We start from the raw sequence: 57,386 nt of genomic DNA on the forward strand, positions 1-57,386 counted from the left end.
TTACATAATACCAACTTGGGGTTGGGTCGGGGTCGATTTTTATAAATCGGCTCTTTTTGTGTTGCAAAACTTTCTTTTATGTATTCAATGTTCGTTACTCTTATTTTGGACTTCACAGCATGAAATCATTGGCGGGGCAATTAGAGACTTGAAGTATGCGATTGAGAGGACGGAGACGAGTAGGCGACCAGGTGCAAAGCAAGATATTGAGAGACGATCCGTGCACCAACGCACAATTTACATGGAGCCTAGCGCATTAGAGCAATTACGGCATAACATGTCAGAGGACAAACAAATAAGTCAGGCCAACCTTTCGCATCGATGACGCTCTATCTATGCTTACTGCTAGAGAGCGTGAGGTTTATGTAATGGTCAAGGCAGAGTTGCTCTCGTTGGAGCAGGCGACAAGGTATCTAGGGTGTGCAAGTCTACGGTGCAAAAGACCGTGGAGCGGGCAGAGTTAAAGATTAATAACCAGATTAATAATAGCCTCTTCTCCTTTGTGGGATGAGGTTTTTAGGTATTGTTGAATTATTGCCTTGAAATTACTCTTTATATATATATTTACCTCTAGTACAATTTAGTTAAAAAGGAGGATGAACTTGCCGCCTTTTGACGATAAAAGTTTTGGATACTCAGCCCGTGATTACTACGGAACAATTGAAGAGATTTTGCATACTATAAAAGATCATTACCTTGATTTTACTGAAGTGTGGATTAATGATTTAAAAGATAAGGGGAACAAGCCCTATAATTTGAAAAAGAAACAAGTATCTCATATGGTAAGCATAATGGACTCCTATGATCAATACGAGTTCAATAACAATTTTATTGAAATTCTAAATGACTATAATGAGTTTTTAACATTTTTAACGATTTACGATCTAGATTACCTGGAAGACGAATATTCACATCTTGATTTGAGGATGAGAGTAAAAGAGCCTCAATCTTATGTAAGTAAACTTCTTCATTATAGAATAAACAAAAATGAACTAGGAAAGATACCATTAAACAAATGTTTAAATGACCTTTTGGGACTAAGATTAATTGTGCCAGGTTTTAATTATAATTGCCCGGAATTTAAAGGATTATTTGAAAGTATCCAGAATAGGTTTAAAGAAAAGGGTTATAGGGTTAAACTAAATCATCAGTGCGTTGGTGATTATGAAGCAATTCACATATACTTCGATGGTGAGAACAATGCTCACTTTCCGTGGGAACTTCAAATTTGGAGCAAAGAACAGGCTAAAATTAATTATGATTCTCACGCATTACATAAACAAGCTTACACTGAGTGGGCGGGTGTTTATAAGGATATTCAAACATCTGAAAGAAAAGGAGGAGAGTAGAATGGTGAGTCATTTCATTGCAATTCAGAGTTCGTATGTCCAAGGAAAGAGAATAGGGTGGCATTCTATTAATGAAGATGAGATGGATAAAGGTCACATTCGCTCTTTCTTAATCAGATACAAACAGGCGTGCGGGAATGTACATTTAGGCATACACAAATTGAAAACGGACAGTAGATTAAAAAGATCAATTGCTGAAAAAGATAAGTTCTTTGAAGATGTAATATTTACGTCTGATATTGATGAATTCATTAACATTGCTAAAAGGGATGGAGAACTTACAGCTGATGACATTGCTCGGTTCATTCTCAGTATGTTGCCTGTTTCTCATCTGAAATTGCAGAAGTTAATATATCTAAGTTATGCTAGATATCTTAAAAAGACCGGAAAAAAAATTATTCAAAGAACCGATTGTTGCATACACTTATGGCCCTGTTGTCGAGTCTGTTTTCAAAGAATATAGAACTCATGGTAGAGATAACATTCAACAGGTTGAAGATCATGTATTTGAAATATTAGTTGAAGAGATGGCTGTTACTCCTTCATTCATGAGAATTGCTTCATCAAAACACGGTTTAGCAGCAATCGACTCTATATTAGTTGTTTTGGATAAATATATTGATTATAAACCATTCGAACTTGTGAAATTAACTCATAAGTCTGGTGGACCATGGTCTCAGGTTTACGAGGAGTACATGAACAACACGATAGAAGACTCTGTAATTGAACAATACCATGATGTGATCGAGGATTAGATTTTGTCATACGTTCGCCAACTATATATGAGAGCCGTTCTATTAAGCCACAACGAGGTTGGTCGTTGTGGCTTATTGAAATTGGAAAAACACTTAACTTTTAAGTTAGTTTATTATATAGTTAATTAAAACCATTTTGACGGTGATTATATGAATTTACATATAGATCCAGTAGCGATTATCTCAGTAGTAGGTTCTTTGATAAGCATTTTAAGTTTTTTTTATGCTTTTTATATAGGGAAGAAGACTAAAAAAATTACAAAACTCATTAATGTCGCTTCATATTCAAAAAGATTTTACAAGAAGTAAAAGCACTATACTTAAAAATCTAACAATTTCATATCGCTTAATTAAAGATAATAATATTATAGATCAAGTTAATATTGAAGAAAGTTTGATTGAATTGAATGTTTATCAAAAAAATATTATCTACGGAAACTACCAAGAATATAAAAAGATTGCGAAGGGATATTGAAAAATCTCATAAAGTTAAAACTGGTTCAGAAGATACTAAAAAGAATAGAGCATATAGAAAAATAATGTCGAGGTTATATGAACTTATAAGTACTCTAGAAAAAGATTTTAACGAAAAAGATAAATATCTTGAGGTGATTGTAAAATGATAGGAATTGATTTAGTTGATTTCCTCGAAAAGGCTGAAAAAGCAACATTGAATGGTGAAATGCATTGGGAGCCTGCGCCAACTGGTGCTAGAAAGCGGTTAATTCAACCTGAAATTAATTACGAACGATTGAACAATATCTACATCAGTACTAACAGTAACGGTAAGCTGGTAGCTGTAGGCAGTTATGATGAAAAAAAATACTATGATGTAGACGAATATAATTTTGAGAACGAGTACTTCTTAAGTTTTACTAATAAAGGTTATCAAGATGTACTAACATTTATTAGAGATGAGTCTACCGATGATAATTTAAGCGTTGATTTCCAAATTAAGTTGGGGAAGTTGCTTAGAATTGTACAGATACAGTCGACCAACCTTAAGGAGAACATAGATACTTGGTTCAATTAATATAAATCTGCACCCACTCGGGTGCTTTTTTTAATGCCTATATAACATCAAATTACAAGGAGGAAGCTGATATGTGTTGGGAAAGATGACCGAGAAGCTGACTACTTTATTATGCATGGCAATGCGCATCGGGCGGCGCTAAAAGCTGGGTATAGTGAGACGTATGCAAGGACGGATAGCCCACACCATGCTAGAAAATCCTAGATTTAAGCCATATATAGAGGATCGTCTACAACAACTCCAGAGTGAGAGGGTTGCCGATCAGCAAGAGATACTGGAATATTTGAAGGCTGTTATACGTGGCGAACACAAGGAAGAAACGCTACGAGGGGTCGGAGAAGGAGCGCAAACCATATCCGACACTTCCCGGCGCTTAAAAGCAGCAGAACTCCTTGGGAAACGCTACGCCATGTGGACCGAAAAACAAGAAGTTTCTGTTGAAGGTGCTATTCAATTTGTGGATGACATAGGTGATGAAGATGGCAACTAAAAAGCTATCTGAGTTCACCCCACCTGCAAAGAACACTAGTTCTACCAACCTAACGAAAAAGCCCAGTTCCACCTGAATTAGCGCTTTTTCAACAATTGATTACTTCTTATGGAATCTGCCTGTCGTACCTAACTTTTATTAGCATCTTGCATTCCGTGCTTTACTGCGATACGAATGATCCAATATAAGACGTACAAGCTAATTCCCCAAATAACGAGTGGAAATAATATGTTGCTGACGTTTATCATAAGGACACCCCCAATCAATGATAGAATTATCAATTAATTCTATCGGAGTCACACGGGGAATTCATTGAAATAAGAAGGTTCATATTGTATTCAAATCTACCTAATTCAATTCAATTCAATTCAATCCTTTCCCAAGCAAGATCCGAGGATTTAATTGCTTTGATCAGATCATTATCCTCTTGTCTTAGTTCGTAATTTTGTCCTCCTAACGACATGGTATCTTTATTAATATAAAAGATGAGCCGGCTCTGAGTCTCTTCGAAAAAAAACGACGAAACTGTACAGCTCTTCACCTCTTCTTTGATTAATAGCCGTTAATTCCATTTCAGTAGCAAGGTTCAAAAAGCTATTGATTTCCTCTGATTCTTCAAGTCTTGCGAATTCCTCTGTTGCATACATTTCTGAAGAGTGATCATAGATAAGTAGTTGGCTGAACTCCCCGTATTCTTCTTTCAAGTTCGTGATAATGCGGTCAAAAGTCGTTTGATTAATGAAGTTTATAGTTAATGTTAGTACACCTATTAAGACCATGAATGTCAAGAGCCATAGCCATAGCTTCCTCACCAAAGTAAGCTCCTTTTATCAGAATATGATGTAGCCTTATTCCATCATGCATTTTACCTTCACTACCTACGATCTTACAACATTGTAAGGGCAAGTAAGAAGAATCCATTTAAACAACGATTAAAAAGATTTACGATTAGGTAAAGATCGATAGGAGGCTAATTATGAGAAAGGCAATGATCGGTGTGAGCATTGGCGCATTCGTAATGATTGCAGCTTTAGTCGGTTTATATCAATCGTTAACTGATATGACACGGGTCAACATTAACCCATTTATCGAAGAAGAGTATTGGTTTGTACAAGTAGATGCATCAGGAATACTAGAGGAAGACGAACGTGGAAGTGTCTATTACGAACTTCCGGCAATACACGAAGATGGTGAAGAGGAAAAAGAAATTGAATTTACCGCTTTAAGTGAATTGCAAGAAGGCGCTTATTTGCAATTAACCTTAAAAGAAGATCACGTTATCACATACGATGAGGTCGAGGAAGACGATGTGCCAACACAATTGATCACGAATTAAGCACCCGATGTGGGTGCTTTTTTTTAGATCGTAGTTATAACGAATGAATAAGGTTCTCATGATTGTTGTACGGGCTGTTAACATCTGTAGACACCTCATACGCAATCATATCTCCAGCAGGGTAGGGCTCTAAGTAGCTAAGCAGATACTCCGAATCGGTCATTGTAGGGTCTAACCACGCTTCATAGTCAGCTGGTGTGAGGATGACGGGCATACGGTCGTGGATGTCTCTCATTAGTTCATTTGCTTCGGTCGTGATGATGGTACAGCTGTTTATCGCTTCGTCTCCATCACTCCATGTCTCCCACAACCCTGCAAATGCTAATGGATCACCGTTTTTCAGTTGGATGTGATAGGGCTGCTTTTTGCCATCAACGTTTTTCCATTCGTAAAAGCCTGAAGCAGGTATAATGCAACGGCGTTTCTTAAATGCAGTACGAAAGCTGTTTTTTTCATGAACGGTTTCTCCGCGCGCATTGATCATTTTGTATCCGATTTTAGGATCTTTAGACCACGATGGAATGAATCCCCAGCGTAAGGTTCCTAATCGGTTTTGTTGTCCATCGTTACGTACCGTAACGACTTGTTGAGTCGGCGCAACATTGTAACTTTCCTGATACTCATCTAGTGCTGTGATCGTTATATTAAAATGCTTTTGGAGCGACTGAAGTTGTTCAAAGAACGTAAATCGTCCGCACATGAGGTTGACCCCCTTACTTCGTTTTCACCACTTTTGGTTACTAGTAAGCTTGCGATTATAAAAGGGAAAATATACACGAACAAAAGTTCGTGAAAAGTCTTGAATTAGAATGTATGTTCGTATATGATTAAGAAAATGAACGGAGTGATGAGATGACGAAACGACAAAAGGAAGCGTTACAAGTTGCGATTGCTTTTATTGATACGAACGGTTTTTCTCCAACATTCCGTGAATTAAAAGAACGGTTAGGGTTGAAATCTCAATCAGCCGTCCATACGCTATTCATTCGTTTGAAAGAACAAGGTTATGTCACGTGGGAGTATGATCGACCAAGAACACTGAAGATCTTAGTGAAGGGGGTCGCTTCATGAGCAAGTATGTCCTTCAACATTCAAGGTCTACAAGTATGCCTATACAAATCATTTATGAGTCAAAGGATGGGTCCCTCAGTCAAAGACTTGTTACTGTGTGGCGAATGAATGAAGAGAACGTGTTGGTTTGGTGTCATAACAAGAAAGCCATTAGAAGCCTCCGAATTGAAAATATCCTATCAGCACAGAAAAGAAGACAAAGAATTGTGCATGATTACGCTTAAGAACGACGATAATCATCAAAAAATCCTCCATAACGACGCATTATTGATTATGGTTGTAGCTCTTTGTTAGCGAAATGATTAATCCTCCTTCATAACTGTTATATTCATAAATTTGAATGATAAAATATAACTATAGGAGTGGTAATCTTGGAAAATGATAAAATACAACTAGATATGTTAAAAAGCTTAATTACGAGCTCTTTTAAATTCGCGGAACTATCGTTAGAATCATTTACTTATGGTAAGCATGTAAGTGATTGTGACTGCATTCTTTCTGCCCAATTTTTAAGTATATCGCAAAACGAGATTTCCAAAACGAAGATCTATTATGCAAACAATATACAAATGGAGCATCATCATATTGAATTGTATTTCTCGGTACATAATCATTTTGTGCAAGATCTGACGGATGTGATCAAAAGTATAGATCCAGACGTCACATATGCAGAAAAAAAGTCTTGAGAACCTAAGAGATCAAAAGGATCAAGTGACGGCATTTATCGATTATTATCATAAAGTGATTAAGTAATTGAGCACCTTCGTGGTGCTTTTTTTTATTTTGCCTTGGTTCACACCAACCTAGACAAGAGTGACAAGCAATGAAGAGTGTTCATATACTAACACGAGCATTCTCTGATCTGGCGGAATCAGTGGTTTATGTTACTAAACAAAAGGAGTCATGAAAATGATCAAACCGACGATTTTAAGGTGGGGGAATTTAACTCCTATTCGTAAAGTTAGACGTATTATCATTCATCATCCTGCCGCCGTGAGATACTCGTATCTGCAAATCCACAACCAACATCGCAACCAAGGATGGTCAGGGGCTGGATACAATTATTATTTGCAAAAAAAACCATGAATTCTATGAGTTGCGAGGCTTAAATGTAGGTGCCCATGCGGCCAACCACAACAGCGATTCCTTAGGCGTCTGTGTTGAAGGGAATTATGATCGTGAACAAATGGATGAGACATTGTTTTTGCGATTTGTACAAGAAGTTAAAAAGTTAATGAATCAGCACGGGTTAACAGCAAGTGATGTGTATCGTCATAGTGATGTAGGGCAGACGAGTTGCCCTGGACGAAACTTTCCTTGGGCACGATTTAAGCAGCTCATTGCCCGGAGAGAAGAAGTGAAATCAATTGTGCATGAACCAAAACAAAAAGAGGTGATGTATGTGAAAGCGGAAGATTTCCAGTGGTCATCAGGAAAAGAACAATTCGAAGCGGTGATTAATCGACACGGTAACAAAAATGAGCAAGATGCGTATAAAGCAGGCAAGCTAACGGTTAGTGACGCACTAGGTGTATTGTCAAAAGGCATTCTAGCAGAACCTTCTCAAACTGTGCCTAGCACACACAAAAGTGCTTGGGAGGATCTAACGAAGAGAGGCATATTTAACGGAAAGAACCCGAATCATCCGATTACACGGGCGCAACAAGCAACAGTGATTAAGCGGATTGAGGAAGGGAATTAAATACGCTAACAGAAGAAAGGCCTACGGTATTGTACGTAGGTCTTTCTTCTGTTAACGATGATTCGTGACGCTGTATTCAATGCTTCGATTCTTTAGTCTCATGTGCAATAAAAGTATGAAAAACAGAGCGAACGATGCGATTGAAATATAAATGGACCATGAACGATAAAATTCAATTTCTTCAATCGTATTCGCGGTGTAGTATGCTGCGACAACAACGATGATTGCTCCTGTAAAGATTTGTAGCGTTTTTGATGGCTTAACGTTAATGGAGCGCAACACGTCTGAAATCACGTGTTTGTAAACACATAAGGAGAAGAACATCGTGAAATACCAGATCACAAAAAGCGAAGACTTTAACGCAAATGCATCGCTTAACATTCCTGAATTCTGCATCGTGCGAAATGCAGGGAAAACTTCCATGCTCGTCAGTTTCGGTCCAAGAGCATTAATGGTAAAGAAATTAAGGAGTGCCAATATAATCACGGAAAGCAAGTAACCGATTTTAATCCCTTTAATTGTCCCTTTGAAGTTCGAAGCATGGCGGGGATAAAGGTAAAAAAGAATTAAAATGTTGTCGATCACGCTTTTTATTAAATAAAAGCCTACTGACTTTACGTAGTGATCGTATGGATACTGGAACATCGGCAAAAACTTATCAAATTCTATGTCTCGTACAAAGGCAAGTAAGGTTAAGACAATTAAGAGTAGAACAAATGGGCCTACGAGTGTCGATGTAGTCACAATTGTAGTAAAGCCTGAGATTGTTGCGTACACAATAATGATCATCAATAGAATCAGGACTACGATATGCGGTGTGCCATCGAGTAGCGTGTTATTAATAAATAGCCCAAAAAAAGTTTAAGTGAGAAACGAGTAACGATACAGGTTGGAAGAGAAATAATAAGGCTAAGATCATGCCAGCCTTAGAACCAAATGAGTTCTTTAGACTTGTGATTAAATCATAGTCCGGTAACGTCTTGAATAAATACGATACGACTACAATTAACAAATAGCCTATGAAGCAACCGACTAGTGGGATCCACCAAATCTCATGACCAACATCAGGGGCAATGTTGTAAGGCAAACTCAATAAGGTAGAATTGCTAAAAATGAACAAAGAGATAAAGAGAGCGTTTGTATTTAAAGAGGCAGGAGTGTTCATAGCACTATCTTGATCATTTTACGCGGGATTATTCAGAAAGGGCTTCTGTGGCTAAACATTTCCCACTATCATCTGCTGTACATTATTCTTGATCTTCATTCGTAGGTAGTACGAATGTGAGTGATGAAAGAGTAATTAATGAAAGAAAGAAAGCGAAAGGTATTCCAAGAGATGCAAAGACAATCAGAATCGTATCGGCTGCGAAATAGGAGCCTAATGCTACAGACAACCCATAACTTGCAGGGCCGAGTAAAGCGAGTAGAATGGTGATTCTTTTGTACACTCGATGTAAGGTTGGGTGTTTTTTTCGGGTTTCGAATTGCATCATTTACACGTTTACGATGTGTAATACCAAAAGTGACATGGCAAATAAACAGGCTTAATAGTAATAATCCAAGCCAGATATTTTCATTAAATACTCGCCATGATGCAATGAGAATGATGACAGTTGAGATGTTAATTACAATAGTCCCGTACAGAAGGCGTAGTGGTTCCTGTTCATATTGCTTCAATAATACAAATACTACTGAATAGATGAATAACAAAGCGATAATGCTCGCAAAACCCCATGCAAATGCTTGGCTCCAGACCGGTGAAGCTGCTGCGGCGAATGAAGCAACGCTAGGGAGAATTAACAGTCCAAGATAGCCCCACCGCATCGGTTTAACCTTTTGTTTTTTTACTTCTGCCATAATTCCTCAGTCTCCTTTAGAATTAATCGATCGTGTTCATGATTAGAGTTGTAATCTTTAGTAACAACGTACGTGATCAAAATCCAGAAAGTTTCAATATGAGGTGCTTCTTTCATTTTTATCATAATGTCGCGATTATGCTAGCAGCATGAGGTTGAAGCTCTGACGAATCAAATCTAGAAACACAAATTAAAACCCTACCATAGCAATTCTATGGTAGGGTTACGCGCTTAACGATAAACAAATTTACGGAAAAGGAAATCGAACGGGCCTGCTTTTTGTTTTAGTTCCAGGATGGTCGCCATTCCTACAGATGATAACCATACAAGGAATGTGAGTACCCATACTTGTGCAATGCTTAACGTACTCGCTAACCCGAAGACTGCTGGTGAGAGGAGAACGATCAGCAAGATTTCATTCACGATAAAGAAAGTGAGTGAGCGTTTTCCGAGTGCTGTAATTCCGGTTACGATAGGATTTGTCTTCTTTAAATGTGGTCCGATGAGTCCGAACAGTGCTGCATAACCACACCCTCCAGCGATCCCACTCATCATGTGAATCGTAAAGATGATTCCGAATAGGCTCGGCTGTTCGACCGTGATGACCCCGTTACTATGCAGAGCATGTGGAATTGCACCGATGATTGAAATGAGAATACCACCAACCGCAATTTTCTTAAGGAGGGAGCGGTGTTTTGGATCTTCATTTAACAAGCCTTTTCGACCGAACCAAATGCCTAACATAATGGATAGAATGACAGGCAGTGCAAAGTTCCCGAACAGCGGAGCGCCAGTGAAGAACATGACGAGTTGATTGAGCATCGTTTCCCAATAACCCTCACCTGTCATGAACATGTTTTCCATGCCAACAGAGGCCATGTTGGCCCAAAAGATTGGCAGTAGTAGGGCAAATCCAATGGTGAGAGCGATCATCGCTCTGACGAGTGTTTTATCACTTCGATATAAGAACCAATGAACGAGTAATAATCCTGCACCGTAAATGGCTAGTATGTCTTTTCCGCCAATAATGACAGAGAGCACGAACCCGAAGAAAAGTAGTGCGATCGCTCTGCGGTTTATTGAACGTCGAATATCGAGTCTAGATTTTTCTCGCTTCATGTAACTGCGGATGACGAGCGTAATCCCGTAACCGAATAATAAGGCAAACATTGCGCGAGCACGGTTATCAACAAAGAGAACCGAGGTGTAATTGAGGATCGTATCGATGAACCCGCCACTTTCGGGGCGAGTAAGGATGGTACCACTCAAGAAGATTTGTGCATGCGCAAGGGCGACGAGTAGTAGCATAAGCCCCCGTGCGAGGTCGAAAGAGATGTATCTTTTTTTTCGTCAAAAATCCCACTCCTATGTGTCTAGTCTAAGTTCGTCTGAAAATCGGTGGTGATTGTTAATGAATCTAAAAACGTGCTAGAGGTCCAGTTCCAACGGTAAAGCATTGGAAGGTGTTCTATACGAAGGAATTAACGGTTGTTTCTGTCATTCATAACTCAAGAACAATACGTCATCATGACATAAATTAACACGACTACGTGAAGCACTACAATAGGTCGTCTCTCTTCATTTGTTTGGTTGTAAACGCATGTAAGCGCTTTTGGTGACGATCTTCATAGGTGTGAAGTATACGACTTTCTGAGAACACAAAAAAGAGCGTCAAAATAGACGCTCCGTTTTCCAACTAGTATTGATTTGTATGGGTTTCATATAATGGAATGGAATCTCCAGATGGACCGTACGCTAAGCCGATTTGCTTCCAACCATACTTTTCATAATAGCCTTCTAAGTCAGAGGTAAGGTACAACGAGTCGTAGCCCCGATTTGCGGCTTCTTTTAAGCCGTGCTCGAGTAATTTAGCTCCTAATTGCTGGCCGCGATGGTCTTCGCTTACGTATAAGCACGCTAGCCAAGGGCGCAAATCTTGACGACTGTTCAAGTCGTTTCGAAGAAGCGCATACGTTCCGATGATGGCGTTTCGATCATCAATCGCAACGTAGAAGCTCGGAAGTTCAGAAGGGTCTTGCAAGCTATGAACCATCGCATCTTCATAAAAAACTTTGCCGCCTTCTTCACCCCATGTTTTCCAGTAAAGGTCAACGGCCTCATTGAATTGTTCGTTCTTATCGGTTAATTGGATGACCTGCATGGATCCCTCATCCTTCCTGTGTGTGTTTGCCAATCCAAACGTTCCCGGAGTCAATCAAGTAGAGGAGATCTCCGTTTGGAAGAACCATCGTTTCATAGACATTTCGTTTGTAACGATCTAATTCTTGTCTCGTTATGAGGTCATCCTCGAGCCATCCGTCAAAAATTTCTTTCGTCCAATCGGTCGTATGAATACACACTTGCCAGTTCATGTCGTTTACCTTCATCGGATCGTTTACGAATTTGTCAGTAGGAAACGCTCGTTGTTGCTCTCGCTGTTGGAACGTTTGGTCATAAAAATGGAGGCAATCACGATACGAAACGACGACTTGCGATTTCATAAAGTCTGGCTCAAACAACCAAACCATTAAATCGTAAGGCTCGTGTAACGATTGAAGTTGTTCATGCCACGAATGATACACGTCCAATACCGCATCGAATACTTCCCGAACAAACCAAGCAGGTAGTTTCCCTTCGAAGGAAAAGTAAAAAGGATGAATGGTTAATTTAACGTATGTCCGTTTGTGTGCGTGTAATTCTTCGAACGGGAACGCCATTGCGTGACGTTTCCAACGTTCAATCTTTCGTTTATGCCGCTTCCAGCCTCGAATTTTCTTCTTCTTTGAATGATAATGCATCGTTTCACCTTTGTTTAATTCGTGCTAGTGACCATCATTAAGAGATTACGCACTAACCGAAGAGTCAGCATCCACTTTTTGCGATTTTACCCGTTTAATATTGATCTTCATTAAAATGGCGGTTACGAGTGCGACTGCGAGAAGAATCGTAAACAAGACGAACGCGGATGTGAATTCTCCTGTACGTTCAAACGTAAGACTCACAGCCATCGGACCAACAATGCCTGCCATCGCCCAAGCGGTAAGTGTGTATCCGTGGATCGCACCGAGTTGCTTTGTACCGAACAAGTCGCCGATAAAAGCGGGAAGGCATGCAAAGCCACCACCGTAACACGTCATGATCAAGTAAAGAAGAATGGAGAAAGCGACTTCGTTCGTTGTGAACGGTAAGGCGATAAAGGCGCCGAGTTGAATAATAAAGAAAATGATGTACATATTCGCTCGACCAATGTAATCAGAAAAGCTAGCCCAACCGATTCTCCCAATTCCGTTAAAGAAGCCCATCACGCCAACGACTGTCGCTGCGAATGCAGAAGTTGCACCGGTAATCGTTTCTGTCATGTTGGCAGCAACCGCAAGCAACATAATTCCTGCAGAGATGTTAATGAACATCATCACCCAAAGAAAGTAAAAGCGAGCGGTACGAAGCGCTTCGTTTGCCGTAAGTTGAGCCAGGTCGACGGCAACGGTACGCGGCTGTTTACGTTCAGAATCGGTTTGCATGTTTTCTGGTTTCCAGCCTTCAGGAGGTGGTGAAAGGTAGCTCGCACCACTGACCATTAAGACGAGATAAAGTGTACCGAGAATGTAAAAGGTCATATGAATGGACGTTTGATTCATAAGAAATTCTGCAAACGGGCTCGTAATTAACGCACCAGCACCGAAACCGAGAACGGCCATCCCAGTTGCGAGTCCGCGCCGGTCAGGAAACCATTTAACGAGCGTTGAGACGGGCGATATGTATCCGATTCCGAGTCCAATTCCACCAACAACACCGTAAAAGAAAACAAACATGGCAATGCTTTCAAGTTGAATAGCTAATCCCGCACCAAATGTCCCTGAGACGAACAGAGCGGTTGATATGAGTGCTGATTTCTTCGGACCGTTACGTTCTACGAACTTTCCCATAAAAGCGGCACTCATTCCAAGAAAGAAAATCGCAACCGTAAATGCAAGCGTAACAGACGTAATCGCCCATCCGAGAGAATCATTAATCGGGTTTTGATAAACGCTGTACGCATACACTGAGCCGATCGACAAATGAATGGCAATCGCAGAGAGGGCGATAAGCCAACGATTTCGGTGTGCTTCCATCAAAAGAACCCCTTTCAAAAATTATTTAAAAATTAATAATACACAAATAATAATAAACGCTTTAAATCGTCGTGTACAGTTAATCGCATCATAAAAGAAGAGGAGTGTGGCAAGCTTGGCTAACTAGACGAAACAAAAAAAGGCGCGATAGGCAATCCTGCCGACGGGAATACCCCGTTCCATCGCGCTTTTAAATGATCTTCAGATTATACAGTTTTATACTTCGTATTGATTCCCGTCATTAAGTTTTTTTGCTGCAACGTCATCTTCGGCTTTTTGCTTGCTCACTTTGTCAACGTAGGCTCTTAGCGTATCACTCTCCCTTTTGAAAAAAGCTTCGCTAATAATCCCTTGTTGCCGTGCGATATCGAGCACTTTAATTTTCTTGAGTGCATCATGATAGTTCATGACAGAAACTCCCTACCTTTAATTTTTGTCTAACGATCCATTTAACTCTTCATCCTGGAATTTCAATGCATCGAACATTTGCAGATAGGCAAGCTCAATACACTTCGCATATAAACATATTATATTACGTGATTCTTGATTAAATGGTGAAAGTGAATCGACGGTTAAAATGCCTAAGTTTAAGATAGGTATGCAAATAAGGCTTTTGTAATTCCCTCTAGATTCTTCATTTTTTTAACCAATCAGGATCTTCAGTGACATCATCAAGGTCGATGATTTCGTTTTTGCGATAACAACGCCCGCCTGTTGAATTATCGATGTCCAATTTTCGGCTGTTCGTATAATCTTTTGGGAAATTGAAACTTCCTGTATGGAAATCTAACGTATTGGTCGTAGGGCTACTGAGCCAGACGGCGCATCGCTTACTATCGCCTCTTGAACTCGATAGTGATAACGGAAGTGTATCGATGATTTTCTTAATGACTTCAAGAGATTCTTCGTACGTTTGATGACAATCGTTTCGAAGTTCAATAAGGTCTTCAAACAAATGATTAATGCTTTGTAATGAATGGTGGTATTGGGTGTTGGCGTCTTGTAAGTCATTGTTTTGGCTCGTTAAGGTTGAATTCTCTTGAGAGATGGCAAGAGCAGATGATTCACTTTCTAATGCCCTGAGTACATTTTTTTGCAAATCGACTCAAATAAAATGAACCGAGCACTAAGCCTATGATCAAGAGGATGGACAACACGGCGAATGTCCAATCGGGCATTCGGTCGATAATGCGAATCATAACATCTTCACCAATCATAATCCGAATCCCTCCATTACTATATGATATACAAGCAGTTTATTAATGGTGAAAACGCATTAGAAGGGATTGCTTTAAAAATAGATCATTAAACATAGGTCTGTTTTCAAATGTAGCGTAGGTAAGAAGATTTATGTAAGGTCATCTTCCATGAGCGATTGAACAGTGACCGATGGAAGAGCAAACGATGCGTTGTACATTGTGATCGTAAAGCAAAAGGAAGCCGTTCTTTTGTACAAAATGATACAAAAACCAACGCTTCATTTAGTTAATCTAACCAATGACGAGTCGTTAGACGAGCGATACGATGGGTAATATTGGTAGCTGGAACAAAGATCGTTGATAGAAAATCTAACTAAAAATCATAAGAACAACGTGTTTTTTTCTTATACTGGTTAGTAAAACCTTTCGTGAAGCTAACTTAAGGAGTGAGAAAAATGGAGAACATGCATGAAATCTTAGATTATATAGAAACGTCGACGGACCGTTCGATGGTGGCAACGGTTATTCATGTTGAAGGTTCTGCCTATCGAAAAGAAGGTGCATCGATGCTCGTCACAGCTGAGGGGAATCAAGTAGGAGTGATGAGTGCAGGGTGTCTAGAAGAAGATATCATGGCTCGCTTTGAACATGTTTGGCATCACGGGCAGATGTGTATGAATATGACATGCGTAGTGACGATCCATTTTCTTGGGGAGTGAACAATAGTGGTTGTAATGGAATTGTTACCGTGCTGCTTGAGCCACTCACGGAGAAGCTTCGAAGCGAGCTTTTGCACGTAAAGGCTGAACTTATGAACGGTCACGCGATCCAAGTGTTGAAGTCAATTCAAAAGGACGACGTACAGACGTTGTATCAAAGTACGTCTAACGATCACTTTGGAGAATTATCATTATTGAAGCAAGCGGTTGATGTTCCCATGCGTAGTGGCATGTGGCAAGAGATGTTCGTTCATCGATATGAGCCCAAACCACGACTTTTTCTTTTCGGAGCAAATGTTGATGCAAGACCTGTCGCATCGTTTGCAGCAGCGTCGGGGTTCGACGTCATCGTTAGTGATTGGCGCAGCGGTCTATGCCAAGATCACTATTTTCCTCATGCAACAAAGTTCATCATAGGGTTTCCTAAAGAAACGATCCCGACCATTTCATTTAGACCGATGGATTATGTTGTTGTAATGACACATCATTTTCATTACGATCGTGACATTGTCATCTCACTACAAGACTTGTCGCTTCGGTATTTAGGTATTCTAGGATCTAAAAAAAGAACGAGGCGACTTCTAGGCACTTCCATTATTCCGTCTACCATTACAACACCACTCGGACTGTCAATTGGCGCTGAAGGGCCAGAACAAATTGCAATCAGTGTGGTCGCACAGTTAATTGAAGAAGAACAAAAAGGAGACGTCCAACGTTCGCTATGGGATACACAATCGGCATCTATTTAGCAGCGGGAAGTAGCTCAAGAATGGGAAGAAACAAATTAGCCCTCCCATTGTTCCATACGACACTCGGTTCGGTTGCATTAAAAGTCGCACTTCAAAGTAATCTGGATGAAGTCTTGATCGTAAAACGAGCGGAAGATCATCTAGAATGGGTCGATTCGTCATGTGAGGGTCAATTCCAATCCGTCACGTGTTGTGATGCACATTTAGGGCAGGCGCATTCGATTGTTACAGGCATTAAAGCTGCGATAACACGTGGTGCAGATGCAGTGATGATTATGTTGGCCGATCAACCATTTCTACGAGTGCATCATCTAAATGCGATGATGGAGGCTGCGACAAAGGAGCGTGTTCAGTATATCGGTACAAATGTGGAAGGGCGTACACAACCACCCCTTTTATTTTCGAAAGAAGTCTTTCCAGACTTAATGAAGCTTGAAGGTGACGTCGGTGCCAGGAGACTATTGCCGACGCTTACTGGAATGAGTCTCAATATAAAGGAAAGCAGGGAAGCGTATGACATTGATACAGAGGAAGAGTATACATGGTTAATCAGTCAACAGAGCATACCGTAAAGGCAAATACCGTAGTCCGAAGTGCACATTCTATTAAGGAAGCTCTAGCGTTAAAGGCGCGACTTCCTAATTCTAGTCGGTTTATTTCTGGTGGTACCCTCATTCAATTAGAACGTGAGCAAGGCAACGAGTTGCCTGAGCAATTGATAAGTTTGGAACGTATTCCATCGTTATTTGGAATTGAAGAGACAGAAGATTATGTACTCATAGGGGCGGCGACACCACTGAATCAATGTGCAAGCGTCGAGCTTTTACAGACCGTGATTCCAACAGTTGCGTCCAAGGCGGTGAGAAACCGGGCCACGCTCGGTGGGAATTTGATGTACACGTGTGGCGATACGATTCCCGCACTAATTGCGCTCGGGGCAACGGTGTCGATCGTTGAAGAAAATGGAGAACGTACCGTTTCGGTCGTGGACTTTCTTCCATTAAGAGTAAATGAGCCTATCGTTACGCAGATTCAAATACCGAAAGAAAAGAAGGCATCATTTTTTTTACCAAAAAGTTGGCTTTCGAAAGTCATTTTCGAAGTCGCAGTTAACGGTTGCAAGCAGGATTAGCATCGACAAACAACGTGTTCAAAGCAACGTGCGTCTAGTCTTTAGTGACGGAGAGCGGGCTGCAATTCGTTTACCCACAACCGAACGAGTACTAGAAGGGCAGAAGCTCACGAAGAGAGTCATTCAAAAGGTGAGTGAATCTTTAAATGAAGAGTTGGCACGTATCAAAACAGCAACGACGTATCAACGTATGGTTACGAAGAATCTATTCATCTCAGAATTGATCAACCGAACGGAGGGATCTCTTGAGTAAATCACGCAAACGACCGGATGGGAACGACAAAGTGACAGGACAGTTAGCGTATTTAACCGATCGAACTTTTCCAGAAATGTTGTATGCGAAAGTGTTAAGAAGTGCCTACCCTCATGCGCTAATTCGTTCAATTTGTACAGAGCGAGCGAAAGAGCTTCCAGGAGTTAAAGCAATCATTACACATCAAGACGTATCTGGCGTCAATGGCTTTGGCATTATTACTCCTGATCAACCTGTGTTTTGTGATGAGACCGTACGTTTTATCGGTGATGCGGTCGCGGCTGTTGCAGCGACAAGCGTAGAAGTCGCTGAAGAAGCGATAAAGCGTATTGACGTAACATACGATGTTTTGCCTGTACTTGACGATCCGGTGAAAAGCTTAGCGAAAAACGCACCAAAACTGCGCGATGACGGAAATGTGTTGTATAAAAAGAGTTTTACAAAAGGGGATGTGGCCGAAGGATTTAAGCACTGTACGGCGGTCGTTGAAGAAACGTATCACGTTCCAAGACAGATGCATGCGTATATGGAGACAGAAGGTGGTGTTGTCGTACCTGAGGCTGATGGGGGCATTACAGTCTATATGGGAACGCAACATGGTTTTAAAGATCAATTTCAATTGTCTCGTATTCTTGATGTACCTAAAGAGAGCATTCGCATCGTCTCAAGCCCGATGGGAGGATCATTTGGAGGGAAAGATGAATTAAACGTTCAACCGTACGCAGCGCTTTTGGCACTAAAAACGAATAAACCGGTAAAGCTCCACCAGACCCGTGCTGAATCAGTCATTTCAAGCATTAAGCGGCATCCGATGGCAATTACGATTAAAACAGGGGCAGATGAAACGGGAAAAGTAATCGCGCACGATGTCAAAATCGTCGCTGACACAGGTCCGTATGCAACGCTTGGACCTGCAATATTGGATTTCGCAGTAGAACATAGTGCCGGTCCGTATCGTTTCGAACACATAGCGGTCGATGGCACATCGGTGTTGACGAACAATGCCGTGTCTGGAGAGTTTCGAGGGTTCGGGGGTAACCAAATTACGTTCGCCCTAGAAAATCAAATGGATCGTCTTGCTGAGCAGGTAGGGATGTGCCCATTGGCATTACGAAAGCTGAATTTACGAGGCGAGCATGATCTAGGACCGCTCGAGCAACGGATCGTACCGACAACCGGTGCAAGTGACGTGCTTGAGAATGTCGAACGATTAAAAGATCAACTTGAATTCAAAAAAGACCATCCGTTTGTTCGCACAGGTGTAGGGATTGCGATGGCCATGCACGGTGGGGATTAGGCTTTGGGCGTTTAGATGGTGCTGGAGGAAGGTTATCTCTAAGCGATGAAGGGAAAATCGACGTTTCTTTTGGCTTTGAAGAGGTAGGTCAAGGAATTGTTGCGGTCATTGAAGAATTAACAATAGCAGCACTGCAGTGTGATGAAGACGACATTACAATTACGATTGGTGATACGAACCGCGTTCCACATTCAGGTTCAACAACGGCATCCCGAGGGACGAGTATGGTATGGCACGCCCTTGAGCGAATGAAGCAGGAGTTCAAAGAGAAACTTTGTGAACAAGCTGCATTAATTACGGATGAGCCAGTGAATGACCTATGTTTAGGGACCGGTGGGATTTATAAGGGCGAGGAGCAAGTACTCACATATCGGTCGTTACGTGAACAAGTAACAAGTGAAGCGAATGTTGTCGTGGAGACGACGTTTGATTTTCCGACAACACCAGATGAAGTTGACGGTGGGCATTATTTGTACACGTTTGCAGGGGTTTTAGCAGCCGTTGAAGTTGATCTTCTTACCGGTCAAGTGACTGTTACTCATTTGCATCAAGCGATTAGTGCAGGTGAGGTCGTTAATGAGCTTGGCTATAAAGGTCAAATTGAAGGTGGCGGTGTGATGAGTCTCGGTTACTCGATTATGGAAGACATGGGAATGGAGCAAGGGCACTATTTGAAACCGAACTTTGATACGTACATGTTGCCAACAATTTCCGATGTACCAAGGTTAACGGTGGATAGCATTGAGAAGCTTCCAGATGGAGATGTACACGGACCACGAGGTGTCGGTGAAATCGGTACCGTAGCTGTCGCTCCTGCAATTACGAAAGCAATTCATGATGCACTCGGCATTTGGATAAACAAAATACCTGTTGATCCTTCAACGATTCTTCAGGCTGTAGAAAAGGAAGGTGCTACATGGTGGAACGAGTTCGAGAACGAGCAACCGATTGTAAGCCACAAATGATTAGCCATGATGTTAAACGGTGAGCGTGTGTCAATTCAGGCGAATGGGACTGACCGACTGACTGACGTACTCCGTCATGGTGAACCATCCTTAACTGGAACGAAGTTATCATGTGGAATTGGTCGTTGTGGAGCATGCTCTGTGTTAGTGAATGGAGAACTCGTTAATTCTTGTTTACTCATGGCGTATCAAGTAGAAGGAGCCTCTGTGACAACGATCGAAGGCGTTGGGAACGGGTCGCTAGATCCAATCCAAGTTGCATTTATGGAAGAAGGCGGTTTTCAGTGTGGGTACTGTACACCTGGCATGGTCATGGCTGTAAAGGCACTTCTTTCAGAGAATCCTGAGCCTAGTGATGAGCAAATTGTTGAAGGATTGTCCGGGAATATTTGTCGCTGTACAGGGTATGAAGGAATTAAACGTGCCGTACGAGCGGCAATTAGAAAACAAAAGTAACCGTCCGTACATTTACGGACGGTTACTTTTGTAGATTGATTGACCGCGGTAGAAGGTTTCTTTAATACGATGAGGAAATCGATGTCCGAGGTAGAGGCTGTCTTTATGCTTAGAGTGTAACGTTTCTTTTGTAACAGCATCATGGTTGTCCTTGTTAACGACAACAAGATCTGCGAGTTTTCCTTCTTCAATACTTCCGCGATCACGAGTAAGTTTGAAACGTGAGGCGGGTGCTGTAGCTGTTAACTGGGCGACATCTTGAATGGTTAATGATGTCGTCTCCGTAAGTTCAAGTAAGCTAAGCAACGTAAATTGCCCTCCATTAATCCCACCCCATGCCGTAAAGAAATTGCCTGTTTGTTTTAACGTATTCGGACTTGGTGAATGGTCTGATGCAACAAAGTCAATCTGTCCATTTATGAGTGCTTGAACGAGTTGCGCACGGTGTTCTTCATTACGTAACGGTGGCGCGCACTTTGCGTGAACCCCGTGTTCATACATCGCTTGATCATTGAACAATAAGTAATGGGGACACGTTTCAACGGTAACATTGAGGCCTTGTTGTTTGGCTTCTTGAATGAGTTGTAGCGTACTCGTATTACTAATATGGACGAAATGCAAGGCACAACCAGTTAGTTCAGCGAATGATAAGCTGCGTTTGACTGCCTCACTTTCAGCGATAATGGGGCGCATGTGAGAGTAAGCTTGAACCTGATCTTCAATGTTCACGTTACGTTCTAAGTGTTCAATGATCGGTGTGCTTTCTGCATGTAAAGCAAGAACGCTCCCTAAGCGAGCGATTTCCCGCATTCCTTCTAGCAATGTTTCATCGTCCGTGTGACCGAATTCTTCTGTTCCTGATGGTGATAGGAAGGCTTTAAAACCAATTACGCCGAGATTATGAAGGGAAGCGAGTTCAGAAAGGTTACCTGGAACTAGTCCACCCCATAATCTGAAGTCATTGATCGATTTCTCACTACCGATTTTTTTCTTCTCATGAAAAGCGTTCTCGTTAATCGTTGCAGGAATGCTATTTAACGGCATATCAAAGTACGTTGTACAACCCCCAGCGGCGAGCATTTGTGATCCAGTCGTAAACCCTTCCCAATGATCCCGTCCTGGCTCATTGAGGTGAACATGGGCGTCAATGACACCAGGCAACACGTAACAGTTTTCAGCATTGTAGACGGAGCTACTTGCTACTTGAAGGGATGATGATAAGGCAACAATTTTCCCATCTTGAATGCCGATGTCGACGTTCTTCACTTCATGTGGCAACACAACAACACCGTTTTTTATGATGAGATCATACACATTTACACACGCTCCTTGTTGCTGGCTTGGTTTTCGTAATAGGTGAGCGCTGCCTGAACGCCATTTCCTCTAGATAAATTAACGCCATAGTAAGTGAGTGCAGCTTCAAGTGCTGCAAGTACGAAAAGGACATTTTCTTTTCGACAACTTGCTCCCATCGTTCCAATTCTCCAAATTTTCCCGTGTAATGATCCGAAGGAACTCGCAATTTCAACGCCGAAATGCTCAAGCATAAAGGCGCGAACTTGATCTGCATCAATACCTTCTGGAACGTTAACACACGTAACGACAGGCAGTTTATAGTCTTCTTGAACGAACAACGTTAAACCTAAAGCACGAATGCCTGCAATAAGAGCGGCTTCATGAGTGCGGTGACGTTCAAAGCGGTCTTCTAATCCCTCATTCAATACCATCGTTAAACCAGCGTGAAGTGCATAGAGCATCGACGTTGCTTCCGTATGATGATTAAGTCGTCTTGGACCCCAATACTCTTGTAGTTGGCTCAAGTCAAAGTAATTGCTCGGAATGATGTTGTCCTGTTGAGGTGTTTGCAAGTCATCGTCGGTTGCAATTCCACGTTCGATTTTTTTTCTTTTTTGTAGCACGCGTTCAATGCGTTCGTTATACGTAATCGGTGCCATGCCAGAAGGAACCGACAAGCACTTCTGCGTACCGCCGATACAAGCATCGATTTGCCACTCATCTACGTTTACTTCTGTGCCTCCAATTGTTGCAACCGCATCAACAATAAATAACGCATCCACATTAAGGCAAGCCTGACCGAGTTGATCGATCGGTTGCATACACCCTGTTGACGTTTCGCCATGAACAATTGCAACGATATCGGGGCGAATGCGATAAATCTCGTCAATGATCGTTGCTTGTGAGAAGACAGTTCCTTGTGGTTGCTCGATCGTGACAACATTTGCCCCGTACCGTTCACAAATTTCTTGCAATAGATAACCGAATCGGCCGTACACAGGAATAAGGACTGTTTCCCCACGGGATACCACACTTGCGAGTACAGATTCAATTCCTGATCGTGACGTACCGTCGATCGGAAAAGCCCAACGGTTTTTCGTTTGGAACAGTGAACGAAGCATATGCATCGTATCATTCATCATGTTCGTAAACGCAGGATCAAACTGACCAAGAATTGGAGCAGACATTGCTCGCAATACGACAGGGTCAACTTCAACCGGGCCAGGTGTCATTATCGTTCGTTTAGGAGAGAGGTAATTCGTCATGATAAGAGCTCCTTTTCTCGTAGGCAAGTGTATAAATCATTGATTTTAAGACGTTAACGCCTGCACGTAAATGATGCTCTGCGGTGAACTCTTTCGGTGAGTGGCTAATGCCGTCTTTACTTGGGACGAACAATAACGACGTTTTACAATGAGTCCCGAAGATTTGAGCATCATGTCCAGCACCACTGTGCATAAATTTCGTTTGATAGTTGAGTCGTTCGCTTTCTTTATAGGCAAGTTCAACAAGTGAATCATCCATATTGACAGGTTGGACGTTCGTCCAACGGTTCACATGAACGTTGACTCGTTTTTCTCGCTCTAATTGAGCGATAAGGGTGTTCATTTCCTGTTCATACAATTCAAGGGTTGTAACGCTCGGGTGTCTAACGTCGAGTGAAAACGTCACTTGATGGCAAATGACGTTTGGGGTATTCGGTTTCGCTTCAATTTTACCGACAGTACTCACTAAGTCGTCATCGAGACGACGAGCGAACTGAGTAAACGAAGTCATAAGACTTGCAGCACTTTCCATGCGTCGACTCTTCGATTCATGGGTGTTGTTCCGGCATGATCACTCTTGCCATTCACGACAATCGTGTAGCGGCGTTGTCCGACGATGCTTTGTACAATGCCAATGTCTTGATGATCTTGCTCGAGGACACAGCCTTGTTCAATATGCACTTCCAAAAAGTGTGACAAGTCTTCTCGATAAGGCTGTGGATAGCGACCGAGCCCGAATCCTTTTTCAATCATTGCGCTGTACAATGATACGCCTTCGTGGTCGACAATTTCAGTCGATACAATCTGTTTATGTTTGTTTGTAATATTTCCTGACCCCCAAAATGTTAAAGGAAAGCGACTACCTTCTTCTTCACACAATGAAGCGACCTCAATCGTTTGACGTGGTCTTCCGTGTTGTTCAAGAAGTTCCTTGACCGCAATCCAAGCAGCGGCAATGCCATACCCCCCGTCGTATTTGCCGCCGTCAATCACCGTGTCAATATGGGAGCCGACGAGTATCGCTTCTTTATGATTTCTGCTCATACCTTCCACTCTTCCGAATAAGTTCCCTACATCATCAAAGTACGGCGTTAAGCTTGATTGCTGGAATTGGTCAAATAACGCGTTCTGGGCATTCATCCAATCATTCGAATAAAGAAGCCTCGTATTCCCTGTATCACTCGATTTACCGAACGTATGAAGCCAATCAAGTATGGATTGGACTGTCGTTGATTGATTCAATAGTGATTGTTGTTTCAAGTTTTGCCTCCTTCACTCGAACAATTTGTTAGGTGATCTTACATACTATCTTTGTTTTTTCTAGTTTACTGGTATGATGTGAGGAAATCATTAGATGTTTCGTGAGTTTTCTTTCGATTTCTTGTATAACTTAACCAATTGTTTGGAGGCGATCATCATGCAACTCGGACACATTCTACAATTACCGATTTTTCAAGAAGCAGACGTTATTTCAGGAAGTAGTGGCCTTTGGCGGAATGTCGAAAACGTCAATATGATGGATGCACCTGATATCGCTGACTATTTAAAGCAAGACGAGCTTCTTATTACAACGGCATATCATTTCAAAGAAGATCCAACGAGTCTAAAACAGTTAATTGAAAAAAATGGCGCGAAGAGGTTGTGCTGGACTCGGAATTAAGACGAAACGTTTTCTAGCATCCATTCCAGAAGACGTAAGAGCATATGCGGATGCCTTGCATTTTCCAATTATTGAATTGCCTTTTCACGTTCGGTTAGGATCGATCGTGAATCAGACACTAAGCGCGATTTTAAACGTTCAAACGTTAGAGATGAAAGAAGCGATGGCTGCGCATCAAACGTTTTCAGAAAGTGTGATGAGCGGAAAAGGGTTAAGTCACTTGCTAACAACGGTGTCAGACGTTGTGAGTCTTCCGGTTTATTTACTGAATCATCAATCAATTTTAGTTGCAACATCAGGGGAAGATCACTCGAACTTAGAGACATTGAATAAGTCCATTAGTGGAAAACAGCAGTGCTTTTTGTCCCAAACTCATCATACGTACTTTTCTCTTGTCGACAGTAAGCAAGTTGTTACCGCATTTGCAGTAGAGATGAGCAACATTACTAAAGGGATGTTAGTCGTTTTAAGTGATACACCTTTAACGCATCGGACGATTTTAACGTTAGAACAAGCAACGAATGTAATTGCCTTTGAAGTGATGAAAGAGAACGCAGTCAAACAATATACGCAACGTGCGCGCAACGAGTTTTTTAAAAACTATTTAGACGATGCTTTTCTAACCAATGATGAGGTGCTTAGCCGAGCAAAGGAGTTCGACATCTACAACAATCAACAATTTAGCTGTTTTGTAGGGAAAATGGATGCCCGCGAGGCTTCACTTGGTTTTAAACAAAACGTTATCGAAGTTGAGAAAGTATTTGCGTTAATTGAAGAGGAGCTTGCGATGTTCGCGATTCCAACCTATTTCTTTATGAATGGCAATTATTGTTGTATTCTCGCTGAGGAAACTGGAGAAGTCCATCCGAGTGACTGGCATTCGCCTACACGAATGATGGTAGAGATGATTCAAGATCATGTCATTCAACAACTGGGTCGGTCCGTGTCATTTGGGATTAGTAACATTTGTCATGAATTTCTCGATGTGAAAGCAGGCTATTCAGAAGCGCTAAACGCCCTAAACTCGGGGCTACTTTCAGGTAATCGCCAATTTATTCAAGCGTATCATACGAAAGACGTTAGCGAGTTATTGCGAATGATTCCAGGTGAAGATTTACGTAGTTTCTGTGAGTATACGTTACAGCGAATTGATGACCCTGACTTGTTACACACGTTAGCCGTTTATTTAGAAACGCATTGTCAGATTACCGAGACTGCCAATCGCTTGTACGTTCATCGTAATACCGTCATTTACCGTCTAGAAAAGATTGAAGATTTACTTGGTAAAAAAGTTAACGAACCTGAAACGACGTTGCAGTTGAGAATTGCCTTTCGAATCCATCCTACATTGAATGCTTCGTTGTAAACATGTTCTAATTGTAGCGAATAGATTTAGACGATGTACACAAAGACAGTTCGTCTTTCCTCTTCTACGATGAAAGGAACGAAAGGAGTGTTCGAGTTGGTAACCTTGAAACAGCTAAATGAAAATGACACTCACTTTTTTACGGTCACGTTAGCGGACGTCTTTGAACATTCACCGTGGGTTGCTGAGGAAGCTGCGACAATCGTCCATATAAAACAGTTGAAGAAGTGCATGAACGTATGGTGATGAGTGTGGAAGAAGCGGACGTTGAGGATCAATTAACGTTAATTCGGTCTCACCCAAAGCTCGGGGCACGAGAGAAGATGGCACCAATGTCAGTTGCGGAACAGCGCAAGGTCGGATTGGATCAATTAAATGATGAGGAGTACGAGACGTTTTTACAGTTAAATGAGCAATATGTTGAAGCGTTTGGGTTTCCTTTTATAAAGGCAGTTAAAGGTCAATCAAAAGACGCGATTGTTGAAGCGATTCAAAGAAGGTTGTTGTTAACAAAAGAAGAAGAAATCTCAACTGCATTGCAAGAAGTCTATAAAATTGCTTACTTTCGCTTATGTGATCGAATTCAAGGTTAACAAGTTTCGAGGAGGAATTCATCGTGGACGAGAGAGAAATGATGACGTATGGAAAAGGAAATGTTTTCGCTTATCGTACGTTTATGGAGCCCGTTGTAGCAAGTAGACAAATTCCTGAATCGTCATTTAAAGAACGAGACAATACAGTGTTTGGGTTAGATGTGACGGTAGAAGTAGGGGGAAGGAATTTTTATCTTCATTTACTGAAGGAGACAACTCGAAGGTCGTGGCAACGGATTCAATGAAGAACTTTATTCAACGGCATTTAGCGACTTTTTCCGGTACAACGGCTGAGCAATTTGTACAGTATGTCGCTCATGCGTTTCTTGAACACTATGCTCATATCGAGACGGTCAAGATGACGGCAGATTTATTACCATTTGAGGCAACTGTTACAACGGAGAATGATGAGCCGAAAATGAGTGATCTTGTGTACAAGAAGTCTAGAAATGAAAAGTTGAAAGCGTTCATTCATATGGAACGTCGTGAAGGGGCAATAGCAAGTGTACAGCAGATGAGTGAGCTCACGGATTTGCAGTTGATTAAAGTGAAAGACAATTCGTTTGTCGGTTTTATTCGTGATGAGTATACAACATTACCGGAAGATGGAAATCGACCGCTTTTTATTTATTTGAACATAGGGTGGACGTATGAACTAGGAGAAGAAGAGGACGGGTTCGTTGCTCACGAGCAAGTAAAAGACATTGCGAGTACAGTGTTTCACGAAACCGCATCACCATCCATTCAAAGCTTAATCTATCACATCGGGTTACGGATGTTGCAACGTTTTCCTTCATTAAAAGACGTTCGCTTTGAATCGCAGAACCGCACGTGGGATACAGTTGTTGAACAAGTACCAGATTCTGAAGGCAAAGTGTACACAGAACCACGTTTGCCGTATGGTTTTCAACGATTCCAAGTGACGCGGACGGACTTAGAAAACGAGCGACAGACTGCCAACATTGGCGTAGAGGAGAGTCATCGTTAAAAGGAGGAGAGAGAATTGGGAAAGGTAACGACACACGTTCTAGATCTCTCAAACGGTCTACCTGCGAAACATGTACACATTAAATTGTATTCTATTAATCTTGGTGAACGAGAAGAATACCTTCAAGGGGCTTGGACGAATGATGACGGCAGAGTCGATGAACCTCTTTTGCAAGGTGAACAGCTTAAAGAAGGGGTATTTGAATTAGAGTTTCAGGTTGGGGGTTATTTTAACGAACAGAGCTTCTATGAAACGGTGCCGATCCGTTTTAAAATTACCGATCCAGATGAACATTACCACGTGCCGTTATTAATCTCTCCTTGGGGATACCAAACGTACAGAGGAAGCTAAATGAATGCAATAAGTTGAGTTGAATGAAGGAATCGAGTACACTTTCTAATAGAAAAGACATACTAAGGCTGTGTTAACGTGAAGTGGCTCGACATCTTATTTCCATTAATTGCGCTCATCTACTTGTTGTTTTTTTTAATTGGCATACGAGTGTGTTCGGAGTCATAACCGCACTGTTCGTCACGCTAGTTGCTGCGATGGCAGTTGCGAATTTAGCGCTACGTATCACAAGAAGACACCAAAGGAAAAAGCAACAAAAATAGGGCGAACCCTACAGCTTACAGACCTGTAAACTGTGGGGTTCGCTTTTCTTTGAAGGCGTATAATCCTTCTTTATGGTCGCTTGTGTTACCAGCTTTAAGCTGAGCGCGGGCTTCATGATTCAAATACGTTTCATAGTCTTCTTGTAATCCACCGAAGAGCAGCTCTTTCGTTAATCGAAGGGCCTCAGTAGGCATGGCAGCAATTCTCTTCGCAAATTGTTCAACGCCTTCATGCCAATCATCGTGGATGTAGCGAGTGGCAAGATGTAGAGCAATTGCTTGTTCACCTGAGATTTTTTCATTTAATGTAGCGATCTCAAATGCCTTCGCTGAACCGACAAGGCGTGGTAGGTCATACATCATCCCTGCATCTGGTACTAAGCCGATGTTTGTAAATGCACTAATAAAAGTCGTGTTTGCTTGGACGAGGCGATAGTCACAAGCGATCGCAAGGCTCATCCCTGCACCAGCAGCAGTACCATTTACAGCAGCAATAAGTGGTGTATTTGCCGCGCGCATGACGCGTAACAGTGGGTGATAGTTGTTTTCTAGCAACTGATCGTAAGTTTCTTCGGATTTCATTGCTTTTAAATCCTGACCCGAGCAAAACGCTTTGCCAGCACCCGTAATCACAATCGCTCGAACTTGATCATTTCGATCAGCGTCTTCAATAATGCTTGTAAGCGATTGCAATAAACTCGGCGTGAATGCATTATAATAGGTAGGTCGTTGAAACGTGACGTAGCAGACGTTCTCTCGTAGTTGAACGAGAAGTTCGTCGGTCGTTTTCGTCTCGTTATTCATCGACATCCTCGCCAATCATTAGCGTTACTAAAGATCCGGCAAAGCTCATTAAATCTTTTCCAGATGCTTTACCTTCATCGCTTTTAAGTCCTGCTTTTAAGGCGTTATGAGATTCATAAACCATTTCACACATGAGGTAATAATCGCTTTCTTTTCCCATCGGTGTACCAACAAACTTCGTGACGTTCATTTCTTTTAATCCAGGAATTTTCTTCGTGATTGGCGCATGTGTGTTGAAGTAATGTTCATCAAATGCTGCTTTGTCTTCCGGTTGCTTATACAGTGCGATTAATTTAGCCATAGTAAGTCCTCGTTTCTATAAGTTAATTTCGTTACCACTGAGCGACTGGATCGGTTCGATAGACTTCTGATAATGTTGCCAAAGCTTCATCCAAATCTTTCGTATGCTCTCCGTTTCGACCATTCTTTACTTGTTCTAATGGACGTGTTGGAAGGTCTTTCACTTTGGATTGTAGCTCGGATAACCATTGTTGCTTTAGCTCATTTGGATCGTTTATATAGCCTTCGGTCAGAAGAGTTTGTTCGTATTGACCAAAGTCAACTAAGTCCAAACTCATCGACCAAGCTTCTTTAATTCTCGTGCGTATTTTTTTCTTTGGCAGTCTGAGAACTTTGTTGCAATTGCTTCATCCACTCTTCCCAATAAGCAAGATGATACCGCTGCTCAGGTAAAATACGTTTAGCACAGGTGGCGAGAGGCTCATAAGAAGAGTTGGTGAATGAGATGAGCTTCACTCGTTTATACGTCTCATAAAAATAACCACGTACGACGGCAAGTGCCCAGTCAAAGTAAGGATCTTCGTCGTACTGACCGTCGCCATTTCGCTTTTCAAGGTAAACGGCATTACGTCGTTTAACAGAAGATCTCTCGTGAGCAAGAACGTCTACGTCACCTTCACCAAGCTCTTGAAGAAGGCGATAGAAGTAAACCGCATGCCCCATCGTATTCTGTGTAATTGATGAGAAGGTACATCCGCCTCGATGTGGGGAGCAAGACCTAACCACTCAGAACCTCGAAATGAAACGAGCAGGTCATCATCTGCACATTGATATAGCAAATCAATGAGTGCCTGATTACGTTTATCCACGATTCTTTTTAACCTCCTTCCAAGACATAATCTCTTGTTCATCGAGCATTCCTTGCTCTTTGTCTTGCCATTTTTTTCGTAAATAGCCGTAGGCTTTCGTCGTACGGTAATTCTTATTGTCTATACGTTGGGTAAGGGCTTCGCGCTCTTCGTCAGTCATGTGACGAATGGAAGAAGAAGGAACGACCCATATGTCCATGACTTCTTCACGCCTCATGAAGTTCTCTTGAGCGAGAATCATTGCCATCTCTTCATTTGGGGCTAGTAGACTAAACTGATGCATCAATCCGCTTCTCGGATTCTTGCGGCTGAAAACTTCGAATTCTTGATAGAAATCTTGCTCACTCATGGACGATCACCTCCAGCAACGGCTAAAGCTTCTCGCACCCAGCTATTGTTCGAATAGGCAATCTCACGCACTTTTAGGCGTTCTTTTGAGCGTGGTCCTTTGTTTTGGATGATTTGTTTAAATTCATTCCAATCCGGTTGTTGGTAAATCCACTTTTCTTGGACGTCGTCATAGTGCATCGTTTCATCAGGGACGGTGAGTCCGAGTGAAAATACGCGCGGCATGTACTTATCTAAGAAGGCTTGTCGAAGCTCTTCGTTCGTACTTTTGCGGATGTTGTATTTGATTGTAATCTCTTGTTTTGATGAGCCGGTCGTTTCTGCACTTGCAGGTCCGAAAAACATGAGCAGTGATGGCCACCAACGATTGAGCGAATCTTGCAAAATCTTTCGTTGGTCTTCTGTGCCTTCCGCAAGTGCCATAATGATGGATTCCCCGTGTTGCGCATGAAACACTTCTTCCTTACAAATGCGCTGTAAGGCACGTTGATAAGGACCGTAAGATGCATCAAGCATGTTCGTTTGGGAAATAATCGCTGCACCGTCAACGAGCCAACCGACCATTCCAGCATCAGCCCACGTTTTCGTTGGCATATGGAACACATTATGAAACTTTAATCGTCCAGATAATAAATCTTCCATTAAGTGTTGGCGGTTTCTTCCATAAGGCTTCATGAGATCCTCAGTAACTCTTAGAAGTAACTGACCATGCCCCATTTCATCTTGAACTTTCGCCATAATGGCAAGTTTACGTTCTAAAGATGGGGCTTTAGGTACCCATTCTTTCTCTGGAAGCGCTCCCATAACTTCGCTGATGCCATGCATTGAAATCAATTTAATTAACGTATCGCGATACTCAGCAGGCATCCAGTCATTCGCTTCAATCTTATCTCCGTTCTCAATTCGTTGCATGAAATTCTCGTAAAGAATCGGATCTTCATTCGTGTTGGACCCTTTTGGTGCTCTAAATAGTGGTACATGAAGCGATCCTCCTATATAACGTCTTTATAACGTCATCTTATCACACGTCATATAAAAATCAATAATAAAAGTTTAGAAAATTAATACTTTTTAATTAAAAACTTAATACTCGTTATTGACACGCCCAGTTTTACCATGTAACTTATTCATAAATCGTAGTCAAAAATTCCTCATAGATTATAGAATTTAGCCGTTTAAAGGATTAAAATTGGTGCTGAATTATGTCATACTATGTTTAAGAAACGTAGCAAAGATTTCTATCGCTACTTTTCATAATATTGTAAATAAGGGGGATTTAAATTGAAAAAATGGATGATTGGTTCTGGTACATTGATGTTTGCGGCAACGATGCTCGTCGCATGTGGAGACACAGAAGAGGAAGCTCCTGCAGAGCCGACAGAAACAGAAACAGAAACAGAAACAGAAACTGAGGATGAGGATGAAGAAGCTGCTGAAGATGATGGAGAAGATGAGCCTGCTGCAGCTAGTGAAGGAGAGAGTTTCGACGTTGGCGTCGTTCAATACGCGGATCATCCATCGTTAGATGCGGCGACAGAAGGGTTTAAAGACGCATTGGCAGAAGCAGGTTTAGACATTACTTATGATGATCAAAACCTAACGGGGACATGAATGTGTTGCAGACAATTGCAGATACATTCGTTGGAAATGACGTTGATTTAATTTTCGCTAATGCTACACCTGCGGCGCAAATTATGACAACATCAACTTCTGAAATTCCAATTTTATTTACGTCTGTAACTGACCCAGAAGGGGCTCAACTTGTGGATACATTAGAAGCGCCAGGTGGAAACGTTACGGGTACGATGGACCTTCACCCGGATGCCATTTCACAAACGGTCGAATTGATGTCAGAACAATTCGACATTGAAACGTTCGGTATGGTATATAACGCAGGTGAACAAAACTCTGAGTACCAAGTGAGTATCGCTCAAGAAACCGCTGACGAGCTAGGGTTATCTGTAGAAACAGCAACAGTTCAAACGTCAGCTGACGTACAAAGTGCAACGGAAAGTTTGATTGGATCAATTGATGCGATTTACATCGTAACTGATAATGAAGTCGTTTCTGGACTTGACGCAGTAATTGGCGTTGCAGAACGAGAAAGTCTGCCGTTATTTGTCGGTGAATTAGATTCAGTTGCGGCAGGTGGTCTTGCTGGATTCGGGTTCTCTTATTACGACATTGGTTACAAAACAGGTGAGATGGCTGCAGACGTTCTCGTAAATGGTGCAGATCCTGCGACGTTGTCTGTAGAATTCCCGCCAGAATTGGAACTCGTATTTAATGAAGGTGCAGCAGAACGTATGGGGCTTGATTGGGACGAAGAGTGGGATTCAATTGCTGATAACGTAATTAACGAATAAGTTAGGTAGGTGAAGTCGAATGTTCACCGCCCTTTTCGGCTCAGTTGAACTTGGACTCATATACGGAATTATGGCACTAGGAGTTTATTTATCGTTTCGAGTTTTGAACTTCCCCGATTTAACAGTGGATGGAAGTTTTGTTACAGGTGGGGCTGTAGCCGCCATTATGATTGTTAGTGGCTACTCACCAATTCTTGCCACATTAGCAGCAGTTGGTGCAGGTTTTATAGCCGGTTCAATTACGGGAACGTTACATGCAAAAGGAAAGATTAACCCTTTACTATCCGGGATATTAATGATGATCGCGCTATACTCGATTAATTTAAGAATTATGGGGAATAGTCCGAACATCCCGCTCATGCGTGAAGATACGATTATGACGATGTTTCAAAGTTTTTGGGCGACATTACCGTTTGATGGTTGGATGACGAGTTTGTTTACGACATTAAATCTACCATTTACACCTTCAACATGGGGTATTTTGTTGTTCGCCATTATGATTGTTATCGTCGTAAAGCTATTTACCGACTTCTTCTTAAGTACAGAAGTTGGTCTTGCAATTCGTGCAACTGGGGATAATCCACGTATGATTAGCAGTTTATCTGCGAATACGGATCGTCTTAAGATTTTAGGTCTCGGTATTTCCAATGCTTTTGTAGCCTTATCCGGGGCGATCGTCACACAATATAGTAGTTTCGTCGATGTGAATATGGGGATCGGAATGATTATTATTGGTCTTGCTTCCGTTATTATCGGTGAAGCGATCTTTGGAAAAGGGTCGATTTTCAAAATTACGATTGCTGTTATTGTTGGGGCAGTCATCTATCGAATGGTCGTCGCACTTGCGCTACGCGTAGGGTTTCTTGAGACGGGTGACATGAAGCTCATCACAGCCATTATTGTAATTGGAGCCCTTGTCGTACCGAGGCTACTTGAGAATGGCAAAGAGCGAAGGCGTAAATATCGCAAAGCTCGTAAGATAAAAGAGCAATATGGGGGGGAGAAATCCGTTGCTGCAACTAAGTCAGATCTTTAAAGTGTTTAATGAAGGTACGACCGATGAAAAGGCAGCACTAGAAAACGTCTATTTAGATTTAAAAGACGGTGACTTTGTGACTGTTATTGGTAGTAACGGTGCCGGTAAATCAACGCTGATGAACTTAATCGCAGGTAATCTAACCCCTGATGTTGGGAAGATACTAATCGATACAAAAGACGTAACAAGGTTAAAAGAACACGAGCGCTCCAAGCTCATCGGCCGTGTCTTCCAAGATCCAATGGCAGGGACAGCACCTTCAATGACGATTGAAGAGAACATGGCAATGGCGTATAGCCGAACGAGAAAACGTTCGTTTATCGCAAAAGGTGTCACAAAAAGTCGAAAGACGTTTTTCAAAGAACAACTAGAATCGCTAGGTCTTGGGTTAGAAGATCGATTAAATGCAAAGGTTGGTTTTTTTGTCAGGTGGTGAACGCCAAGCACTTTCGCTACTTATGGCAACGTTTACCGATCCGTCTATACTTCTATTAGATGAGCATACAGCTGCACTTGACCCTTCTCGAGCAGAGCTCATTACAGACAAGACGAAAGAAATCGTAAGCAAAAATGAGTTAACAACACTTATGGTTACGCACAACATGCAACAAGCACTAGACTTAGGCAACCGCTTAATTATGATGGATAAAGGCCAAATCATTTTTGAAGCAGAAGGTGAAGAAAAACAGCGATTAACGGTTGAGCGTTTGCTGGAAGAATTTCAAAAAAATTCAAGGCAATCAACTTGCGAATGATCGTGCAATTCTTAGCCATTAAAAAAATTGGGATGATCGGAAGTTTATTTTCCGATCATTCCCTGTTTTTGGACGGTTCTGCTATAATGAACGCTGTAGCGGGCTCTAGTAAAGAAAGGATCGGAGTTTCTTGACGAAAAAATTAAATACGAGATCGATGATCTTTACGATTTATGGAGATTATATTCAACATTATGGAAGTAAAGTGTGGATTGGTACGCTAATACGATTACTTGAAGAATTTGGTCATAATGCACAAGCCGTACGTGCTGCCATGTCAAGAATGCAAAAGCAAGGGTGGGTTCAAGCCGAAAAGCAAGGAAATCGAAGCTACTATTCACTAACAACCCAAGGTACGAGACGAATGAAAGAAGCAGGTAGAAGAATTTTTAAGCAACACGAAGAAAATTGGGATGGGAAGTGGCGCATGCTCATCTATTCCATACCTGAAAGTAAACGAAAGTTACGAGATGAGCTTCGAAAGGAACTATCGTGGAGTGGGTTTGGTTCACTCACACACAGTTGTTGGATTACCCCTCATCCTCTAGAAGATGAAGTTGAACAATTGAAAGAACGTTATGACATTGAGCAATACATCCACTTCTTCGTTTCCGATTATGAGCAAACAGAAAAACAAAAAGAACTCGTTACACAATGTTGGGATATCGAAGAAATCAATGAGAAATATCGTCAGTTTATTGATGCGTATAGCAAGCGATTCATTATTACGAGAAATCAAATAGAGCGGGGCCAAATGGACTTGGGTGCTTGTTTCGTAGAGCGAACAGAACTTGTTCATGAGTATCGGAAGTTTCTATTCGTAGACCCGAGCTTACCAGAAGAGTTGTTGCCAAACGATTGGCTAGGTGGTCACGCAGCCGTATTATTTGCCGATTATTACAATGTTTTAACTAAACCTGCAACTGAATTTTTTGAGACGATCTTCTCTGAAGGAAATGACGAAGCGTTGCTTGTGCACGTGTGATAGGAGAGATGACGATGAAGCGGTTTGAAATTCGTGATTTTTTACGTGTTGCTAACGGCGAGATTGAGCCGCCTCCGTGCGATACAATGATGAACATTCGTGTTACGGCAGCAAACGAAGGTGAATCTACTGGAACTTGGACGGTTGACGATTCGTTTATTAATGGAAACGGTGTCGTGATGGGAGGCTTTTTATCATCAGCGGCAGATATTATGATGGCTTATGCAATTGCTTCGAAGCTTGACGATCATCAAGGGTTTGCTTCAATTAACTTAGATACAACATTTCATCGGCCGGTTACCGAAGGAGTTGTAACGGTTCATGCGCGAGTAGACCGCTTAGGTAAACGAGTCGCGTATGTCATCGCAGAGCTTTATCAACACGACAAAAAAAGCAGCTACATGCCAGTCCTCAATCTTTATTACGTAAAAAGAGCTTGCCCATCAATGATGAGCAAGCTTTTTTATTTGAGAGCTACAAGTAAGTGCATAGGATGTTCTAACAATTCCTTTACACGGTTCGTGAAAGAGACAGCATGAAAGCCATCAGCAACCCGATGATCAAAGGAAAAGGAGACATTAAGTAGTGAGCGAATAACAATTTCTTTGTCTCGAACGACAGGAGTATCTTCAATTTTGTGGAAGGAGAGAATACCTGTCTCGGGATAATTAATAATAGGTGTTGCATAAACGCCACCGATCGGTCCGACGTTACTCATCGTAAAGGTACCGCCTTGCAAGTCTTTCAACTCACACGTGTTCGTTTGCGCTTTTTTTTCGTTAACTGTTTGAATTGGTCGTGAATCTCTTGGATGCTAAGTGTATCAACATCTTTCACAACCGGAACAATCAGCCCTTCCTCAGCGTGTGTCGCCATCCCGATGTTAACCGTGTCTTGAAAGACAATTTCTCCGCGCTCTTCATCTAGCTTGCTGTTGAAGATGGGGAAGTCATGTAACGAAATTGCGATTGCTTTTATGAAGACAGCGGATAAAGATAAGCTTGCGCCAGATTGATGGCTATAAGATTCTTTTAACGACAACAACTCGGTCACATCAATTCGTTCGAAGTGAGTGACATGCGGGATTGCTTTGACTGATTGCGTCATTTTTGCGCCAATCTGTTTTCTTCGACCTTTATACGGTATGGACGTTCGCGCGGGGGCGCTTTTGCGCATTGTCGTCTCCTCAATTGCCGTTGAAGCGGCAACTTCGTCTTCGGGTCTCGTAGGCTGTTCAATATGACGCCGTATATCTTCGATCGTAATTCGATTGTTCTTTCCAGTGCCCGTTACTGTTTCGATGGCAATCCCGTACGTACGTGCGAGTTTTCGTGTGAACGGTGCTGCCTTTACATTTTGCAAACGAAACAATCGAGTGGCAGGTAGTTCGGTCTGGCTTTCTGCTGTTGCCTTTTCAATTGTCTTCGTAGTGAGCGTTTCTTTCTCTTGGTTTTGATTCGCTATTTTTACCATCACTTCGCCTAGAGAGACAACGTCTCCCTCGGAAACGACAATATCTTTAATCGTTCCAGCAACAGGTGATGGTAAGTCGGCAGTTACTTTATCAGTTTGTACAGCGATAACAGGTTGGTCCACAGTCACAACATCGCCAACCCCTACATATAGGGTATCGACCGTTCCTTCATGAATGCCTTCTCCTAAATCGGTCAATTTCATCTCAAACATATATGAGCCTCCTACTCTTCGTGCAACACGGTTTCAATGGCTTTGTAAATGCGTGTTGCATTCGGGATATAATGTTCTTCTATTGAAAAGAAAGGAACGTGAACATCGTAACCAGTAACCCGAACAATCGGATTTCGAAGAGAAAAGAGTGCTTTATCGTTAATGAAAGCGATGAGTTCAGCGCCAAACCCACTCGTTTTGTGCCCTTCATGGACAATCACTACTCTTCCGGTTTTCTCCACCGATTCAAGAATCGTTTGTTCATCGAGAGGGTACAACGTACGTAGATCGACGACTTCAACGTTGACATTGTCGTTCTCTTTTGCCTGTTTAGCAGCAGCAAGTGCAGGGCTTATCATGTTGCCATAGGCAAGAATTGTGACGTCTTCTCCTGTTGTAAGGGTCGATGCCTCACCAATCTTCACGGTATATTTCTCACTCGGTACGGTCGCTCGTGTAGAACGGTACGTACGCATCGGTTCCATAAACAACACAGGATCAGGATCTTCAATCGCAGAAATTAACAGTCCTTTTGCATCATAAGCGTTAGAAGGGATAACAACTTTTAATCCAGGTAGATGTGTAAACATCGCTTCCATACTATCAGAGTGCAATTCAGGAGCATGAATGCCGGCGCCATATGGAGCGCGAATAACCATCGGTACGGTAAAAGCCCCAAGCGTACGTGTTCGAATTCGTATAGCATGCGAAACAATTTGTTCATATGCAGGGTAAATAAACCCTTGGAATTGCATCTCTGCAATCGGTTTAAAACCGTTAAGGGCAAGCCCAATACTCGTTCCAATAATGCCAGATTCAGCCAGGGGTGTATCGATCACACGATGCTCTCCGAATTGTTCAAGCAGACCGTCTGTTGCACGAAATACCCCGCCGTTTACACCGATATCCTCTCCGAGAATCATCGTCGTCGGGTCTTCTTCTAACATGATCTTTAACCCATCCGTAATGGCTTGCACCATCGTTAATTCTTTGGTTTGTTGTAAAGAACTCGTCATGAAGTGACCTCCTTTTGAAACTGTTGATGTTGTTCTCGTAGTGAAGGTGTTTGATCTTCAAATACATGGTCAAACATATCATTTGGATTCGGCTTTTCTGCACGCTCGAAGCGTTCTACGGCTTCATCAATTTCCATCGCAATCTCATGTGTCGCATCTTCAATCTGTTGCTCATCAAAGACGCCTTCTTGGCGAAGGAATCGCTCAAGCCGAAGAAGACAATCTTCATCGCGACGTTCTTCATTAATACTTTGATCGCGATACTTTGTAGGATCATCTGCTGTCGTATGTGCTCCGTAACGCCACGTGACAGCTTCAATTAATGTTGGTCCATCTCCACGACGTGCTTTTTCAACTGCGTACTCCATCACTTTGTAGACGGCTAGTACATCATTACCATCAACGCGAATGCCTTCAATGTCATATGCGAATGCTTTTTGAGCAATCGTTCTTGATTTCATTTGCTTATGAATCGGGACGCTTATTGCAAAGTGATTGTTTTGACAAAAGAAAATCGTCGGTGTATTGAAAGCGCTTCCAAAATTTAATCCTTCATGAAAATCGCCTTCTGAAGTAGCACCATCTCCAAAATAGGCAATTGCAACTCGGTCCTGACCTTTTAAACGTTCAGCCATGATGCACCAACAGCGTGTAACAATTGTGTAGCAATGGGAACGGAAGGAGGTAAAATGTTTAACCCAGCAGGTGGGACACACCCATCGATCTTCCTTTCCAATAACGAAATATGGTCTCCAATGAATGACCGTAGGTCATCGTTGCTGCGTGGTCACGATACGTCGGAAACATCCAATCTCCTTGTTGAAGAGCGGATGCACTCCCAATTTGAGCAGCCTCTTGGCCTTCGAAAGGAGCGTATGTGCCGATCCGACCTTGACGTTGTAAATTAATCGCTTTTCTGTCAAACATGCGTGCTCGAAGCATTTGTTTGTAAAACGAAAGAAGTAATGTTACATCGTACTCTTCTTCAGTAAATGCTTTACTACCATCTGGTTGAATCATTCTAAGAAGTGGATAGTCATGGTCCATTCGTTCTAATTGATCGAGATAAGAAGAAAGGGATGTTGTCAAAACGACGCCTCCTTAGTCCAGAAAAAGTATCACAATATTATATCGGACTATGTTAATACTGTAATAATAACGAAAGACGAATCGAAATGTCAATAATCTTTAGAAAATTCAACATCATTTATAATGAAATAATACGCTAGGGGTTTGGGGGATTGAAGCTTTAAAGTGGTGAAGAGCACTAAACAAAAATCTTTCATCTCAGAATCGTTGATAAGAAAAAAATAATATATAACAAAAATAACGACTCCGTAAATAAAACGAATGATAAAATACGAGGAAAAACCTATCTTATGTAAAAGCGACATCTGTAATTTGTTCAAATGGAATAAAAAAAGAACGTTGGGTCTTGATTAAAGACAACGCGATTGCTTTCGTGATCTACTTCTACGCATGTACCGTGTAAATGAGCGGCCATTTCTTCTTTGAGTATCGAAATGGTAAGTGGAATACTTCTATAAAGAGCGGTCTCCAATTGCTCAATGACTGATTTCTGTTCAATATTCGTTGAAAGCTCTTTTTCTAAATAAGAATAAGGGTGCAAATACATCGTCAATCCACTCCTAACAAATAGTTAATGTTATTATATACGAACATACGTTCTTTTACAATCGTTTTATATTGTCAGAAAAGTTGTCAAAAAACGGTTGACCGTCATATCACTTAGCGGTATGATAGACAACAACATCGTTGTACTCGTGAGAGAAACAAATGGTTTTGTACGGTGTACATTTACTGAAGTCTTGAGGTGATCGTATGGAAGAAGAACAGCAGTGGATATTTATGAACGGCGAGTTCGTACGTAAGCATGAAGCGAAAGTTAGCGTTTATGACCACGGATTCTTATACGGCGATGGCGTGTTTGAAGGGATTCGTACGTACGACAACAACGTCTATAAATTAAAAGAACACCTCATTCGTCTTTTTGAATCAGCAAGATCAATCATGATGGAAATTCCGTATTCATTAGATGAAATGACAGAAATCGTAGTCGATACGGTTCGTAAGAATGATCTAGAGAATGCGTACATTCGAGTCGTCGTCTCTCGTGGGGTCGGCAATTTAGGATTAGACCTAGATCATGTGGAACACCTCAAGTTATTGTAATTGCAGAAGAACTAGCACTATTTCCAAAAGAATTGTATAAGACGGGAATTGAAATTGTCAGTGTAGCAACGAGAAGAAACCGTCCTGATGTGCTTAGTCCGAAGGTTAAATCACTTAATTATTTGAACAATATATTGGTAAAGATTGAGGCCAATCTTGCAGGCGTTCCTGAAGCGTTGATGCTAAATGATGACGGATACGTTGCAGAAGGCTCTGGTGACAACATTTTTATCGTAAAGAATGGTGTGCTTTACACGCCACCAGGATACGTTGGTGCCCTTGAAGGAATTACGAGGCAAGCAATTATTGATATTGCAGATGACTTAATGTACACCGTAAAAGAACAACCGTTTACGAGGCACGACGTCTATACAGCAGACGAAGTATTCTTAACCGGCACAGCTGCAGAAGTCATTGCTGTCGTTAAAGTCGATGGTCGTGTGATCTCTGATGGCAAACCAGGTCAAGAAACCATTCGATTAACTGAAGCGTTTCGTGAGAAGATTCTGCAAGACGGAACACCGGTTTACGAAAAAGAAATGAAAGCATAACAAAAAAATTTAGAATAACTATGTTTTATATTCATACTTGTGGTAACATATCTATCAATCGAACATTCGAAATTCGTATAATTGAATGACTTAAAACGTTGAAGAGGATAAGTAGTCGAAAGACATTTACTTCACAGAGAGCCGAGGGATGCTGAGAACCCGGCAGTAAAGCTTAAGATGAACTCCCCTCTGAGTGCAGCGATGAACATAAGTAGTGGCTGCCGGTCAGAACAACGATCTGATCGTTACGAAAAAGACGCAAATCGGTTGCGTCATGAGCCAGCGCTTTGGTGCTGGGAATTAGGGTGGTACCGCGAAACCTTTTCGCCCCTTTTGTCGAACAGAAGTGAGGGATGGAAAGGTTTTTTTTATTTTATTTTTTTCGTAAATGTTGAGTGGACAGATTACGATACGCGATGGAGGAGGAAAAGAGATGAGTATGGATCTCGAGGTAGAAGCGAAGATGCAAGCTGCCGAACAAACAGATACGCAAATGAGTGGCAGTCAGATGATTCTGCAATCTCTCGTTGAAGAGGGAGTCGATATCATATTCGGCTATCCTGGCGGTGCAATTTTGCCAACCTATGATGAGATTTACAAAAAGGGGATACGTCACATTCTTGCTCGTCATGAACAAGGTGCCGTTCACGCTGCGGAAGGGTATGCAAGGGTTTCGGGGAAAGCCGGTGTATGCATCGTTACATCAGGTCCTGGTGCTACGAATGTCGTAACGGGTATTGCTGATGCAATGATTGACTCTTTGCCGCTGATCGTCATTTCAGGTCAAGTTGCTACAAGTGTTATTGGTACAGATGCTTTTCAAGAAGCTGACATGGTTGGAATTACAATGCCAATTACGAAACACAACTTCCAAATTCGTGACGTTCAAGATATTCCAACCATCATGAAGCAAGCCTTTCATATTGCGACTACCGGTCGACCAGGTCCAGTACTCATCGATCTTCCAAAAGACGTATCTACAAATGTCGGAACATTTAATTATCCAAAGCATATTGATTTGCCTGGATACCAACCGACTGTACAGCCGAATCGATTGCAAATTAAAAAATTGAATGCGGCGATTAAAGGTGCGAAGCTCCAGTTATTCTTGCAGGAGCCGGGGTTTTACTTTCAGGTGGATCATCTGAACTGGCGACTTTCGCAAAAACTCGGAACATTCCAGTTGTTACAACGCTTTTAGGGCTTGGTAGTTTTCCAGAGTCAGAGGAGCTTTCACTTGGAATGGCGGGAATGCATGGGTTGTATACAGCGAATATGGCACTTCATGAAAGTGATCTATTAATCAACATCGGAGCACGATTTGATGATCGTCTTACTGGTAATCTTGATCATTTTGCACCGAACGCACGATTGCACATGTTGATGTAGACCCAGCTGAAATTGGTAAAAACATCGACACAGATATTCCGATTGTAAGTGATGCCAAGCGAGCGCTTGAGATTCTAAATGCTAGTAATGAAGAGAACGACGGGTTTAAAGCGTGGCATGAACATCTCACCTCGTATCAAGAAGAAAATCCACTGTGGTACGAAGAAGACGGTGAAACATTAAAGCCACAAAAGCTACTTGAATTGATTTATGAGGAAACAAATGGTGAAGCAATTGTTACAACCGATGTTGGGCAACATCAAATGTGGACTGCGCAGTACTATCAATTTGATGAGCCAGACCATTGGGTAACATCAGGGGGACTTGGCACGATGGGCTTTGGCTTTCCAGCAGCAATCGGGGCACAATTTGCTAAACCTGACAAAGCTGTCGTTGCAGTCATTGGCGACGCTGGATTCCAGATGACGTTGCAAGAGTTATCGATTCTTCAAGAGCTGAATTTACCTGTAAAAATTGTCATCGTAAACAACGCTTCGCTCGGTATGGTTAGACAGTGGCAACAATTGTTCTATGAAGAGCGCTATTCTCATTCATTGTTTCCGATTCAGCCTGATTTCATCAAATTAGCTGAAGCTTACAACATACCAGGTTTTAAAGTGGAGAACCCAGATGAAGCTCGAGACGTTTTAAAGAAAGGGCTTGAGATGGATGGCCCGGTACTCTTTGATTTCCGTGTCACATCTTTAGAAAATGTCTATCCAATGATTGCACCTGGGAAAGGTCATCAAGAAATGGAGGGGGTTAAACCATGATCCGCACCATCACTGCAACGGTTAATAACTCTTCCGGTGTTTTGAATCGCATTACGGGTTTATTTGCCAGACGTCAATTTAACATTGAAAGCATCACAGTCGGTGTAACCGAAAACCCTGAAATTTCTAGAATGACGTTTGTTGTAAATGTCGATAACGATCGGGCACTTGACCAAGTGATTAAGCAATTAAACAAACAAGTTGACGTTTTAAAAGTAAGAGACATTTCAGGAGACACGATTGTTGCTCGTGAACTCGCATTAATTAAGGTTGTGAGTACACCGCAAAATCGCAGTGAAATTGAAACACTGGCGAGGCCGTTTCGAGCGTCCATTGTCGATGTTGGCAGAGACTCTGTGACACTCCAAGTGACAGGTGATCACCAAAAAGTCGAAGCGCTCATTGACTTGTTAAAGCCTTACGGCATTAAAGAATTAGCAAGAACAGGTGCAACAGCGCTTAAGAGAAGTTCAAAGTCACAATCTCAAGAATTAAAGTATTCCTTTATTCAATAAAAAATTTAACTACAAATTAGGAGAGATAAAAATGGCTACAGTATATTACAACACAGACATCAATGAATCAGTACTAGAAGGTAAGACAGTTGCAGTAATTGGTTACGGATCTCAAGGACACGCACACGCATTAAATATGAAGGAAAGCGGCGTAGATGTTATTATCGGACTTCGTCGCGGGCGTTCTTGGGAGAAAGCTGAGGAAGACGGTTTCCACGTATATGAAGTAAGTGAAGCAGCAGAAAAAGCAGACATTATGATGCTTGCACTTCCAGATGAAGCTCAACCATCAATCTATGAAAATCATATTAAGCCAGCGCTTACGAGTGGTAAGTCACTCGTGTTCGCACACGGTTTCAACATTCACTTTAGTCAAATTCAACCACCTGAAGACATCAATGTTTTTATGGTAGCACCTAAAGGGCCGGGTCATATCGTTCGTCGTACGTACGAATCTGGTGCAGGAGTACCGGCGCTTTATGCAATTCACCAAGATCCACACGGTGAAGCGAAAGAACTCGCACTCGCTTATGCGAAGCAAATTGGTGCAGGTCGCGCAGGGATCATTGAAACAACATTCCAAGAAGAAACAGAAACGGATCTTTTCGGTGAGCAAGCGGTACTTTGCGGTGGTACATCGGCACTCGTAAAAGCAGGGTTTGAAACACTTGTAGAAGCTGGATATCAACCTGAAGTTGCGTACTTCGAGTGTCTTCATGAATTGAAACTCATCGTAGACTTGATGTACGAAGGCGGACTTGAGTACATGCGTTATTCAATTTCAGATACAGCTCAGTGGGGTGACTTTGTTGCAGGACCACGAATCGTAACGGATGAGACGAAAGCTGCAATGAAAGAAATTCTTACAGACATTCAAACAGGAAAGTTTGCACACGGTTGGATTGTTGAAAACCAAGCGAACCGTCCACAATTCAATGCAATCAACAAGCGTGAGCATGAGCATCAATTAACTGAAGTTGGACAAAAGCTTCGTGAAATGATGCCATTTGTAAAACACGATCAAAAAGGAGTGATTTCGCGTGCGGGAAATTGATATTTTTGATACGACATTGCGAGATGGAGAACAACAACCAGGCTTGAATTTGAATCTCGATGAAAAGCTCGAAATCGCCAAACAGCTCGATCGTTTAGGCGTGAACATTATCGAAGCAGGATTTCCTGCTTCGAATGAAGGTGACTTTCACTCGGTTCAAAAGATTGCAAGGGCGGTAAAAAAACAGCACCGTTACTGGGCTCTCTCGTGTCGTGAAAAAAAGATATCGACACTGCATACGAAGCACTAAAAGATACAGCTAACCCGAGGATTCATATTTTTATTGCGACATCTGACATTCACATTAAGCACAAACTATTAATGACACAACAAGAAGTGCTTGATGCTGCTGTAGAAGCTGTACGCTATGCGAAACAGAAGTTTCCTGTCGTACAGTTCTCAGCAGAAGATGCTTGTCGTACGAGTTGGGATTTTCTAACTAAGATCTCGTCTGAAGTCATTCGAGCAGGTGTAGATGTGATCAACTTGCCAGACACGGTAGGTTACACGACACCTAATGAAATTAAAGCGATGTTCCAACATATGAAGCAACATGTTCATGACGTAGAGAAGATTAAGTTATCTGCTCATAACCATGATGATTTAGGGATGGCTGTTGCAAACTCATTAGCCGCAATCGAAGGTGGCGCCGACCAAGTTGAGTGTACGATTAATGGTATTGGAGAACGAGCAGGAAATGCGTCTTTAGAAGAGATTGCTGTTGCACTGCAAATTCGAAAAGACTATTACGCGGCAAACTCAACGCTAAAGCTTAACGAATTAAAGCGCACGAGTAATCTCGTTAGTAAGTTGACGGGGACGATCGTGCCTGGCAACAAAGCGATTGTTGGTGCAAATGCATTTGCCCATGAGTCTGGCATCCATCAAGACGGCGTGCTTAAAGAGAGCACAACGTATGAAATTATTACGCCAGAGCTCGTTGGTGTTGAGAAGAATAGCTTGCCGCTAGGAAAGCTCTCTGGCAAGCATGCTTTCAAAACAAAAATTACCGAACTCGGTTTTGAGTTAGAAGAAGACGACTTAAAACGTGTATTTAAAGCATTTAAAGATCTTGCACACAAAAAGAAAAGCGTGACAGATGACGATATCTTTGCTTTATTAACAGCAGAGAAATCGGGTAGTCAAAATGGTATGTATGAGCTGAAAAGTCTACAAGTGAATGTCGCAACTCAAGAGAACGTCATTCAAACGGCAACCGTGATTGTTCGCACGCCAGACGGTGAAGAAGTTCAAGAAGCGGCGACGGGTAAAGGAAGTGTCGAAGCCGTTTATAACACACTCTCGAGATTAATCGGTGAACCGATACAGCTTGAAGATTATCGCATCCAATCCGTAACAGGTGGAGAAGATGCACTTGCTGAAGTTGTTGTACACCTCACTTACAATGACGAGTCATCACTTGGGCGCGGTACAGCGCATGATGTGCTAGAAGCTTCTGCATTTGCTTATTTAAATGCAGTGAACCGAATTATTAGTGGTAATCCAACAAAAGAACCGATTGAAGAGTTAGTGTAATAAAGAATTGAGGGGAAATGATGGTAAAGAAAATTGCAGTTCTTCCAGGCGATGGTATCGGACCAGAAGTTACTGAAGCTGCTGTTCACATTCTAAAAGCCGTTGCAAAAAAAATACGAATCAACAGTTTGAATTCCATTACGGAAACATTGGAGGGGTCGCCATTGATGAAGAAGGAGACCCCTTCCCCTCTTCAACTGAGGAACTATGTAAATCGAGTGATGCGGTATTATTAGGAGCGGTTGGTGGTCCGAAATGGGATCAAAATGAACCAGCTCTAAGGCCTGAAAAAGGCTTGCTTGCAATGAGAAAGAACTTAGGTCTGTTTGCGAACTTACGTCCGGTCAAAGCGTATGGTCCGCTGCTTGATTCATCTCCACTGAAACGAGAAGTTGTTGAAGATGTGGACGTACTGATCATGCGGGAACTTACAGGCGGCATTTACTTTGGTAAACATGAACGTGAACAAGTAAACGGTGAATGGCAAGCATTGGATACGCTAACGTATTCAGAGTCGGAGATTACACGCATTGCCAAAAAAAGCATTCGAAGCGGCTAAGTTACGAGATCAACGTGTCGTTTCTGTCGATAAAGCAAACGTATTGGAATCGAGCCGATTATGGCGAGAAGTGGTAGATCGTATGAAAACAGATTACCCTGATGTAACAGTTGAGCATATGCTCGTCGATAACGCTGCCATGCAGCTCATTCACGGACCAAGCCAGTTCGATGTTATTTTGACAGAGAACATGTTTGGTGACATTTTAAGTGATGAAGCTTCAATGCTGACCGGTTCACTAGGACTGTTGCCATCTGCAAGTTTAGGGGACCAAGGTGTCGGTTTGTTTGAACCGATTCACGGATCTGCTCCAGATATCGCCGGTCAGAATATTGCAAATCCTTTAGCTGCTATTGCTTCTGCTGCGATGCTCTTGAAATACGGGTTTGAGATGGAAGACGAAGCAAAAGCCATTGACGATGCCATTTTAGAAGCATTAGAAGCAGGCTATCGTACGAAAGATATTGCAACTGAGCAAGGTGCTGTTTCTACAACGACGGAAATGACAGAAGCAGTTATAAAAGCATTACGATAAGGAGGAGTCGTGTGATGGGAAAGACGATCATTGAAAAAGTTTGGGAACGTCATAAAGTTTACGAAGAAGAAGGGAAGCCAGACTTACTCTATATCGACTTGCACCTTATTCATGAAGTGACGTCACCGCAAGCGTTCGAAGGGCTACGACTTAACAACCGTAAACTTCGTAGACCTGATTTGACGTATGCAACGATGGACCATAATATTCCTACGAAAGATCGTGAGACGATCACTGATAAGATTGCGAAAAAGCAAATCGATGTGCTCGTTGAAAACTGTAATAACTTCGGGGTTGAATTGGCAGGGTTGAACAGTCCAAACAACGGGATTGTTCATATTATCGGGCCAGAACTTGGACTCACTCAACCTGGAAAAACGATCGTCTGTGGAGATAGTCATACGTCAACTCACGGCGCATTCGGAGCGCTAGCTTTTGGGATTGGGACGAGCGAAGTAGAACATGTGATGGCAACACAAACGCTCTGGCAAGATCGACCGAAAACGATGGAAGTCGTGGTGGACGGTCGCTTAGAAAATGGCGTTTCTGCAAAAGATATTATTTTAGCTTTGATTGCTAAATACGGAGTGAATTTCGGAACAGGCCATGTCGTTGAATATCGTGGCGAAGCCATTCGAGGCTTGACGATGGAAGAGCGCATGACAATTTGTAACATGTCCATTGAAGGCGGTGCTCGTGCTGGGTTAATTAGCCCCGATCAAGTAACGTTTGACTATCTACGAGGACGAGAAAATGTGCCTGACGGTGATGCATACGACGTAATTGTTGAAGAGTGGAAGCAACTTGCCAGTGATCCTGATGCGAAATTTGATGCGACACTCGTTTTAGATGCGAGTGAAGTGAAGCCGATGGTTACTTGGGGAACGAACCTGGCCAAGGGGTGACAATTGACGGTGCTGTACCTTCACCAGAAGATGGCACAACAGATACTGAGCGTCGTGCAATTGAACAATCCCTTGAGTACATGGGGCTTGAACCAGGGACGAAGATGGAAGACATCAAAATTCAACACGTGTTTTAGGTTCTTGTACAAATGCTCGCATTAGTGACTTGCGTGAAGCTGCACGCTATATAAAAGGAAAGAAAGTGGATAAATCGGTTCGAGCTCTTGTCGTTCCGGGTAGTGTGAAAGTGAAACGACAAGCTGAGGAAGAAGGCTTAGCAACCATTTTTATTGAAGCGGGATTTGAGTGGCGCGATGCAGGATGTAGTATGTGTCTAGGGATGAATCCGGATCAAGTTCCTGCAGGAGAGCGTTGTGCATCAACGTCCAACCGAAATTTCGAAGGGCGACAAGGGAAAAATGCACGTACGCATTTAATGAGCCCAATTATGGCAGCGGCAGCAGCGGTTCATGGACATTTCGTGGATGTTAGAAAGCTAGATGCCATTCCGGCGTCATCGTAAGGAGGGAATAGAATGGAAAAATTCACGACGCACGTTGGAACTGTAGCAGCACTTCCTTATGTCAATATTGATACCGATCAAATTATACCGAAGCAGTTTTTAAAACGGGTAGAGCGTACAGGTTTCGGACAGTTTTTATTTTACAATTGGCGACTACTTGAAAACGATCAGCCAGATCCTGAATTTCCATTGAACTACGAGCGTGCAAAAGATGCGACAATTCTCGTTGCAGATGAGAACTTTGGGTGTGGCTCATCTCGTGAACATGCAGCTTGGGCGCTTCAAGATTACGGCTTTAAAGTCGTCATTGCACCTAGCTTCGGTGATATTTTTTTTACAACAACAGTTTCAAAAATGGTCTACTTCCTGTTCGAATGCCGCTTGAAGTCGTACGGAATTGGGAAGAGAGGTTTGAAGAAGGAACACTGCAATTACGTGTGAACCTTGAAGAGCAAGTGATTGAAGATGACCAAGGCGGGATTCATACGTTTGACATTGACGAGTATTGGAAAAACATGTTGATTCACGGCTTAGATGAGATTGGATTAACACTTCAATACAGTGATCACATTGCTAAATATGAGCGAGCAACTCAATAATATTCGTACAAAAGCCAGCAGATTTTCTGTTGGCTTTTTACTTTGGAGAAGATCTGTATGCGAAACGCGTAGAAGGGAATTACACCGTTCTTCTCACTTGATGAATCTCCATTTTTATCCTCACGGAATTATGTTGTTTTAAATGAATGACGAAGTGGTAAAGAGGTATCATACATACGTATGTACACGTGTGAGAAGCGAGGTTCACAAATGAATAGGATGTGGTTGAATGACAGTTGAAATTGTCGCGTTTGCCTTAATGGTAATTAGTATTGTACTTATTATTGGAAAGTGGATCCGTTTGCGGATTCCCGTTTTTCAACGACTGTTTTTACCTAGTTCATTGCTTGGTGGTTTCTTTGCACTTCTTTTAGGGCCAGAAGTTATTGGAAGAATTATTACAGCAGTCACAGGCGAAGAAGTCATGCCTTACGGGATTTTTACCGAGGGAATTTATGAGGTGTGGGCAGAGCTTCCAGGATTATTAATCAACGTCGTCTTTGCCAGTCTTTTTATTGGGTTTGCATTACCGCGCCTTCAAGAAATATGGAAAGTCGGTGGACCACAAGTCGCGCTCGGCTATACGATTTCTTGGGCCCAATATGCAGTAGGTATGGCGATCGTCTTAGTTATTTTAACGCCGTTGTTTGGCACAAACCCAGCAGCAGGTGCTTTAATTGAAATTTCATTCGTAGGTGGCCATGGTACTGCAGCAGGTCTTTCAGATACATTTGAATCGTTAGGATTCCCGGAAGGTTATGATCTGGCTGTAGGATTAGCAACCGTCGGAATCTTATCTGGTGTCGTCATCGGTATAGTGATGCTTAATATTGCTGCAAGAAAAGGGAAATCTGAAACGTTGAACACCCAGATGACATTTCAGTAGATCAGCAAACAGGAATATTAGATCAAGATCGTCGTGAATCTGCGGGACAAATGACAACTTCTACAGTTTCCATCGAACCATTGGCGCTTCATATCGGTCTTGTCGGTTTAGCAATTTTTATCGGTTATTGGATTTTAGAAGCTTTAGTTTGGGTGGAAGAAGTTCTTTGGTTAGATACCGGTGTAGAAATTATTGCCCATGTCCCTCTGTTTCCATTTGCGATGATCGGTGGAATTATCGTGCAAGTCTTTATGACGAGATATGATAAAAACGACATCGTCGATCGACAAATGGTGAGTCGTATTCAGAATACAGCTTTGGACTTATTAATTGTAAGTGCGCTGGCAACGCTTAGTTTACAAGTGATTGGAGACCACTTATGGGAGTTCATCATTTTAGCTGTCGTTGGTGTTGTCTTAAACGTTATTATGTTTATTTATTTAGCACCACGAATGATTCCACATTTCTGGTTTGAACGTGGTATTGGTGACTTCGGTCAGTCAATGGGTGTTGCAGCGACAGGGATCATGCTCATGAAGATCGTTGACCCTGAACAAAAGACGCCTGCGATGAAAGCGTTTGGTTACAAACAGATCTTCTTTGAACCGATGGTCGGTGGTGGTTTAGTAACTGCAGCAGCGATGCCACTCATTATAAACTTCGGTGCCGTTCCATTTTTAATCGCAACGACATTATTGACCGTTGCATTCTGGTTACTCGGTGTGCTTTACTTCGGTAAGAACAAACAGAATGAACGGCGTGATTAATGTTCGTTTATGAATAGAGGATGAATGATGAGTAAACAAGACAATAAAGTGATTATGTTTCCAGGCATGCAAGAGCACCTCATCAAAAAAAGGGCTACTTGCATTGGAGACGAATAATTATAATGAAGCAATTGAATCGTTCCAACTTCTATTAGACGTCGACCCCGCGCATTATGATGCGGGGTACGGCTGTTTGTTAGCTTACTTAAAAGCAGGGCGGACAGATGATGTGTTAGAACTTGGCAAAGTCTTGATTGAGAATCGACCTTCATCAGAAGGAAAGGTTGTTTCAATCATCATTAGCGCCCTTTCTGAAAACAATCGCTGGTCAGAAGCCATTTCGTGGATTAACCGTTCTTTACGTAGTGAAACGATCAGTGATGAAGAGCGCATGCAAATGCAACAAATATTGACAAATGCCGAGTGGATGGAACAACAATCAGACGTTCAAGTAGAACGAGAAGAGCTTCCTGAAGATCTGCAAAAGCGTTTGTATTCCGGTTCAGAAGAAGAAAAGATGGGTGCTTTTCAACAGATTAAACAATACAGTGTTGCCGCGTCGGTATCAGTCCTTGAAGAAGTGCTCGCTGATGATGAACAAAATCCAGTATTAAAAACGATGATTTTGTTGTATTTAAAAGATGAAGGTTGGAGCGAGTCAGTTGCCGTTAGCAAAGACGATCGTATGCTTTCGTTCGTTCCGAGTGAACTAAAGGGATTCGAAGACTATGAGGCTGAAAAGGAAGCAAAGCTTATCCAGTTGCTCGAACAAACCGTCCTTAATGAAAATCCTCAACTTTACGAAACGGCAACGCAGTTATGGGAGTATGTAAAGTTTAATAAGTATCCATTTGCACTTCCAGCTTTTCATGTTCATACATATGCGGCAGCGCTCCACTTCGAAGCGATGGTGTATGCTGGGATGGTTCAAACAGACGAACTTCAAACAATTGCACACACGTATCATGCGGATGTTCAGGAATTACAAGAAGTCGTCGAAGTTCTCCGAGCGCATCATCAGACAAATGAATAGAAAACTTATGTTTAGGCAAGTTTTTCTATCGGACATTGATTGAAAACAAGGTCGAATATGTTATAATGTAATGGTTGTAATTATGGATGCGTAACCTATGAAACTTGGAGGGAACACAATAAATGACTGCTAAATGGGAAAAAGGTGAAGGAAACCAAGGGGTCCTCACTGTAGACGTAGATGCAAAAGAATTCAACGCTGCGATTGACCAAGCGTTTGATAAAGTGAAAAAAAACGGTCAATGTACCAGGATTCCGTAAAGGGAAAGTACCTCGTCAATTGTTTGAATCACGTTTTGGAGTAGAATCATTGTACCAAGATGCATTAGACATTCTTCTACCAAAAGCATATTCTGAAGCGGTTGAAGAGACTGGCATCGAACCTGTTGACCAGCCAGAAATCGACATCAAAGAGATGGAAAAAGGTAAAACACTTATTTTCACTGCAAATGTTGTCGTAAAACCTGAAGTTGAACTTGGCGAGTACAAAGGTCTTGAAGTACCGAAGTTCGATACAACGGTAAATGACGAAGATGTTAACAAAGAATTAGAGTCACTTCGTGAGAAGCATGCAGAGCTCGTTGTCGTTGAAGATGATGCGGCTAAAGATGGCGACACACTCGTATTTGACTTTGAAGGATTCGTTGATGGAGAGCCGTTCGAAGGCGGTAAGTCTGAGAACTACTCATTAGAGATCGGATCTGGACAGTTTATCCCAGGCTTTGAAGAAGAGCTTGTAGGTGCTAAAGCTGGCGAAGAAAAAGACGTTAACGTAACATTCCCTGAAGAATACCATGCAGCTGACCTTGCTGGTAAGCCTGCAGTATTCAAAGTGAAAGTTCATGAAGTAAAGCGCAAAGAGCTTCCAACACTTGACGATGAGTTTGCGAAAGATGTCGATGAAGATGTCGAAACGTTGGACGAGCTTAAAGCGAAGAAGAAAGAGCAACTCCAAAAAGACAAAGAGCATGAAAAAGAGCACCACGATAACGATGCAGTCGTTGAGAAAGCAACTGAAAACGCGACAGTCGACATTCCAGATGGAATGATCAAGACTGAAACGGATCGTATGATGCAAGAGATGGAGCAACGCTTCCAATCTCAAGGTATTTCTATGGATATGTACTACCAAATGGCAGGTACAGATGCAGAAGGAATGAAAGAGCAATTCAAGCCAGAAGCTGAAAAGCGTGTTCGCATGAACCTCGTTCTTGAAGCAATTGCTGTTGCTGAAGACCTAGAAGCAAGTGATGAGCGAGTTGAAGAAGAGCTCGACAAAATGGCTGAAATGTATCAACGTGAAAAAGAAGAGATTCGTCAACTTCTTGCAATGCAAGGTGGCGTAGAGGCTCTTAAAGGTGATCTTCGCATTCAAACTGCAGTTGATTTCCTTGTTGAGCAAAGCGTTAAAGTTGATAAAGTTGAAGAGAATAGTGCAGAATAATGCATGGGATTAAAAGGCACGAGCGTCATCGTGCCTTTTTCCATCTCATTAAAAGGTAAACGGTTTGATCTTTTATTAATATTCCTGTAAATTGAGAAAGAAGGTAGTCAAAATGACTGAAGAAACAACGAAGCGCCCGGAGCTAAGCTGTTCATTTTGCGGGAAGAAAGAATCTGAAGTGAAGAAGCTGATCGCAGGTCCTGGCGTTTATATTTGTAACAGTTGCGTAAGTCAAGCGCAAAAGCAGTTATAATGATCTTTAAGCGATAGTTTGATCGTGTGAGGCGCTACTGTTGTGCCCGCTTTTTTTCTTGGAATTTTTGTAAAATCACGAATGAATTCTCACATCTCCACGTAAAGCTGTTGAAGAATGGGCAGTATAATTATGGTGGAAATCGAAAGATTTGACGCGGGGTCACAATTCGGTGTAGTCTACATTATACAATAGAGGGGTGAATAACATGATCAAGTTCAACGATGAGAAAGGTCAGTTGAAGTGTTCTTTCTGCGGGAAAACACAAGACCAAGTCCGTAAGCTAGTTGCCGGACCTGGTGTCTATATATGTGACGAATGTATTGAATTATGTTCGGAGATCGTTGAAGAAGAACTAGGAACGGACGAAGAAGTTGAGTTTGAAACTGTTCCGAAACCACAAGAGATTGATGCAATCTTAGATGATTATGTCATCGGACAAGAAGGCGCGAAGAAAGCGTTGTCAGTAGCTGTTTATAACCATTATAAGCGTGTGAATTCAACGGTTAGTACGAGTGGAGACGATGTTGAAATCTCAAAGAGTAACATCTGTCTAATTGGACCTACTGGTAGCGGTAAAACGCTTATGGCCCAAACGCTTGCACGTATTCTTAATGTGCCATTCGCAATTGCGGATGCAACGAGTCTTACTGAAGCAGGTTATGTAGGTGAGGATGTTGAGAACATCTTACTTAAACTGATTCAAGCTGCCGATTACGATGTAGAGAAAGCCGAGAAAGGCATTATCTATATCGATGAGATTGATAAAGTTGCGCGTAAATCTGAGAATCCTTCAATTACTCGTGACGTATCTGGTGAAGGCGTTCAGCAAGCACTCCTCAAGATTCTTGAAGGAACAACAGCTAGTGTTCCACCACAAGGTGGTAGAAAGCATCCACACCAAGAATTTATCCAAATTGACACGAGCAATGTACTGTTTATCGTAGGTGGTGCATTTGACGGAATTGACCAAGTGGTCAAGCGTCGTCTCGGTAAGAAGTTATCGGATTTGGTTCTGAAGGTGATAACGGAGAAATGACATCTGATGATTATTTAGGCAAGTTATTGCCAGAAGACCTTCTTCGTTACGGGTTAATTCCAGAGTTCATCGGTCGTTTACCGGTGATTTCAAGCCTTCGTATGCTTGATGAAAATGCACTCGTTGAAATCTTGACGAAACCAAAGAATGCACTCGTTAAACAATTCCAACGCTTGCTAGAGATTGACAACGTGGAGTTGGAGTTTACGGAAGAGGCGCTTCGTGAAATTGCAAAGAAAGCCATCGAGCGCAAAACGGGAGCGAGAGGACTTCGCTCGATTATTGAGGCAATTATGCAAGACGTTATGTACGACTTACCGTCTCAAGACAATATCAGTCATTGCCAAATTACAGCAGACTGTGTATTGCACGATGCATCTCCAATTCTTACGACCAAGGACGGAGAAAGCATTACACTCGATCAAGTTCAACCGAAAGAAAGTGCTTAAACGAGAGATAACCTGCAGATTCTAATCTGCAGTTTTTTTTATTTGGATAGAGACAAACGTCCAGAGTCATACTACCGATAAATGAAGCCGTGCACGAATCAAAGTGATTGTGCTCATTTAGGAGGAGAACTATGAACTGGACGTCAATCTTCATGGTCGTACAAGTCTTTTTTTGGGGTAGTTATCGGCTTGTACTTCTGGAATTTACTTAAGAATCAACGTACGCAAAAGGTGAGTGTAGACCGAGAATCAAGAAAAGAAATGATGCAACTGCAAAAGCTTCGGTCGATCTCTCTTAATGAGCCACTAGCTGAGAAAGTACGTCCCCAACGACTTGATGACATTATAGGACAAGACCAAGGCATTCTTTCTCTTGAAGCTGCCCTTTGTGGTCCAAACCCGCAACACGTACTCATTTATGGTCCGCCGGGTGTTGGTAAGACGGCTGCAGCTAGGCTGGTGATGAATAAAGCGAAAGAAAATAGCCAATCGCCGTTTGCGAGTGAAGCACCATTTATAGAGCTTGATGGAACAACGGCGCGTTTTGATGAGCGCGGGATTGCAGATCCATTAATCGGCTCGGTTCATGATCCGATTTATCAAGGAGCGGGATCGATGGGGCAGGCTGGAATTCCGCAACCGAAGCCAGGTGCAGTCACAAAAGCCCACGGAGGCATGTTGTTTATCGATGAGATTGGTGAGCTTCATTCAATCCAATTAAATAAGATGTTAAAAGTGTTAGAAGACCGCAAAGTCTTTCTAGAAAGTGCTTATTATAACGAAGAGAACATGAACATCCCTAGACACATTCATGATATTTTTCAAAATGGTTTGCCTGCTGACTTTCGGTTAATTGGGGCAACAACACGTACGCCAGACGAAATTCCGCCTGCCATTCGTTCAAGGTGTTTAGAAGTATTTTTTTAGACCGTTAAAACAAAAAGAATTGTCAATCGTGGCTAAAAAAGCGTCTGAACGCTTAAAAATGACGATGAATGAGAAAAGCCTAGAGACGATCTCAACGTATGTCACAAACGGTCGTGAAGCGGTAAACACCGTGCAAATTGCAGCGGGACTTGCGACGACTGAAAACCGCAAAGAGATCTTTGTTGATGATATCGAATGGGTTGTACATGCAAGCCGATTGACGAGGCGTCCTGAGCGTATGATCCATAGTAAACCTGCAGTGGGGCGAGTAAACGGCTTGGCGGTTTACGGAGCGGACCTTGGAATGTTGTTAGAAATCGAAGCGACTGCTAGAGAAACAGACCCTGAAAAAGGAATGTTAACCGTTACAGGAATTGCTGAAGAAGAAAATGCTGGTAATCAAATGCGGTCGATTCGACGCAAAAGTATGGCAAGAAGTTCAGTGGATAACGTGATGACGGTGTTACGTCGATTGAAAGTACCAGTTGATAGTTATGATATTCACGTAAACTTTCCTGGTGGTACACCAATTGATGGTCCTTCAGCTGGGGCAGCGATTGCAACTGCTATCTATTCGGCGGTACATCAGTTTAAAGTGAAAAATGATATTGCAATTACAGGTGAGCTAAGCATTTGGGGAACGTTAAAGCCTGTAGGGGGCGTGCCTTCTAAGGTGGCAGCTGCATTAGAAGCAGGAGCGAAGACGGCGTACATTCCAGTGGACAATGATGAAACCGTCTTACATCGTTTAGAAGGAATTAACGTCATCCCTCTCACATCGTTAGATGAATTGTTTGATGCCGTTCTTTTAAAAACGGAGCAGCCAAACAAAACAGAGAATGTCATTTGGGATGAAAATCAATCAACATCAATGTAAAAACGCAATAACTGTGCGCCTTCGTGGACACGTGATAGCCGTTGAGCTACAATGGGTATCATGAGATCAACTCCGTCTGTGTATATACTATTAGAGAAACTTTTGAATAGATGCGATCGTTGATGTGAAATGGGGGATGACGTTGACGTCTAGACAAACTGAAAGACGATCGATTCCGCTTTTACCATTGCGTGGAGTGCTCGTATTTCCAGGCATGGT

At 42.1% G+C, this 57,386-nt stretch carries 55 protein-coding genes, 16 pseudogenes and 1 other annotated feature (1 of these 72 running past the window's edge); of the genes and pseudogenes, 44 read left to right on the top strand and 27 right to left on the bottom strand.

All coding sequences use genetic code 11. From position 1 onward, the window contains the following. From JCM19055_RS29105 to JCM19055_RS09055, 6 genes and pseudogenes are all read left to right on the top strand, one after another. A pseudogene (locus tag JCM19055_RS29105) lies at positions 1-325 on the top strand (hypothetical protein); the annotation flags it as partial. A 277-nt stretch (positions 326-602) separates the two neighbouring features. Continuing rightward, positions 603-1,349: a hypothetical protein gene (locus JCM19055_RS09035; protein ID WP_052366136.1), complete on the top strand. Its 747-nt coding sequence runs from the start codon at positions 603-605 to the stop codon at positions 1,347-1,349. A 362-nt stretch (positions 1,350-1,711) separates the two neighbouring features. Next, positions 1,712-2,104 (top strand): type II toxin-antitoxin system antitoxin SocA domain-containing protein, encoded by a 393-nt coding sequence (locus JCM19055_RS29110; protein ID WP_265181973.1) that lies wholly within the window; start codon positions 1,712-1,714, stop codon positions 2,102-2,104. A gap of 407 nt (positions 2,105-2,511) precedes the next feature. Beyond that, the gene (locus tag JCM19055_RS29115; protein WP_265181974.1) at positions 2,512-2,727 is read left to right on the top strand and encodes a hypothetical protein; all 216 of its coding nucleotides are present in this window, start codon (positions 2,512-2,514) and stop codon (positions 2,725-2,727) included. After that, a complete protein-coding gene (locus JCM19055_RS09050; protein ID WP_042359508.1) occupies positions 2,724-3,137 on the top strand; it encodes a hypothetical protein in 414 nt (137 codons plus the stop codon). The genes JCM19055_RS29115 and JCM19055_RS09050 overlap by 4 nt, the downstream gene beginning before the upstream one ends. 187 nt (positions 3,138-3,324) lie before the next feature. Further along, the gene (locus JCM19055_RS09055) at positions 3,325-3,627 is read left to right on the top strand and encodes a terminase small subunit (RefSeq protein ID WP_265181976.1); all 303 of its coding nucleotides are present in this window, start codon (positions 3,325-3,327) and stop codon (positions 3,625-3,627) included. Between the two features lie 473 nt (positions 3,628-4,100). Here JCM19055_RS09055 and JCM19055_RS09060 read toward each other — a convergent pair whose 3' ends face one another. Beyond that, complete coding sequence (locus JCM19055_RS09060) at positions 4,101-4,439, bottom strand: hypothetical protein (RefSeq protein WP_042359509.1); 339 nt, start codon at positions 4,437-4,439, stop codon at positions 4,101-4,103. 164 nt (positions 4,440-4,603) lie between these two features. On the opposite strand from JCM19055_RS09060, the gene JCM19055_RS09065 reads away from it, so the two are divergent. Beyond that, positions 4,604-4,963, top strand: coding sequence for a YxeA family protein (locus tag JCM19055_RS09065; RefSeq protein WP_042359510.1), 360 nt, complete (start codon positions 4,604-4,606; stop codon positions 4,961-4,963). A gap of 34 nt (positions 4,964-4,997) precedes the next feature. Here the strand turns inward: JCM19055_RS09065 and JCM19055_RS09070 are convergent, their stop codons facing one another. Further along, positions 4,998-5,663 (bottom strand): SOS response-associated peptidase, encoded by a 666-nt coding sequence (locus JCM19055_RS09070; RefSeq protein WP_042359511.1) that lies wholly within the window; start codon positions 5,661-5,663, stop codon positions 4,998-5,000. Between the two features lie 152 nt (positions 5,664-5,815). Between JCM19055_RS09070 and JCM19055_RS09075 the strand changes: the two genes are divergently transcribed. The 3 genes from JCM19055_RS09075 to JCM19055_RS09090 all read left to right on the top strand — a co-directional run bounded on the left by JCM19055_RS09075 (position 5,816) and on the right by JCM19055_RS09090 (position 7,736). Continuing rightward, positions 5,816-6,034: a hypothetical protein gene (locus JCM19055_RS09075; protein WP_042359512.1), complete on the top strand. Its 219-nt coding sequence runs from the start codon at positions 5,816-5,818 to the stop codon at positions 6,032-6,034. Positions 6,035-6,943: 909 nt separating this feature from the next. After that, the gene (locus JCM19055_RS27285) at positions 6,944-7,120 is read left to right on the top strand and encodes a hypothetical protein (RefSeq protein WP_193745372.1); all 177 of its coding nucleotides are present in this window, start codon (positions 6,944-6,946) and stop codon (positions 7,118-7,120) included. A gap of 10 nt (positions 7,121-7,130) precedes the next feature. Beyond that, entirely contained in the window at positions 7,131-7,736 is a 606-nt protein-coding gene (locus tag JCM19055_RS09090) for a peptidoglycan recognition family protein (protein ID WP_042359515.1), read from the top strand. A 51-nt stretch (positions 7,737-7,787) separates the two neighbouring features. On the opposite strand, the gene JCM19055_RS09095 is transcribed toward JCM19055_RS09090, so the two are convergent. The 10 genes from JCM19055_RS09095 to JCM19055_RS29130 all read right to left on the bottom strand — a co-directional run bounded on the left by JCM19055_RS09095 (position 7,788) and on the right by JCM19055_RS29130 (position 14,921). Continuing rightward, complete coding sequence (locus JCM19055_RS09095) at positions 7,788-8,525, bottom strand: GerAB/ArcD/ProY family transporter (RefSeq protein ID WP_042359516.1); 738 nt, start codon at positions 8,523-8,525, stop codon at positions 7,788-7,790. Between the two features lie 49 nt (positions 8,526-8,574). Continuing rightward, positions 8,575-8,901, bottom strand: coding sequence for a GerAB/ArcD/ProY family transporter (locus JCM19055_RS26315; RefSeq protein ID WP_152549823.1), 327 nt, complete (start codon positions 8,899-8,901; stop codon positions 8,575-8,577). Between the two features lie 82 nt (positions 8,902-8,983). Next, positions 8,984-9,184: a hypothetical protein gene (locus tag JCM19055_RS29125; protein WP_265181977.1), complete on the bottom strand. Its 201-nt coding sequence runs from the start codon at positions 9,182-9,184 to the stop codon at positions 8,984-8,986. A 639-nt stretch (positions 9,185-9,823) separates the two neighbouring features. Further along, a complete protein-coding gene (locus JCM19055_RS09105) occupies positions 9,824-10,861 on the bottom strand; it encodes a DUF418 domain-containing protein (RefSeq protein ID WP_265181978.1) in 1,038 nt (345 codons plus the stop codon). Between the two features lie 427 nt (positions 10,862-11,288). After that, positions 11,289-11,753 carry a GNAT family N-acetyltransferase gene (locus JCM19055_RS09110; protein ID WP_042359519.1) on the bottom strand — a complete coding sequence of 155 codons (465 nt, stop codon included), beginning with the start codon at positions 11,751-11,753 and terminating at the stop codon, positions 11,289-11,291. 7 nt (positions 11,754-11,760) lie between these two features. Further along, positions 11,761-12,390 carry a hypothetical protein gene (locus JCM19055_RS23410; RefSeq protein WP_052366137.1) on the bottom strand — a complete coding sequence of 210 codons (630 nt, stop codon included), beginning with the start codon at positions 12,388-12,390 and terminating at the stop codon, positions 11,761-11,763. A 45-nt stretch (positions 12,391-12,435) separates the two neighbouring features. Continuing rightward, positions 12,436-13,704, bottom strand: a complete 1,269-nt coding sequence (locus JCM19055_RS09120; protein ID WP_042359520.1) for an OFA family MFS transporter — start codon at positions 13,702-13,704, stop codon at positions 12,436-12,438. Positions 13,705-13,920: 216 nt separating this feature from the next. Continuing rightward, positions 13,921-14,112 carry a hypothetical protein gene (locus JCM19055_RS09125; RefSeq protein WP_042359521.1) on the bottom strand — a complete coding sequence of 64 codons (192 nt, stop codon included), beginning with the start codon at positions 14,110-14,112 and terminating at the stop codon, positions 13,921-13,923. Positions 14,113-14,338: 226 nt separating this feature from the next. Beyond that, entirely contained in the window at positions 14,339-14,803 is a 465-nt protein-coding gene (locus JCM19055_RS09130; RefSeq protein WP_042359522.1) for a hypothetical protein, read from the bottom strand. Then, on the bottom strand, positions 14,769-14,921 hold the full coding sequence (locus JCM19055_RS29130) for a hypothetical protein (protein ID WP_265181979.1): 153 nt from the start codon (positions 14,919-14,921) through the stop codon (positions 14,769-14,771). Before JCM19055_RS29130 ends, JCM19055_RS09130 begins: the two co-directional genes overlap by 35 nt. Before the next feature lie 165 nt (positions 14,922-15,086). Between JCM19055_RS29130 and JCM19055_RS27290 the strand changes: the two genes are divergently transcribed. The 8 genes and pseudogenes from JCM19055_RS27290 to JCM19055_RS09160 all read left to right on the top strand — a co-directional run bounded on the left by JCM19055_RS27290 (position 15,087) and on the right by JCM19055_RS09160 (position 20,474). Next, a complete protein-coding gene (locus JCM19055_RS27290) occupies positions 15,087-15,236 on the top strand; it encodes a hypothetical protein (protein WP_193745374.1) in 150 nt (49 codons plus the stop codon). A gap of 122 nt (positions 15,237-15,358) precedes the next feature. Then, a complete protein-coding gene (locus JCM19055_RS23415; RefSeq protein WP_052366138.1) occupies positions 15,359-15,622 on the top strand; it encodes an XdhC family protein in 264 nt (87 codons plus the stop codon). Beyond that, complete coding sequence (locus JCM19055_RS09135; protein WP_081833573.1) at positions 15,589-16,371, top strand: XdhC family protein; 783 nt, start codon at positions 15,589-15,591, stop codon at positions 16,369-16,371. The genes JCM19055_RS23415 and JCM19055_RS09135 overlap by 34 nt, the downstream gene beginning before the upstream one ends. Positions 16,372-16,391: 20 nt before the next feature. Further along, positions 16,392-16,943 (top strand): NTP transferase domain-containing protein, encoded by a 552-nt coding sequence (locus JCM19055_RS09140; RefSeq protein WP_193745375.1) that lies wholly within the window; start codon positions 16,392-16,394, stop codon positions 16,941-16,943. Next, positions 16,913-17,503 (top strand): xanthine dehydrogenase family protein subunit M, encoded by a 591-nt coding sequence (locus tag JCM19055_RS09145; RefSeq protein ID WP_042359524.1) that lies wholly within the window; start codon positions 16,913-16,915, stop codon positions 17,501-17,503. The genes JCM19055_RS09140 and JCM19055_RS09145 overlap by 31 nt, the downstream gene beginning before the upstream one ends. A gap of 28 nt (positions 17,504-17,531) precedes the next feature. Next, the gene (locus JCM19055_RS27295; protein WP_042359525.1) at positions 17,532-17,756 is read left to right on the top strand and encodes a hypothetical protein; all 225 of its coding nucleotides are present in this window, start codon (positions 17,532-17,534) and stop codon (positions 17,754-17,756) included. Beyond that, positions 17,749-20,018, top strand: a pseudogene (gene pucD, locus JCM19055_RS09155) (xanthine dehydrogenase subunit D). Before JCM19055_RS27295 ends, pucD begins: the two are co-directional and overlap by 8 nt. Before the next feature lie 6 nt (positions 20,019-20,024). After that, positions 20,025-20,474 (top strand): (2Fe-2S)-binding protein, encoded by a 450-nt coding sequence (locus JCM19055_RS09160; RefSeq protein ID WP_042359526.1) that lies wholly within the window; start codon positions 20,025-20,027, stop codon positions 20,472-20,474. Positions 20,475-20,486: 12 nt separating this feature from the next. Here JCM19055_RS09160 and allB read toward each other — a convergent pair whose 3' ends face one another. The 4 genes from allB to JCM19055_RS29140 are packed head-to-tail and all read right to left on the bottom strand — an operon-like array spanning position 20,487 to position 24,295. After that, on the bottom strand, positions 20,487-21,788 hold the full coding sequence (gene allB / locus JCM19055_RS09165; protein WP_042359527.1) for an allantoinase AllB: 1,302 nt from the start codon (positions 21,786-21,788) through the stop codon (positions 20,487-20,489). Positions 21,789-21,790: 2 nt separating this feature from the next. After that, positions 21,791-23,035 carry an alanine--glyoxylate aminotransferase family protein gene (locus tag JCM19055_RS09170; RefSeq protein WP_042359528.1) on the bottom strand — a complete coding sequence of 415 codons (1,245 nt, stop codon included), beginning with the start codon at positions 23,033-23,035 and terminating at the stop codon, positions 21,791-21,793. Continuing rightward, on the bottom strand, positions 23,013-23,567 hold the full coding sequence (locus tag JCM19055_RS29135) for a M20/M25/M40 family metallo-hydrolase (protein WP_265181980.1): 555 nt from the start codon (positions 23,565-23,567) through the stop codon (positions 23,013-23,015). Before JCM19055_RS29135 ends, JCM19055_RS09170 begins: the two co-directional genes overlap by 23 nt. After that, complete coding sequence (locus tag JCM19055_RS29140; protein ID WP_265181981.1) at positions 23,543-24,295, bottom strand: hydantoinase/carbamoylase family amidase; 753 nt, start codon at positions 24,293-24,295, stop codon at positions 23,543-23,545. The genes JCM19055_RS29135 and JCM19055_RS29140 overlap by 25 nt, the downstream gene beginning before the upstream one ends. Before the next feature lie 157 nt (positions 24,296-24,452). Here JCM19055_RS29140 and JCM19055_RS29145 point away from each other — a divergent pair, with 157 nt between their 5' ends. The 4 genes and pseudogenes from JCM19055_RS29145 to uraH all read left to right on the top strand — a co-directional run bounded on the left by JCM19055_RS29145 (position 24,453) and on the right by uraH (position 27,993). After that, the gene (locus JCM19055_RS29145; RefSeq protein WP_265181982.1) at positions 24,453-24,695 is read left to right on the top strand and encodes a PucR family transcriptional regulator ligand-binding domain-containing protein; all 243 of its coding nucleotides are present in this window, start codon (positions 24,453-24,455) and stop codon (positions 24,693-24,695) included. After that, positions 24,661-26,061: a helix-turn-helix domain-containing protein gene (locus JCM19055_RS09180; protein WP_052366141.1), complete on the top strand. Its 1,401-nt coding sequence runs from the start codon at positions 24,661-24,663 to the stop codon at positions 26,059-26,061. Before JCM19055_RS29145 ends, JCM19055_RS09180 begins: the two co-directional genes overlap by 35 nt. 96 nt (positions 26,062-26,157) lie before the next feature. Then, positions 26,158-27,642, top strand: a pseudogene (pucL, locus tag JCM19055_RS31565) (factor-independent urate hydroxylase). Positions 27,643-27,657: 15 nt separating this feature from the next. Next, positions 27,658-27,993 carry a hydroxyisourate hydrolase gene (uraH, locus tag JCM19055_RS09195; protein WP_042359529.1) on the top strand — a complete coding sequence of 112 codons (336 nt, stop codon included), beginning with the start codon at positions 27,658-27,660 and terminating at the stop codon, positions 27,991-27,993. 278 nt (positions 27,994-28,271) lie between these two features. On the opposite strand, the gene JCM19055_RS09200 is transcribed toward uraH, so the two are convergent. From JCM19055_RS09200 to paaA, 6 genes and pseudogenes are all read right to left on the bottom strand, one after another. Next, complete coding sequence (locus tag JCM19055_RS09200; protein ID WP_042359530.1) at positions 28,272-29,060, bottom strand: enoyl-CoA hydratase/isomerase family protein; 789 nt, start codon at positions 29,058-29,060, stop codon at positions 28,272-28,274. Further along, positions 29,053-29,361 carry an EthD family reductase gene (locus JCM19055_RS09205; RefSeq protein WP_042359531.1) on the bottom strand — a complete coding sequence of 103 codons (309 nt, stop codon included), beginning with the start codon at positions 29,359-29,361 and terminating at the stop codon, positions 29,053-29,055. Before JCM19055_RS09205 ends, JCM19055_RS09200 begins: the two co-directional genes overlap by 8 nt. Before the next feature lie 31 nt (positions 29,362-29,392). Then, on the bottom strand, positions 29,393-29,638 hold the full coding sequence (locus JCM19055_RS26335; protein WP_152549825.1) for a Phenylacetic acid catabolic protein: 246 nt from the start codon (positions 29,636-29,638) through the stop codon (positions 29,393-29,395). 13 nt (positions 29,639-29,651) lie between these two features. Next, positions 29,652-30,211: pseudogene (gene paaC, locus JCM19055_RS26340) on the bottom strand (1,2-phenylacetyl-CoA epoxidase subunit PaaC). After that, positions 30,162-30,518 carry a 1,2-phenylacetyl-CoA epoxidase subunit PaaB gene (paaB, locus tag JCM19055_RS09215; RefSeq protein WP_042359532.1) on the bottom strand — a complete coding sequence of 119 codons (357 nt, stop codon included), beginning with the start codon at positions 30,516-30,518 and terminating at the stop codon, positions 30,162-30,164. Before paaB ends, paaC begins: the two are co-directional and overlap by 50 nt. Next, entirely contained in the window at positions 30,515-31,429 is a 915-nt protein-coding gene (paaA, locus tag JCM19055_RS09220; protein ID WP_042359533.1) for a 1,2-phenylacetyl-CoA epoxidase subunit PaaA, read from the bottom strand. Before paaA ends, paaB begins: the two co-directional genes overlap by 4 nt. A 369-nt stretch (positions 31,430-31,798) precedes the next feature. Here paaA and JCM19055_RS29170 point away from each other — a divergent pair, with 369 nt between their 5' ends. From JCM19055_RS29170 to JCM19055_RS09245, 6 genes and pseudogenes are all read left to right on the top strand, one after another. Beyond that, on the top strand, positions 31,799-32,128 hold the full coding sequence (locus JCM19055_RS29170) for a hypothetical protein (RefSeq protein ID WP_052366142.1): 330 nt from the start codon (positions 31,799-31,801) through the stop codon (positions 32,126-32,128). 2 nt (positions 32,129-32,130) lie between these two features. After that, positions 32,131-32,883 carry an ABC transporter substrate-binding protein gene (locus JCM19055_RS09225; RefSeq protein WP_052366143.1) on the top strand — a complete coding sequence of 251 codons (753 nt, stop codon included), beginning with the start codon at positions 32,131-32,133 and terminating at the stop codon, positions 32,881-32,883. A gap of 19 nt (positions 32,884-32,902) precedes the next feature. After that, on the top strand, positions 32,903-33,919 hold the full coding sequence (locus tag JCM19055_RS09230; protein WP_042359534.1) for an ABC transporter permease: 1,017 nt from the start codon (positions 32,903-32,905) through the stop codon (positions 33,917-33,919). Beyond that, a pseudogene (locus JCM19055_RS09235) lies at positions 33,894-34,696 on the top strand (ABC transporter ATP-binding protein). The gene JCM19055_RS09230 and the pseudogene JCM19055_RS09235 overlap by 26 nt, the downstream one beginning before the upstream one ends. A gap of 135 nt (positions 34,697-34,831) precedes the next feature. Next, complete coding sequence (gene paaX, locus JCM19055_RS09240) at positions 34,832-35,659, top strand: phenylacetic acid degradation operon negative regulatory protein PaaX (protein WP_042359599.1); 828 nt, start codon at positions 34,832-34,834, stop codon at positions 35,657-35,659. A gap of 14 nt (positions 35,660-35,673) precedes the next feature. Further along, positions 35,674-36,198 (top strand): PaaI family thioesterase, encoded by a 525-nt coding sequence (locus tag JCM19055_RS09245; protein ID WP_370543065.1) that lies wholly within the window; start codon positions 35,674-35,676, stop codon positions 36,196-36,198. Here the strand turns inward: JCM19055_RS09245 and JCM19055_RS31570 are convergent. The 5 genes and pseudogenes from JCM19055_RS31570 to JCM19055_RS09265 all read right to left on the bottom strand — a co-directional run bounded on the left by JCM19055_RS31570 (position 36,123) and on the right by JCM19055_RS09265 (position 39,997). Next, positions 36,123-36,377 (bottom strand): 2-oxo acid dehydrogenase subunit E2, encoded by a 255-nt coding sequence (locus JCM19055_RS31570; RefSeq protein WP_370543069.1) that lies wholly within the window; start codon positions 36,375-36,377, stop codon positions 36,123-36,125. The genes JCM19055_RS09245 and JCM19055_RS31570 overlap by 76 nt on opposite strands. Positions 36,378-36,403: 26 nt before the next feature. Beyond that, positions 36,404-37,345 (bottom strand): 2-oxo acid dehydrogenase subunit E2, encoded by a 942-nt coding sequence (locus tag JCM19055_RS09250; protein WP_052366144.1) that lies wholly within the window; start codon positions 37,343-37,345, stop codon positions 36,404-36,406. Between the two features lie 11 nt (positions 37,346-37,356). Beyond that, the gene (locus JCM19055_RS09255) at positions 37,357-38,361 is read right to left on the bottom strand and encodes an alpha-ketoacid dehydrogenase subunit beta (protein ID WP_042359535.1); all 1,005 of its coding nucleotides are present in this window, start codon (positions 38,359-38,361) and stop codon (positions 37,357-37,359) included. Next, positions 38,358-39,408, bottom strand: a pseudogene (pdhA, locus tag JCM19055_RS09260) (pyruvate dehydrogenase (acetyl-transferring) E1 component subunit alpha). Before pdhA ends, JCM19055_RS09255 begins: the two are co-directional and overlap by 4 nt. 358 nt (positions 39,409-39,766) lie before the next feature. Then, positions 39,767-39,997: a hypothetical protein gene (locus tag JCM19055_RS09265; protein WP_042359536.1), complete on the bottom strand. Its 231-nt coding sequence runs from the start codon at positions 39,995-39,997 to the stop codon at positions 39,767-39,769. Positions 39,998-40,203: 206 nt separating this feature from the next. Between JCM19055_RS09265 and ilvE the strand changes: the two are divergent. The 16 genes and pseudogenes from ilvE to lon all read left to right on the top strand — a co-directional run. Further along, positions 40,204-41,105 (top strand): annotated as a pseudogene (gene ilvE / locus JCM19055_RS09270) (branched-chain-amino-acid transaminase). Positions 41,106-41,194: 89 nt separating this feature from the next. Then, positions 41,195-41,440: a binding site (T-box leader), on the top strand. Positions 41,441-41,544: 104 nt separating this feature from the next. Continuing rightward, positions 41,545-43,267 (top strand): annotated as a pseudogene (gene ilvB / locus JCM19055_RS09275) (biosynthetic-type acetolactate synthase large subunit). Then, positions 43,264-43,782 carry an acetolactate synthase small subunit gene (gene ilvN, locus JCM19055_RS09280; RefSeq protein WP_042359537.1) on the top strand — a complete coding sequence of 173 codons (519 nt, stop codon included), beginning with the start codon at positions 43,264-43,266 and terminating at the stop codon, positions 43,780-43,782. Before ilvB ends, ilvN begins: the two are co-directional and overlap by 4 nt. A 31-nt stretch (positions 43,783-43,813) precedes the next feature. Beyond that, entirely contained in the window at positions 43,814-44,836 is a 1,023-nt protein-coding gene (gene ilvC / locus JCM19055_RS09285; protein WP_042359538.1) for a ketol-acid reductoisomerase, read from the top strand. Next, a pseudogene (locus JCM19055_RS09290) lies at positions 44,823-46,372 on the top strand (2-isopropylmalate synthase). The gene ilvC and the pseudogene JCM19055_RS09290 overlap by 14 nt, the downstream one beginning before the upstream one ends. 20 nt (positions 46,373-46,392) lie before the next feature. Next, positions 46,393-47,466 (top strand): annotated as a pseudogene (leuB, locus tag JCM19055_RS09295) (3-isopropylmalate dehydrogenase). Positions 47,467-47,477: 11 nt separating this feature from the next. Then, a pseudogene (leuC, locus tag JCM19055_RS09300) lies at positions 47,478-48,894 on the top strand (3-isopropylmalate dehydratase large subunit). Positions 48,895-48,906: 12 nt separating this feature from the next. After that, positions 48,907-49,493, top strand: a pseudogene (leuD, locus tag JCM19055_RS09305) (3-isopropylmalate dehydratase small subunit). A gap of 229 nt (positions 49,494-49,722) precedes the next feature. Next, the gene (locus JCM19055_RS29175) at positions 49,723-50,379 is read left to right on the top strand and encodes a sodium/glutamate symporter (RefSeq protein ID WP_265181987.1); all 657 of its coding nucleotides are present in this window, start codon (positions 49,723-49,725) and stop codon (positions 50,377-50,379) included. A gap of 50 nt (positions 50,380-50,429) precedes the next feature. Continuing rightward, positions 50,430-51,146, top strand: coding sequence for a hypothetical protein (locus JCM19055_RS29180; RefSeq protein WP_265181988.1), 717 nt, complete (start codon positions 50,430-50,432; stop codon positions 51,144-51,146). A 103-nt stretch (positions 51,147-51,249) separates the two neighbouring features. Further along, entirely contained in the window at positions 51,250-52,179 is a 930-nt protein-coding gene (locus tag JCM19055_RS09315) for a lipopolysaccharide assembly protein LapB (RefSeq protein WP_042359539.1), read from the top strand. A 122-nt stretch (positions 52,180-52,301) separates the two neighbouring features. Further along, a pseudogene (gene tig / locus JCM19055_RS09320) lies at positions 52,302-53,622 on the top strand (trigger factor). A gap of 112 nt (positions 53,623-53,734) precedes the next feature. Continuing rightward, positions 53,735-53,875, top strand: coding sequence for a ClpX C4-type zinc finger protein (locus JCM19055_RS25365; RefSeq protein ID WP_081833577.1), 141 nt, complete (start codon positions 53,735-53,737; stop codon positions 53,873-53,875). A 208-nt stretch (positions 53,876-54,083) separates the two neighbouring features. Continuing rightward, positions 54,084-55,363 (top strand): annotated as a pseudogene (gene clpX / locus JCM19055_RS09325) (ATP-dependent protease ATP-binding subunit ClpX). 131 nt (positions 55,364-55,494) lie between these two features. After that, a pseudogene (gene lonB, locus JCM19055_RS09330) lies at positions 55,495-57,167 on the top strand (ATP-dependent protease LonB). Positions 57,168-57,303: 136 nt separating this feature from the next. Then, positions 57,304-57,386: pseudogene (gene lon / locus JCM19055_RS09335) on the top strand (endopeptidase La); it runs 2,266 nt beyond the window's last position.

Origin of the sequence: Geomicrobium sp. JCM 19055 (assembly GCF_000698185.1) — a bacterium.
Taxonomy (GTDB): Bacteria; Bacillota; Bacilli; order Bacillales; family Marinococcaceae; genus Geomicrobium_A; species Geomicrobium_A sediminis.

What these genes read in the sequence shown, in the direction of transcription:
- JCM19055_RS29110 (WP_265181973.1), top strand. Translation starts at nt 1,712, where the DNA reads ATGCTAGATATCTTAAAAAGACCGGAAAAAAAATTATTCAAAGAACCG.
- JCM19055_RS29115 (WP_265181974.1), top strand. Translation starts at nt 2,512, where the DNA reads ATGTTTATCAAAAAAATATTATCTACGGAAACTACCAAGAATATAAAA.
- JCM19055_RS09050 (WP_042359508.1), top strand. Translation starts at nt 2,724, where the DNA reads ATGATAGGAATTGATTTAGTTGATTTCCTCGAAAAGGCTGAAAAAGCA.
- JCM19055_RS09055 (WP_265181976.1), top strand. Translation starts at nt 3,325, where the DNA reads ATGCTAGAAAATCCTAGATTTAAGCCATATATAGAGGATCGTCTACAA.
- JCM19055_RS09065 (WP_042359510.1), top strand. Translation starts at nt 4,604, where the DNA reads ATGAGAAAGGCAATGATCGGTGTGAGCATTGGCGCATTCGTAATGATT.
- JCM19055_RS09070 (WP_042359511.1), bottom strand. Translation starts at nt 5,663, where the DNA reads ATGTGCGGACGATTTACGTTCTTTGAACAACTTCAGTCGCTCCAAAAG.
- JCM19055_RS09075 (WP_042359512.1), top strand. Translation starts at nt 5,816, where the DNA reads ATGACGAAACGACAAAAGGAAGCGTTACAAGTTGCGATTGCTTTTATT.
- JCM19055_RS27285 (WP_193745372.1), top strand. Translation starts at nt 6,944, where the DNA reads ATGATCAAACCGACGATTTTAAGGTGGGGGAATTTAACTCCTATTCGT.
- JCM19055_RS09095 (WP_042359516.1), bottom strand. Translation starts at nt 8,525, where the DNA reads ATGATCATTATTGTGTACGCAACAATCTCAGGCTTTACTACAATTGTG.
- JCM19055_RS26315 (WP_152549823.1), bottom strand. Translation starts at nt 8,901, where the DNA reads ATGAACACTCCTGCCTCTTTAAATACAAACGCTCTCTTTATCTCTTTG.
- JCM19055_RS09110 (WP_042359519.1), bottom strand. Translation starts at nt 11,753, where the DNA reads ATGCAGGTCATCCAATTAACCGATAAGAACGAACAATTCAATGAGGCC.
- JCM19055_RS23410 (WP_052366137.1), bottom strand. Translation starts at nt 12,390, where the DNA reads ATGCATTATCATTCAAAGAAGAAGAAAATTCGAGGCTGGAAGCGGCAT.
- JCM19055_RS09120 (WP_042359520.1), bottom strand. Translation starts at nt 13,704, where the DNA reads ATGGAAGCACACCGAAATCGTTGGCTTATCGCCCTCTCTGCGATTGCC.
- JCM19055_RS09125 (WP_042359521.1), bottom strand. Translation starts at nt 14,112, where the DNA reads ATGAACTATCATGATGCACTCAAGAAAATTAAAGTGCTCGATATCGCA.
- JCM19055_RS29130 (WP_265181979.1), bottom strand. Translation starts at nt 14,921, where the DNA reads ATGATTGGTGAAGATGTTATGATTCGCATTATCGACCGAATGCCCGAT.
- JCM19055_RS23415 (WP_052366138.1), top strand. Translation starts at nt 15,359, where the DNA reads ATGGAGAACATGCATGAAATCTTAGATTATATAGAAACGTCGACGGAC.
- JCM19055_RS09135 (WP_081833573.1), top strand. Translation starts at nt 15,589, where the DNA reads ATGCGTAGTGACGATCCATTTTCTTGGGGAGTGAACAATAGTGGTTGT.
- JCM19055_RS09140 (WP_193745375.1), top strand. Translation starts at nt 16,392, where the DNA reads ATGGGAAGAAACAAATTAGCCCTCCCATTGTTCCATACGACACTCGGT.
- JCM19055_RS09145 (WP_042359524.1), top strand. Translation starts at nt 16,913, where the DNA reads ATGGTTAATCAGTCAACAGAGCATACCGTAAAGGCAAATACCGTAGTC.
- JCM19055_RS09160 (WP_042359526.1), top strand. Translation starts at nt 20,025, where the DNA reads ATGATGTTAAACGGTGAGCGTGTGTCAATTCAGGCGAATGGGACTGAC.
- JCM19055_RS09170 (WP_042359528.1), bottom strand. Translation starts at nt 23,035, where the DNA reads ATGACGAATTACCTCTCTCCTAAACGAACGATAATGACACCTGGCCCG.
- JCM19055_RS29135 (WP_265181980.1), bottom strand. Translation starts at nt 23,567, where the DNA reads ATGGAAAGTGCTGCAAGTCTTATGACTTCGTTTACTCAGTTCGCTCGT.
- JCM19055_RS29145 (WP_265181982.1), top strand. Translation starts at nt 24,453, where the DNA reads ATGCAACTCGGACACATTCTACAATTACCGATTTTTCAAGAAGCAGAC.
- JCM19055_RS09180 (WP_052366141.1), top strand. Translation starts at nt 24,661, where the DNA reads ATGGCGCGAAGAGGTTGTGCTGGACTCGGAATTAAGACGAAACGTTTT.
- JCM19055_RS09200 (WP_042359530.1), bottom strand. Translation starts at nt 29,060, where the DNA reads ATGAATAACGAGACGAAAACGACCGACGAACTTCTCGTTCAACTACGA.
- JCM19055_RS09205 (WP_042359531.1), bottom strand. Translation starts at nt 29,361, where the DNA reads ATGGCTAAATTAATCGCACTGTATAAGCAACCGGAAGACAAAGCAGCA.
- JCM19055_RS26335 (WP_152549825.1), bottom strand. Translation starts at nt 29,638, where the DNA reads ATGAGTTTGGACTTAGTTGACTTTGGTCAATACGAACAAACTCTTCTG.
- paaB (WP_042359532.1), bottom strand. Translation starts at nt 30,518, where the DNA reads ATGAGTGAGCAAGATTTCTATCAAGAATTCGAAGTTTTCAGCCGCAAG.
- paaA (WP_042359533.1), bottom strand. Translation starts at nt 31,429, where the DNA reads ATGCAACGAATTGAGAACGGAGATAAGATTGAAGCGAATGACTGGATG.
- JCM19055_RS09230 (WP_042359534.1), top strand. Translation starts at nt 32,903, where the DNA reads ATGTTCACCGCCCTTTTCGGCTCAGTTGAACTTGGACTCATATACGGA.
- paaX (WP_042359599.1), top strand. Translation starts at nt 34,832, where the DNA reads ATGATCTTTACGATTTATGGAGATTATATTCAACATTATGGAAGTAAA.
- JCM19055_RS09245 (WP_370543065.1), top strand. Translation starts at nt 35,674, where the DNA reads ATGAAGCGGTTTGAAATTCGTGATTTTTTACGTGTTGCTAACGGCGAG.
- JCM19055_RS31570 (WP_370543069.1), bottom strand. Translation starts at nt 36,377, where the DNA reads ATGAGTAACGTCGGACCGATCGGTGGCGTTTATGCAACACCTATTATT.
- JCM19055_RS09250 (WP_052366144.1), bottom strand. Translation starts at nt 37,345, where the DNA reads ATGTTTGAGATGAAATTGACCGATTTAGGAGAAGGCATTCATGAAGGA.
- JCM19055_RS09255 (WP_042359535.1), bottom strand. Translation starts at nt 38,361, where the DNA reads ATGACGAGTTCTTTACAACAAACCAAAGAATTAACGATGGTGCAAGCC.
- JCM19055_RS09265 (WP_042359536.1), bottom strand. Translation starts at nt 39,997, where the DNA reads ATGTATTTGCACCCTTATTCTTATTTAGAAAAAGAGCTTTCAACGAAT.
- ilvN (WP_042359537.1), top strand. Translation starts at nt 43,264, where the DNA reads ATGATCCGCACCATCACTGCAACGGTTAATAACTCTTCCGGTGTTTTG.
- ilvC (WP_042359538.1), top strand. Translation starts at nt 43,814, where the DNA reads ATGGCTACAGTATATTACAACACAGACATCAATGAATCAGTACTAGAA.
- JCM19055_RS29175 (WP_265181987.1), top strand. Translation starts at nt 49,723, where the DNA reads ATGACAGTTGAAATTGTCGCGTTTGCCTTAATGGTAATTAGTATTGTA.
- JCM19055_RS29180 (WP_265181988.1), top strand. Translation starts at nt 50,430, where the DNA reads ATGACAACTTCTACAGTTTCCATCGAACCATTGGCGCTTCATATCGGT.
- JCM19055_RS25365 (WP_081833577.1), top strand. Translation starts at nt 53,735, where the DNA reads ATGACTGAAGAAACAACGAAGCGCCCGGAGCTAAGCTGTTCATTTTGC.